The organism is Geobacter hydrogenophilus, from assembly GCF_018501225.1.
Lineage (GTDB): Bacteria > Desulfobacterota > Desulfuromonadia > Geobacterales > Geobacteraceae > Geobacter > Geobacter hydrogenophilus.
Window position 1 is genome coordinate 114,112 of record NZ_JAHCZI010000006.1, and the last position, 55,901, is coordinate 170,012.

Genomic DNA, 55,901 nt, shown 5'->3' on the forward strand with positions numbered 1-55,901 from the left:
ACACCATGTCCCCCAATGCCTCCCCCACCATCTGGGTTCCCCGGCGGTACGTGGAGAGCGGCATTCCCCGGGGGAGCCAACTGCTGAAAAAGGGGTACGAGGAGGTGGTTGGGAAGGGGACGAGCGCTCCGGTTCCGGCGGCGGTTTCGCCCCGGTTGCGTATTGCGGTTCTGCAGGCAGGGGGAAATGATCTGGCGGCGGGACTCGGCGAGAAGCTGAGGGGCGCCGGCTTTGCCCTTGTAGGCGAGCCCCGGCCGGAAGGGGCCCTTTCGGTTCCCGCATCCATGGAGGAGCGTGGCGCCTACGTCCTGGGGCTCAACCGGACCAGGGAGTTCAATGCAGTCGTTATCATCGGCTCCGGGGAAGCGGCGGGGGAGGGGAAGAAGCTGGCGGCGGAACTGTACGACGGCATGGGGGGCATTCTCCTCCGTCGGATCGAGGTTCCCGTGCATCGGGAGAGCAGCGCGGCGCCCGGCTCTGATCTTTCCGCGGCCCTCGATTCCATGGTGGAAAAGATCCGGGGAGTTGCGCGGCATGTACCGTGGCTGTGCGGCATTGTGGCGGTGGAAGGGGAGAAAGTCTACATCAACGCCGGCAGGGAAAGCGGCATCGGAATCGGCCAGCCGTTGCGGATCTACCGTGGCGGCAAGGTGGTCAAAGGGTTGGGATACGACCCCGGAAGCATGGTCGGGACCCTTGTGGTGACCGGTTTCGTGGGGCCCGACGGTGCCTACGGGACCATCCGCGAAGGGGAAGGGGCGAAGTCATCCGATCTGGTGGGAATCCAGTAGCGAAAGGGGGAGCAGGGATAAAGCGCGCCAGTGAAAGGTGTCATGTACGCAACGGAACAGAGACGGTTTGAAGATTATCTCTAAGTGTGGAGGAAACATGAAGAATAAAGGACTCACGGTGGGAATATCCGCGTTACTGTTGGCCGCGCCGGCCATGGCCCAGGAAATTCCCCAGACCGCCGCCCCGGCCTATAACTGCGATTTCCAGCCCAACTGTGAAGTGGCCCCCGGCATCTACGGCAAGATGGCCTCGCCGGTCACCAGCAAATTCAATCTCTCCATCGGCGGCTACGTCAAGCTCGATTATGCCTACAACTCGGTCAACCTGGGAGCCAACGGCGCCATGGGCACGCTCCAGAGGGGGATTCCCAAGAGCAGCTCCCCTGCCGCCCAGCAGGACCAGTCCATCTTCACCGCCCGGCAGTCCCGGATTTGGCTGAAGGTTGCCGGACCAACCTTCCTCGGGGCCAAGACCAGCGCCATCGTCGAGACGGACTTCTATGGCAATGGCGGCTCTTCCAACGAAACCGCCACCATGCGGCTTCGCCTCGCCAATGCTTCGCTGGACTGGGCCAATAGCCAGCTGGTGCTGGGACAGGCCTATGACATCTTCGGCCCGGCCACCGCCTCCACCGTCGATTTCGGTCAGGCGGCCATGACCGGCGCCCCCAACAATCCGCGGGTCCCGCAGATCAGGGTGACCCACCGGCTGAACCTCAATGACAAGAATGCCCTGCGGCTGGTCCTGGGGGTGCAGAATCCGGTTCAGGATTCCAACCTTCAGGGGGCAAGCGGCGACTCCTGGGGGGCAAACGTAAACGTGGCCGGCCAAGCTATGCTCATCAGTAAAGTTCTCGGGGTTGCGCCGGGGTACTATGGCATGTCCATGAACTCGCTGACAGCAGGTTTCTTTGGTCTCTACGGCAAGCAGGATGTGGCGGGGAACAGTAAATCGGTGGATAGCTGGGGATACGGCTTCTATACCTTCGTGCCGCTTCTGCGGTCCAAGGATGGCATGAGCCGCGCCATGACCGCCTCCTTCGAGGGGCAGGTCTACATGGCGGCCAACATGTACACCATCGGCGCCACGGCGACAAGCGTTGTGGGTTCGACCGGCAACAAGACCGCCGCCAAGGGGTACGGTGTTTACAGCCAGCTCATTTTCTATCCGACCCAGGATCTGGGGATCACGGCCGGCTATGGGCGGAGGAACGCCTATAACTACGCCAGCTACAGAGGTATCGATAATTTCGAGAAATCCAACTCCGCCATTTATGCCAACGTGACCTACGATCTAAATGCCGCAGTCCGCTTTGCGGCCGAATACCAGAACATCAATACCCAGTACGGTAACGTCACCAACGGCACCGGCAACCTGGCGGGGCTGGGGACCTCCGGCACCGCGAATATCGGGCGGTTTGCCGCCTACTACTTCTTCTGATCCGCACGCTTCTCAACTCCGCCCCCACCCCGCCGGCCGGGGTAAACGGATGACTGCACCACTCACCGTACGGTTCGGGGTGGGGACGGAATATTTGCTTGATGTTAAAATGATGAAAAAGCACTGTAATAAATAAATAGCGGTTGAGCAGGGTGGTGTCCGCGGCACCAGGAGGCACGAAATGACCCAGAAAATTCAGGGTGGCAGTTCCCGTACCGTGCGGATCGATTTTCACGTGCACCTCGGGGTGTACGCCGACCACAAGCCCTGGGTAACGGAATGGATCAAGCAGTCACAGCCCGACCCCGGGGAATATGATGCGTACATCCAGCGCTACAGCGACCCCGGCGCCTTCGAGGAGCTGCTGGCTGCCGAAGGGATCGATTACGCCTGCGTCCTGGCGGAGTTGTGCCCGATCACCACCGGCATCTGCTCCAACGAGCAGGTGGAAGCCTTCTGCAAGGGGAGAACGAGGCTGATTCCCTTCTGCAGCATCAATCCCCATCTCACCACCGACCTGGGGAGCGAGCTCCGCCGCCTGGTGGAAACGGCAGGGTTTCGAGGCCTCAAGCTCTATCCCTCCTACCAGCATTACTACCTCAATGACCCGAGGGTATACCCCCTCTACCAGGCTGCCCAGGAGCTGGGAATTCCGGTGCTCATCCACACCGGCTCCTCGGTCTTCAAGGGGACCCGGATCAAATACTGCGATCCGATCCATCTTGACGACGTGGCCAACGATTTCCCTTCCCTGAACCTGGTCATGGCCCATTCGGGGCGGGGATTCTGGTACGACCGGGCCTTTTTCCTGTCGAAGCTCCACGCCAACCTCTACATGGAGGTCTCCGGGCTCCCCCCCTCGAAGCTCATGACCTATTTCCCGGAGCTGGCCCGCAACACGGACAAGGTCATCTTTGGCAGCGACTGGCCGGGGGCGTCCCAGATAAGGCGCAACATGGAGGTTATCGCCGGACTCCCCCTGCCTGCGGAGGGGGTGGAAATGATTCTCGGGGGAAATGCCGCCAGGCTGCTGAATCTGTAATGCCATGACGCGGCGACGCGGCGAAGTGCAACTTCGCAAACTCAAACTCCTGGTCGTGCTGCTCCTGGTGGTCGCCACCGCCCTCGGCGCCTTCCTCTGGATCAGGCACACCACCAACGCCGTTCGCGCCGAGGCGCGGGAGCGCTTCTTCGAGCAGTACAACCGGCAGCAGTCCCTCATGGCGGAACTGGCCTCCCACACCCTGGAGGAGATGTTTGCCACGTTTCAGCGCAACCTCGACCTTGTGGTGATGCTCTTTGAGGGGAAGGCGGTCACCCGTCAACGGGCCGAGGAGGTCGGGGAACGCCTGAAAAAGATCTACGGCTCCCTCGCCTCGACTCCTGTGGTCGATCTTGTGATCTTTGACTGCAGCGGAACCGCCATTGCCATCGAGCCGGCCGATAGCTACACGGTCGGGCGCAATTATGCCTGGCGAGACTATATCCGCTGGGCCAGGGAAAAGGGGAAGCCGGGGCAGATGTACGTCTCGACGTTCACCCGCATGGAGGGGGGGAAGCGCCGGGGGGACAAGGCTCTCATCGTGGCCGAGGGGATCTACGGCCCGCGGGGAGAGTTCCTCGGCGTGGCCGGCTGTGTCCTCGACTTTGAGAAGCTTGCGCGCAAGCACATCCTTCCGATCCGCATCGGCAGGCATGGTCATGCCTGGCTTGCCGACATCAGCAACCGGGCGATACTCGTCGGCCCGAGCGGCAGGCTGGTTGGGCTCGGCTTTGACGAGGCGTTTCTTCCCCGGTGGCCACGGCTCCACGATCTTCTCGTTTCCATGAAAAGCGGGAAACCGGGGAGCGGCTGGTACGATTATCTGGATGCGGAGATCCCCGATCAGCCGGTGCGGAAGCTGGCAAGCTTCTATCCGTTCCGGGTCGGGAACCGACTCTGGTCCCTGGGAATTTCCACCCCCGAGCGGGAGGTTGATGAGCTCCTGTCCACCTTCATGCACCGGCAGGAGGCCTTTGCCACCACCCTGCTGGCGGCGGTCCTGGGTGGGGCGACCCTGCTCATGGGAATTCTCGTGAACTGGAACCGGATCCTCACCGCCGAGGTCAATCATCACACGCGGGCCCTCAGCGAGGCCCATTCCCGACTCGAATCCACCTTCGACGAGCTGCTGGTGGCCAAGAAGGTGGCTGCCGTGGGGCATCTGGCCCTGGGGCTGGCCCACGAGATACGGAACCCCCTCTCGGCCATTCAGATGAACATGCAGATGATCCGGAAGAAGATTGCCCCGACCGGCATCCTTCGGGAGAACTTTTCCATCGTGGAGGAGGAGATCCGGCGTCTCAACCGGCTGCTGAAAGACGTGCTGGACTTTGCCCGCACACGACCCCTGCGCCTGCAGACGGCGGAACTGGGAGAAATCGTCGCCCGGCTGCTGCAGCTTCTGGCGCAGCGCCTGGAGGAAGAGCAGATCCGGTCCGAGGTCCGCATCGACACGTCGCTTACCCTTGTCTGCGACCCGGAGCAGATTCATCAGGTGCTCCTGAACCTGGTGCTCAATGCCTGTGAAGCCATGCAAGCAACGCCCCCTGGCGAGAGGCTCCTCGCCATAACCGCCCACGGCCGGGACGGGATGGCGCTGCTCAGGGTCCGCGACACCGGCGGCGGGATCCCCCCCGACAGGCAGGACCAGCTCTTCGAGCCGTTCTTTACCACCAAGGCGTCCGGCGGCGGGCTGGGGCTGTCGATCCTCCAGACGATCGTCCTTCGCCATGGGGGATCGGTGTCCGTGGAGAGCGAACCCGGCCGGGGTGCCGTTTTTACCGTGACCCTCCCTCTTGGGGGGCCGGGCGATAAAGGAGAAGGCCAGCCATGAGAACCATACTGATCGCCGATGACGATAGGGCCATCCGCCGGACCCTGGAGCTCCATCTCGTCGAATCGGGCCATGATGTTCTCTCGGCCGCCAGCGGCCCCGAGGCGGTGGAGCTGGCCCTCTCCCGACAGATGGACCTGATGCTCCTGGATCTGCGGCTGACCGGCATGGACGGTTTCGAGGTTCTGACCCGGATCAAGGAGCGGAAACCTTCTCTGCCGATCATCATGATCACGGCCTTCGATGACATGCAGACCGCCATCGAGGCGATCCGCCTCGGCGCCATCGACCACCTGGGGAAGCCCCTCGATCTCGACCATCTCGACGAGGTCATCGAGAAGATATTCGAGATGAGCGATATCTCCCAGACGGGGGTCACCTTCAGCGACTCCCCCGAGCCCTCCTTCGAGCCGAACATCATGGTGGGGCGCAGTCGGGCCATGAAGGAGATTTACAAGACCATAGGCGCCGTGGCCGACTCCCGGGCCACCGTCCTGATCAACGGCGAGAGCGGCACCGGTAAGGAGATGGTGGCCCGGGCCCTCCATTTCAACAGCCGGTTCCGCAACCGTCCCTTCATTGCCGTGGCCTGCTCTGCCCTGGCGCCGACCCTCCTGGAAAGCGAACTCTTCGGCCACGAAAAGGGGGCCTTCACCGGTGCCATCCGGGTCAAGCCCGGCAAGTTCGAGCTGGCCGAGGGGGGGACCCTCTTCCTCGATGAGATCTCCGAGACAAGCCCCGAGATCCAGGTGAAGCTTCTGCGCTTCCTCCAGGAGCGGGAATTCGAGCGGGTCGGCGGCGTCGAGACCATCAAGGCCGATGTGCGGGTCATCGCCGCCTCCAACAAGAGCCTCCCCGCGCTGGTGGCCAGCGGCGACTTCCGCCACGACCTCTACTACCGCCTCAAGGTGGTCAGCATTGACCTGCCGCCGCTGCGGGAGCGCAAGGACGACATCCGCCTGCTGGTCAGGTTCCTGCTCGAAAAGATGCGCCACGAAATGGGGAAGGGGGTGGAGATCGTCCCCCAAGAGACCATGGATCTCCTGCTCGACCATTCCTGGCCGGGGAACGTGCGGGAGTTGGAGAACACCCTCCGCCGGGCGGTTCTCCTTTCGCCCGGCACTGTTCTCCTCCCCGAAACGCTGCAGCTCGAAGGAGGAGGCGGTGGTTCCCGCATGCCCCTCATTATCAAGTCCCTGGAGGAGGTGGAGCGGGAACACATCGAAAACATTCTTTCCTTCACCGGCTATGAAAAGAAGCGGGCCTCGGCCATCCTCGGCGTCTCGCGCCCCACCCTCGACAGGCGCATCCGTGAATATGGCCTGGATGTCCCGCCCAGGTCCTGACCGCTTTCCCTCTGCCTCTGCTTCATCCCCCGAACGTCCTTCCTGAAGATACCTCCGCTCAATCATATTTTTACACGCCGGCTCAGAACGTTACACGATGGAGCTTTGGCCGGCTAAAAAACAAAACTGTGTATCTCAACAAAAAATCACCTGCATATAAAATATATACAATAATTCAAGGTGTTGGAAATCTAGGCATAACAAAAGTTGATGTCATGTGTCTTTTGGATGCGCTATTGCAAAACACTATTTTACAAATATATTCCGGCTCCATTTGCCTGTGGGGCGGAAATCCTGAACTCCCATCAATACTGAACAAGGAGGAGAAGCATGAGAAAAGTCGATGTGCACAAGTTGATCGACGGGGCCCAATTCAACCGGTTTCACCTGCAGGTGTTGTTCTGGAGTGCGCTGGTCATTATCTTCGACGGCTATGACCTCGTCATCTACGGCGTTGTGTTACCGGTGCTGATGAAGACATGGAACCTGACCCCGCTCCAGGCTGGCTCCCTGGGGAGTTACGCCCTGTTCGGCATGATGGTGGGGGCAATGACCTTTGGCCCGGCGGCCGACCGCTTCGGGCGCAAATGGATGATCGCCATCTGTCTGGTGCTGTTCAGCGGCATGACCTTCATCAACGGTTTTGCCACCACCCCCCTGGAATTCGGTATCTGTCGGTTCCTGGCGGGTCTTGGGATCGGCGGCGTCATGCCGAACGTGGTGGCGCTCATGACCGAGTATTCGCCGAAGAAGATGCGGAGCACCCTGGTCGGCATCATGTTCAGTGGCTATTCCGTTGGCGGCATGCTGTCGGCCGGCCTCGGCATGTATCTGATCCCCAAATTCGGCTGGTCATCGGTCTTCTTCGTGGCGGGCGTACCGCTCCTGCTGCTGCCGGCGATTCTCTACTTCCTCCCCGAATCCATCGGTTTCCTCCTCCGTTCCGGGCGTGACGAAAAGGCCGCTGCCGCCCTCGCCAGGGTGGAACCGGCCTTCAGGCCCCAGGCGGGCGATCAGTACCACATGCCGAGCGGCAAGGGTAAGCACGTTCCGCTGGTGGCGCTTTTCACCGAAGGGCGGGCGCTGAGCACGGTGATGTTCTGGGTCTGTTTCTTCATGTGCCTCCTCATGGTCTACGCCCTCGGTTCCTGGCTCCCGAAACTCATGACCAAAGCCGGTTACGGGCTCGGTTCCAGCCTCGCGTTCCTCCTGGTTCTTAACTTCGGCGCCATCTTCGGCGCAGTGGGGGGCGCCTGGATGGGGGACCGCTTCCAACTGAAGCGCGTAGTGACCGTCTTCTTCGTCATAGCCGCCATTTCGATCAGCCTGCTCGGCGTCAAGAACCCTACCTCCGTACTCTATCTGCTGGTGGCCGTTGCGGGCGCCACGACCATCGGGACGCAGATTCTCCTCTACGCCTACGTGGCCCAGTTCTATCCCCTGGCGATTCGCTCCACCGGCATTGGCTGGGCGTCCGGGGTAGGGCGCGGCGGTGCCATTGCCGGCCCGATCCTGGGGGGAGCCCTCCAGGCCATGAATCTGCCGCTCTCATCCAACTTCCTCGCCTTCGCGATTCCCGGCGCCGTAGCCGCGCTGGCCATGCTGCTGGTCGCGCGCCGGGATGAGTCGCCCGCCGAGGTGGATGGCCTGGCTTTTGCCGCCGAGACGGGGGCGATGGAGGTCGACTGACCATATTCCGATTATCCGGACAGTGATTTCGTGTGCAACGCCGGGAGCAAATCTGCTTCCGGCGTTTTTTTTGCATCCGGTCCATGAAGATCAGCAGAGCTTCTGGAGTGCACTGGCAGCGGAGTTCCCGATGGAAGGCCTAGAGAGAATACCTGCCCACATCCTTCGCAGCATCGGCCAATTTGTGCTTCGCCACGAGGAGCCCCTCTGCCGGACATGCGGTGAGGGTGGCGACCCTCTTCAGCAATTCAATCAGTTCTTCCCCTTTCAAAGCGTAGGCACAGCAGCGGGTCGCGGCGGACTGGAAGCGGTTCGACAATTCGAAGACGAGCACCGTGACCACGGCCCGGAGCAGATCCTGCTTTGACATGCTGGCCGCCGCAATTGTTTTGTCCGCCCTGAGCACGGCACTTTCAAGGGCAAATATCGCGATGATCATGTCCGCAACGGCCAGCATGACCTCCTGATGCTCCTTGGCAGGTGCCGCCGCGCCAAGCACCGTCAAAAAGAGCTGCTTGAGCCTGGCTATTGATGCGGCTGCCATGGCAAATTCACCGGTGCAGGCCGTTTCAGTGGCAACTCCTGCCTGGGCCTTTCTGACCAGCTCCCAGAGCGTGCTGCCGTTGTTGTCGGCCTTGCGCAAGAGCATGGTCGGGATAAGAATCCGGTTGATCTCGTTGGTTCCCTCGAAAATCCGCTGGATACGCGAATCCCGGTAGTAACGCTCCACGGCATACTCGCTGATGTAGCCGTAACCGCCATGGATCTGCACGGCTTCGTCCACTACCATGTCGAGCTGTTCGCTGCAGAATACCTTGGCAATGGCGCATTCTGCGGCATATTCCTCGATCGCCCTCTGGTAGCGTTCGTAATAGTCGTCGCCATCGCGCTCCAGTGTTGCGAGCCGACTGTCCAGGAGTCCCGCTACCCGGTAGACCACCGTCTCGGAGGCGTAGATGGCGGCTACCATGTCCGCAAGCTTCTCCTGAATGGCGCCGAACGTGCCGATCGGTTTTCCGAACTGTTTCCGCTCCGTCGCATAGGAAGCCGCCTCGGCAAAGGCCCCCTTGGCCATGCCCAGGGTCGACGTGGCCACTTTGAGGCGCCCCACGTTCAGCACGTTGAAGGCGATTTTGTGCCCCTTGCCCGCTTCTCCCAACAGGTTCTCCACCGGCACCCTGACATTGTCCAGAACAAGCTGGGTGGTGGAGGAGCCCTTGAGCCCCATCTTCTTTTCCTCTGCGCCTACGGAAAATCCTTCATACCCCTTTTCGACGAGGAACGCGGAAAAGTGTTTGCCGTCGATTTTGGCGAACACGGTGAACAGGTCCGCGAATGCCGAGTTGGTGATGAACTGCTTGGTGCCGTTGAGAATGTAGTGCCTGCCGTCGTCACTCAGGACCGCCGTAGTGCGCGAACTCAAGGGGTCACTGCCGCAGTCCGGCTCGGTCAGGGCATAGGCCCCGATCCACTCTCCCGACGAGAGTTTCCCCAGGTAGCGCTCCTTCTGGTCCGGGGTCCCGTAGTAGACCATGGGCAGGATTCCTATGCCGGTGTGGCCGCTGAACGCCATGTTGAACGATGCCGCCGGAGCGACCTTTTCGATCATCAGCATGTTGGTGGTCTTTTCCAGCTCCAGGCCGCCGTACTCCTCGGGGACCTCGGCGAGAAAAAGGCCGAGGTCGGCACACTGCCGCATCTTTTCGACAACAAACCCGAAATCCTTGTCTTCGATCCGGTCAATGTTCGGGAAGACCTCTTTCTTCATGAACTCTTCGGTGGTTTCCGCAATCTGCTTCTGCTCAGCAGTAAATTCCTCAGGCGAAAATATTTCCATGCCGGCGGTGTCGGCCAGTAAAAATTCACCACCATTCAGAAGGTTGCCATTCATTGTAAATCTCCTTGGTTCCGGTTGAATAATCCGGGTTAAGCCTCGATACGGCAGTTGCAGGGGGAATTCGCTGCAACCGCCGTATCCGGCCTGTTACTTCTCTTCGGGATAGTCGTAGAATCCCCTGCCGGCCTTACGTCCCACATAACCGGCCTTGATCATGTTTCGCAGCAGTCCCGGTGCGGCGAAGCGCTCCTGCTTCATGTAGTCGTGGAAGATGTTGATCACATGGTAGCCGATGTCCACGCCGGCGAAGTCCTGGAACTCCAGGGGACCCATGGGCATGTTGCAGCCGAGCTTCATGGCGGTGTCGATATCCTCGGCCGAGGCCACACCCTCCTCAAGCAGCCGGACGGCGTCGATGATGTAGGGGACGAACAGCCGGTTGACGACGAAACCGGGGGTATCCTTGCAGGTGATGGCGGTCTTGCCGATCTTTTTTGCCATCTCCAGGGCCAGGTCTTTGGTTTCGACCGCGGTCTGCAGGGCCGGAATGACCTCCACCAGCTTCATCATCGGCACCGGGTTGAAGAAGTGCATGCCGACGAAGTTGGCCGGGCGCTTCACCAGGGCCGCCATTTCGGTAATGGCAATGGAGGAAGTGTTGGTGGCGTAGATGGCGTCATCGCCGCAGACCGCATCCAGCTTCGCGAACAGCTCTTTCTTCACGGTGATGTCCTCGAAGACCGCCTCGAAGATGAAGGGCACGTCCTTGAGGCTGGCGACGTCGGTGGAGAAGCTGATCCTCGATAGGATCTCCTCCATCTCCTGTTCGGTGATGGTTCCCTTCTTGACAATCCGCTCCAGGCTCTTGGTGATGGTTTTCCTGGCCCGGCCCCAGACCTCTTCGCTCACGTCCACCACCTTGACCTGAAATCCGGCCATGGCGGCCACCTGTGCGATCCCGGCCCCCATGCTGCCGGCCCCGGCCATTCCTACCGTCTTGATATCGTCGAGCTTCATGGTGATTTCTCCTTTTGGGTATGTATCGTTATCTGCTCTGAAAATTCGGCTTTCTCTTTTCAACGAAGGCGAGAAGCCCTTCCTTGGCGTCATGGGTCCGGTGGTTTTCGGCCGAGTACTTCCGCTCCACCGCCAGGGCCTGCTCCATGGGGAGGTCGATCCCCTCGTGGACGGCAGCCTTGATGTAGCCAAGCGCCTTGCCCGCCCCGGCGGCCAGTTCATGGGCGAATTTCATGACGTCGGCCATAAAATTGTCCGGGTCGATCAGCCGGTCCACCAGCCCGATCGCCAGGGCCTCCTGGGGGCTCATGGTCCTGCCGCGCAGCAGGATGTCGAGGGCCTTGGAAAGGCCGACCAGGCGCGGCAGCCGCTGGGTCCCACCGGCGCCGGGGATAATGCCAAGACCCGCCTCGGGGAGGCCGATGAGGGCCTTGCCGGAGGTCATGAGGCGATAGTCGCAGGCAAGGGCCAGCTCGCAGCCGCCGCCCAGGGCATGGCCATTGATGGCGGCGATAACCACCTTCTTCATCCTGTTCAGGATAGTGTTGGCCCCCTGTAGCAGCTTTGAGAAGTTCTCGGCATCGGCCGGCCCCTGGGCCGCCATCTCTTTGATGTCGGCACCGGCGATGAAGGCCTTTTCCAGGGCACTGGTGATGACCACGACGGTGACGTCGTCCATCTGCTCGGCGTCGCTGAACGCCTTGAACAGCTCCATACCGAACTCGCCGTTCAAGGGATTGGTGGGGGGACGGTTGAGGGTTATGGTCAGGACCCGTTCTTCTTTTTTCAGGGTGACGTATTGATATGGCATTGGTTCGCTCCGTTTGTTGTGGATTGCAGTTCTCAGCTCACCTTCAGCACGACCGAGGCGGCGGTGTCGCCGGCAGCGCAGCCGGAGAAGAGGAGGTAGCCACCACCCTTCTGGACCACTTCCTCGATCCCCTCGATGATCAACCGAGCACCGGTGGGGGCCTGGGGATGGCCGTAGATGAGGGATGATCCGTAATTGTTCATGCTGTTCACATCCAGCCCCAGTTCCTTTGCCATGGCCAGGTCGTTGGCGGCAAAGGGGTTGTGAGTCTTGATTGCCTTGAGATCCGCCACCTTGATTCCCGCCTTGTCGAGAGCCATCCGGGCCGAGGGGGCCACTGCGGCAGCCATGTAGGCCTTTTTGGTGCGGGCGTAGCCGAAGGAGACCAACTGCACTTCGATGCTCGGGTTGGCGCTCAACTCCCTGGCCTTATCCCGGGTAGTGACGCTGATGCCGCAGTTGCCGTCGGCCGGGAAGGTCTGGGCGCCGAAGGTGAGGACGCCGTCGGGGAGCACCGGCCTGAGGCCCGCCAGCCCCTCTCTGGTGGTGACCATGACCCCTTCGTCAGCTTCCAGGGTGATGGTCTTCTTTTTGGAAACCTGCACCTCGGCAGGGAACATGTAGCGTTTCTGGAATTCCCGGTCGTTGGCCAGGGCGTCCTGGTACTGCTCATAGCGCCTCAGGGTAAGGACGTCGCACTCCTCGCGGGTGATGCCGAATTCCCGGGCCACGTTTTCGGCGGTCCGGATCATCGCCTCACCGGCCCAGGGGTCCTTGTTGACGTTGTCCATGAACCAGTCCTCGGCTATGGGCTTGCCGCCCGGCCCGGCGGGATTGGGCCACGTGGCATGGGGGCCGTTGGAGCAGCGGTCGGCCAGAAGGCACCAGCCGTTGTTGAACATGCCGGTCTCGATTCCCATCCCCGCCTGGTAGAGGGAAAAGGCCGAGGTGGAGCAGGCCTGGGTGATGAGCACGCCGGGAGAACCCTCGGCCCCCAACATGGCCGCGGCCCAGGGGCCGCTGTAGAACCACTGCTGCTGATAGACGGTGCTTCCGACGAGGACGTATTCGATGGTCTTCGGGTCCCAGCCCCTGCTCTCGAAAAAACGCTTCGATGTGGCAGCGCCCAGGACGATGGAATGCTCGTTGGCCAGGCTTCCCTGCCACTTGGCGAAGGGGGTGCTGTAGTAGCCGCGGTAGGGGATGTATGCCTTCGTTAACATGTGAACTCTCCTTCTTGTTTGGATTGGCTTCCGATAGCCGGCGGAAGCCGTCATGATCGTTGATCAATGGTCACTGGCATCGGCCATGCCGTAACCGGTGTTCTGCCGGATATACAGTTCGTCGAACTTCTCCTCCTCGCGGCGGCTGCCGAAGAGAAAGGTGCCGGCGATGGCGGCCAGGAAGCCCACCGGGATCGAGAGGATGGCAGGGTTCTTCAGTGGGAAAAGCGGTGCATCGAGACCAACCAGGGATTTGCCATCCCTGTTCTTTGCATAATCGGCTCGTGCCTTCACCAGGGCCTTCAGTTCCTTGTCGGCAAGCGCCACCCCTGATGCCTGTTTCGTCTCCAACTGGTCCACAACTTTTTTCGCGTCGGCGGCGATTTTCTTCGGATAGGTCATGGTAGGGGAAACCAGGACGACGCCGATGGCGAAAATGGCTCCTACGGTGAGGCCGGTGACGATTCCCCCGGCGTTGAAACGTTTCCAGAAGAGGGCGAAGAGGATCACCGGAAAGTTGCTGGAGGCGACCACGGCAAAGGCGAGCACCACCAGGTGGGCGATGTTCTGTTTTTCGCAGGCGATGCCGAAGACAATGGCGACGGCGCCGATCACGAAGGCGGAGAGCTTGGCGATCTTCATCTGCTCGCGCTGGTCGGGCTTGCCATCTTTGAGGACGTTGACGTAGAAGTCATGGGCAACGGCGGCGGAGACTGCCAGGATCAGGCCGGATACCACGGCGATGATGGTGGAGAAGGCAACGGCACAGACGAAGGCCAGGAACAGGTCGCCACCGACGGAGCCCGCGCCGCCGCCGACGTATTGGGCGATCATGGGGGCGGCCATGTTGCCCCCCTTGTCCACGGCGGTGATCTGCTGGGGTGTAATGAAGAGCGCGGCACCGAAACCGATGATCGTCACCATGATCATGAAGGCGCCGATGAGCACCATGGAGATGACGACGCTCTTGCGGGCCGCCTTGGCATTGGGCACGGTAAAGAAGCGCATCATGATGTGGGGCAGCCCCGCAGCGCCGAGGGCGAACGCCATGCCCAGGGACACCTGATCGAGGGGGTTCTTGAGGATCAATCCCGGTTCAAGGAAGCGCTGACCGTAGTCGAAACCGGGCTGGGGGGCGGCATGTTTCAGGAGTCCGCGGACGTGTTCCTGGATGGCGGGGCTGGAGGCGACCGCGTCGTAGAAGGCGAAGAGATTGAAGCCGAATTTCCACAGCAGGAGCATGGTGATGGTTACGCCGCTCAGGACCAGGAGGAACGCCTTGATGATCTGCACCCAGGTGGTTGCCTTCATGCCGCCGAAGGTGACATAGAGGATCATCAGGGCGCCGACGCCGATGATGGAGACGTTGTAGGGAATGCCCAGGAGCAGCTGCATCAGCTTGCCGGCCCCCACCATCTGCGCCAGCAGGTAGAAGGTGGAAACCACCACCGCCGACAGGGCCGCCGTGCCGCGGACTATCTTTGAGGTTGAACGCAGCGAAAGGATATCCCCCAGGGTATATTTGCCGGCATTGCGGCACGGTTCGGCGATAACCAGCAGGATGGTGACAAAGGAGAAAAACGGTCCCACCGCATACATGAAGCCGTCGGCGCCGAAAACGGAGGTGATCCCGGCGATGCCCAGAAACGTGGCCGCCGACAGATAGTCACCGGCAATGGCCCAGCCATTCTGCATCCCGGAGATCCCGCCGCCGGCGGCATAGTAGTCAGCGGCGGTCCTGGTGCTCTTTGCCGCCCGTACGACGATCGCACCGGTAAGGAGGATGATTGCCGCGAACATGCTCAGGGTAATGGCTTTATTGGTTTTTACCTCGTTTGCCGGGGAAGGAGGTGTTTTGGCGCTGGTGCCCGTCACTGCGGGAGCAGCGGTTGCCGGCCCCTGAGCCGGCGGCGCGGCGTAGCAGAGGGGGCAAATGGTCATGCACAGGATCATTGCAATCAGGAAATGTTTCATGCCTGTACCCCCTTGGCAATATCTGCCAGCACCTCTTTCGTCAGCGGGTCGAAATAGGTGTTGGATCTGTGGGTATAGATGAGGGCGACGGCCCAGATCATGGCGAATTCAAAGAGACAGAAAAAGTAGCAGACATTCAGCCGGCCCAGGATCCTGGCCTTCATGAATTCAGGCGCATAACCGGCGCAGATGGGAAGGAGGTAAAACATGATGGAGCTCAGACACCACAAGGTGATGAGAAACGACTTCTTTCTCCGGTGCAGTGTGATGAATTTCGGCATACTGGCCAGCGCTGCCCAATTGTCCCGTTTTTCTGTCATGGCAATACTCCTTCTCTTTATTCAGCCGTGGATGTATGGATTGCCGGTGCTGACTATCGCCCGGCAGCGATCAGTCCCAGCTTTCCAGTCTCATGGTCCCCATTTCTTCCAGATTCCGGTACATCTTGAAAACCTTATGGAGCATGTGCGGCTCATGGGCACTGTTGCTTGCCAGGCACTCTTTCAGTGAACGGTCGAAGTATTCCTGCAACAGAGGCTTGTATTGCGGGTGGGCACAGCGATCGATGATCCTTTGCGCCCGTTGCCGCGGCGAGAGGCCGCGCAGGTCGGCCAGCCCCTGTTCGGTAACCAGCACGTCCATGTCATGCTCGGTATGGTCCACGTGGGTAACCATGGGTACGACGCAGCTGATGCCATGGAGATCCGTCTGCGACGGCCGGGTCGACGGCGTGTGCATGATGGAGAGGTAGGCATTGCGCATGAAGTCGCCGGAACCGCCGACTCCGTTGAGTAGACGCGACCCGTTGACGATGGAGGAATTGACATGGGCGTAGATGTCGAACTCAACGGGGGTATTCATGGAGATCAGGCCGAGCCGCCGTACCGGCTCGGCGTGGTTGGTGATCTGGATGGGGCGCAGCAGGGTCCGCGAGGTATACTTTTCCCAGTTGGCCAGCAGACGCTTGATGCCGTTATCGGAGAGGGAGAAGGAGGCGGTGGTCACGTAGTCCAGTTTGCCCGAGTCGAACATGTCGAGCAGGTTGTCTTGAAAGACCTCGGTCCACACATTGAGGTTTTCGAAGGGGCTGGTGAGGAGCCCGCCGATGACGGCGTTGGCGATGGATCCGACTCCGGACTGGAGCGGCAGCAGATTCTTCGGCAGACGGCCGTTTTTAACCTCGAACTGCAGGAAATCGATGATGTGGTCGGCAATCAAAACCGAATTGCGGTCCGGCGCCCCCAGGGGGCGGCCCACCGGGTCCTTGTAGGAGTCGACGATGGCCACTATCTTATCCGGATCGCAGGGAATGCTGGTGGTGCCGATCCGGTCCTTCACGCTCAGGATATTGTAGACCTTCTTGTCCGGGGGAAGCGCCACACCAACGCAGTCATGGAGCCCTTCCAGGGAGGGGATCTTGCTGTTGATTTCAATGATGATCTTGTCCGCCCGCTCGACAATCTCGGCAATAATGCCGACAGCAAGGGTGGGAACGATCCCACCTTCTTCAGTGATGCAGCTCGCCTCAATGATGCCGACATCGAGCCTGCCGCCATTGTCCAGGGTGTAGTAGCCGTAGCCGAAGTCCTGGGCGTACATGGAGAGATAGCGGTCGCCGTAATCGATTTCGCCGGCATTGATGGCCTTGCGGATGGCATTTCCCTGCTGGTGGGGCCAGCGTCTGCCGAGCATGCCGAGTTTGGCCCAGCGATCGTCCACGTCGGTTCCGATGGAAGCACCGGTGTAGACATTGAATTTCATCTTGCCGGCAAGGCCATGCTTCTCAACGTGATCCGCCAGCAGACCCGGCACCGTCTTCGGGTGTCCCTCGGCAAAGCCGGAAAACCCAAGGTACATGCCGTCCTTGAAAAACTGGACGGTATCTTCCGCATCCATGATCTTGGAGAAGAGGCCGGGGTGTCTGATCCGTTTCAAAAATTCGTTTTCCTGTTTGACCGCCAATTGATTCATGGGTCGCTCTCCTGTTTGGCCGGTTTTGATTGTATAAATACAAACATTGTTTTGCATATGACGTTCCAGGATGTTTAATTAAATAAAAACAGTTATAACTGTCCGGAACTGCGTATATGTTGGACAAAATTACATTCTGTTAACGTGAGGGGCGGAAGATGAGCCTACGAAATATCGGATGAATCCGTGTCTGCAGGAATGGGTAAAGACGGGGGAGATGGGCTTTAAGTATGCGAGGTAATGGAGAGAATCGAGGGAAGGAGGTAAGTATACGATATTTCGGAGAGCCTACGATATTTCGGGGGAGGGGGTACTGCGGATGATACCCAGTTTCTTCATTTTCGATTCCAGGGTGGTCGGTTTGAGTCCCAACAGTTCCGCGGCGCCGTTCCTGCCGCGGATGCGCCAACCCGTTTTTTTCATGACGGAGAGGATGTGGAGCCGTTCTACCTCGGTAAGCAATGTCGCCCTGGCCGCGATGGTTGCGGTACCTTCCGGGACATCAACCTCCAGAGAGGTGCCGTTGCTGAGGATCATGGCCCTTTCGACCACGTTGCGCAGTTCCCTGATGTTGCCCGGCCAGCTGTAGCGTAGCAGGGCATCCATGTTCTTCTTCGGAACCCTCTCTATCGATTTGCTGAAGGCGCCGGCAAACTCCTTGACCATTGCCCGGACGAGCAGGGGGATGTCCTCTTTGCGCTCCCGCAGCGGCGGTACGGAGATGGGGAAGACGTTCAGGCGGTAGTACAGGTCCTCCCTGAATCTCCCCTCCTTGACTTCCCTGGCGAGGTCGCGGTTGGTGGCGGCAATGACGCGGGCATCCACCTTGATGGGGGTGGTGCTGCCGAGTCTTTCGAACTGCCCTTCCTGAAGGACTCTGAGAAGCTTCGATTGGAGATCGAGGGGGAGCTCGCCTATCTCATCAAGAAAAATGGTCGATCCGTCGGCGGCTTCAAACCGGCCGGCATATCTTGCTGCAGCACCGGTATAGGCTCCCTTCTCGTGGCCGAAGAGCTCGGCCTCTATGAGGGTTGCCGGCAGGGCAGCGCAGTTTACCTTGATCATGGAGCGTTCCCTGCGCCCGCTCAGGTTATGGATTGCCCGCGCCAGCAGTTCCTTGCCGGTACCGGTTTCCCCGAGAAGGAGGACTGTGGAATCGGTGCCCGCCACCTGCTGCAACTGCCGCAGCACGGTGTGGAGAGCCTCCGATTGGCCGATGATCTCGTCGGGACGGTATTCGATGTCGATCTGATCGCGGAGATAGATGTTTTCCGCTTCCAGCCGGTCCTTGAGGGTTCTGATTTCCGCCAGTGCGTTCTGGATTTTCTGATCGGCCCGTTTTCGCTCCAGGGCATTGGCAAATATCTCCCACAGGATGCGCAGGCGCTGGATCAGGTCATCGGGCCAGGACCGGATGACACTGTAGGAGACAAAGGTAATGAACCCTTCGACCACGCCCCCGACCAGTGAGGGAATGAACATGATCGAGCGGATGCCGCCTCGCTCGCGGCAATATTGCTTTTCCTTCCAAAAGGTTTCCGGCATCTCGTCAATATCGGAAATCTTAAAGATTTCGCCGGACTTTACCATGGAATTCCAGATTGGCACCATTGGGCGGGTGATCACAGCCAGCGGCGGCTCGATGCCGGGAAGTTCGTAGGAATGGGTGCAGATCATCTCCCCCGTATCGGGATCCACACGCCAAACAGTGCTCCGGTCGAATCCGAGAAATTCAACAATCTTCTGCAGCCCCTGGACGATCTTTCCGTCAACCTCATTAACCGGAACGTTGATAAAGGTGGTGGAGAGGGTCGAGAGGAGTGATTCGAATTGCAGCCGCTCAATCTGTGCTGCCTCGCGTTGCTTTGCTTGCAGACGTTTTTCTGGCATGCTTAAAGATCCTTGAGGGGGAAAATAGAAACGTGTTTTAGCTATTTGTGGGACTGTTATATTAGTTTTCAGATTGAGTCATATTTGGTATTATGATACCGAATTTACGCGAAAGCAAACCGTTTTATAAATACTTTGATCCTGTCGTATGAAAAGCGAGGCAGTAAATGCAGAAACTGAAGCTTACAGTGCCGGTTAGGGAAGAATTTGTGGCTGAACAACAGACGGCATCGAGCCCGGAAGCCATTGCCTTCCCATATTCTCCTCCGAGCTCGAAGGCTGAGCCGGTTGACATCAGCCCGGATGTAAAGTGGCTGCGCATGCCGATGCCCTACGCCCTCGACCATGTGAACATCTACCTGGTGCGGGTTGCGGGAGGGTGGCTGATTGTGGATACGGGGCTCGATTCGTCCGAGGCGCGGGGAATCTGGGAGGAGGTTTTTTCCGGGCCCCTTGGCGGCGAGAAAGTGGTGGGGGTGTACTGCACCCATTATCATGTGGATCACGTGGGCCTGGCCGGTTACCTGGCTGAGCGCTGGCGAGTCCCGTTGTTCATGACCTACGAGGAGTATTTCACCCTGCGGGGGTGGCCCGACCTTCCGAAGGAGGTGCCGTGGCAGCATGCCGAATTTTTTCGGAGGGCCGGTCTACCGCAGGAACTGCTGCCGCAGACGCTGGTGATGTTCGACTTTTCCCGCGAGATATCTCCTATGCCTCTCTCCTTCGTCCGTTTGCAGGATCGCGGTCACCTGCCGCTGGACGAGGAGTGGCAGGTCATGGTCGGCCGGGGACATTCCCCCGAGCATGCACTGCTGCTTTCGAAGGCGCGTAAAATCCTCATTTCCGGGGACCAGCTCCTGCCGAGCATCTCCACCAACGTTTCGGTCAGCGTCATGAACCCGGAGGACGACCCCCTCAGCCATTGGCTTGCCTCCCTCGACCGTCTCGCGACAATCCCTGACGACGTTCTTGTGCTCCCGGGGCACGGGCTCCCCTTCCGCGGGGCGAGGAAAAGGGTTAAAGAGTTGCAGAGCCATCATCGGCGCCGGTTTCAGGTGATACTGGATTCCTGCACCGACAACGACCTATCCGCCTACGAACTGGTGAAGGTGCTCTACCCCTTCTCCCTGTCGGACTTTGATCTGCAACTGGCACTGGGGGAATGCCTTGCCCACGTGCGCTACTTGGCTTGCCGCGGCAGGCTGGAGGCAAGGCTCGATGGGGAGGGGATCAACCGCTACCGCAGTGTCAGGGGGCTGCGAACTGCCAATGGCGGCGCTGGTTTTTGTCGTGGTTGACAAGTGTAACAGGGGCGCTTAGGAGGATTTCGGCGGCAATGAGCCGGGGGAGCCGGGCTTACACCGCGGGGAATTCCCGCAACAGGCGGAGGTAATCCTCCTCCGTATCCAGATCGAAGTGGATGGCCGGGGTCTGCACGTCGATGCTGCGGATATCATCGCCATACTCCCGGAAGAGCCCCCTGGCTCCGTGGTCTCCGCTCAATGCCTCGATGCGGGGGAAGGTCTCCCGGCCGAAGAGGACCGGATTCCCCCTGTGGCCTTCAAAGGTGGGGATGACGATGGGGGAGGGGGAGTCGGCAAAGGCGGCGATAACGAGGTTGATGGTGTCCGGGGTGACAAGGGGTTGATCGCCCAGGAGAAAGAGGGCGGCATCGGTCTCCGCGGTCAGGGCCCCCAGCCCCGCCTTCAGTGAGGAACTCTGACCCTCCCTGTACACGGGGTTTACGACGGTTGTGACGCGCCGGTGCCCAAGAAGCGGCATGACGGCCTCCGCCTCGTGGCCGAGCACCACGACAACCCGGTGCAGACCTGAAGTAAGGGCATTGTCGACGACACATTCCAGAACGGTCCGGCCCCGGAAGGGGAGGATCTGCTTTGGCCGCCCCATGCGGGTGCTCCTGCCGGCGGCGAGGACAATCCCGGCAACCCGGGGACGGGCCTCCATTACTGTCCCCTCGGATATACCCGGTGCAGGGTGATCTCCTGCCGCAGCTGTCCCACGATGACCGCCTCGGCAACGGAAGGCGCGATCTCCTTCAACTGGAGGGCGACTTCCCCTCCCTTTTCCTGCAGCTCGGGCGTATCCGCCTTGTTGAGGAAGATAAAGCGGCGCGCCTTGGGAGGCGCTCCCTTGAAGCCCCCTGAAGGGTGGGCCAGAAGGCGCGCCAGGGCCGGCACGGTTATGGTTTCGCCCTGGGGGATCTGCATCAGTTCCCCCGCCAGTTCCGACCGGAAAACCATCTCCTCCCCCAGGGGCCTGCCAAGCACTTCCAGCCCGGCCAGTGCGACGACAATGGTGCTGTTGCCGGGGATGACCGGCTCATGGGCTGCCGGTGCCTTCAGCGGTTTGCGGGCCGCACCGTCGGCTTCCACGACGACCCAGTCGAACTCTCCCGAGTCCTCGAAGGTGCGGATTGCCTCGGGGGGGAACCCCTGCAGCTTGTCGGTCTGGGGCAGACGGGCGGATGCCGCCGAAACATGGACGCCGGCGCCTCTGCGGGCTTTGGCCTGGCGGAGGATGATCTGCGGGTCCCGGGATATGAGAAGCGTCTCCGACTCTTCAGCCGAGGGAACGAGGATCTTGGTGGTGGTCGTTGTCAGAACCCTTTTGCCGGCGTAGGCCAGTTGCCTGGCAAGGTGGAACATGAGGCTCGTCTTGCCGCCTCCGCCGGTGATGCTTATCACTCCCGCAGGTCCGATCCCCACAATTTCGGCGAAATTTTCCATGGTCCATGGCTCACTGGTTGTAGACGGTAAGTATCGCTTCCAGTACCGACCCGCCAAGGGCGCGGGCCTTCTCCGAAATGGTATGGCAATAGGCCGCATCCCCACGGGGATCGATATCGCCGATCTTGAGACCGGTCGTGACGTGGGTGCCGGGCCGTATCAGCCCCCGCAGGATGCCGTCGATGGGAGCCGTAACCGTGTTGGTGCCGACGATGCCGACCACATCCCCCTTGCTGACCTTGTCGCCGATCATCTTTTCGGTCGTGAAGTGGCCGTCGGCCGGCGCGCGGAGGACCCTCTCCCTGGTATAGCCGCCGATGTTGCCGGGAATGCCGGTGTTGGGCTCCGCCTCGCCAGAGGCGATAAGCCGCCCCAGATTGTGCCCCCGGTTGGTTTCAACCACCAGATGGCAGTCCCTGCCGGCAAAGAAGCCGGGACCCAGGGCAATCACGAGCGGCGCGTCAGTGATGGCAATGCCGAGATTCCGTTTGGCTATCGTCGCGTCGATGAGGATATCCGGTTCCATGCTGCGGACGGCATCTCCCTGCGGGTCGGCCAGGAGGGGGATCTTCCCCTTTTCCCAGGCATCGGCCAGGGCGGATCCGTTTTCGATCCTGACCGCTTCGATCCCCTCCACCGATTTCCTGCCGTTATGGATGGCTTCGCAGAAGGAAACCTCCCGTCTGACCGCGAGGGGGGAAGGGGTCTCCAGCATGAGGATGCGCCGGAAACCCGACCGATGGAGCCGGCAGGCCACGCCGGTAGCCATTTCTCCCGCTCCCTTCATGATGATGACGCGTTCCGTCAGCCGTTTCATGGTCGTTCACTCCCGCCCGTAGTACGTTGCAAGAAGCTGACTGGCGATGCTGATGGCGATTTCCCGCGGCGAATTGCCGCCGTTGTCGTGGCCGATGGGGCAGCGGACCGAGGAGAGATCCAGCCCCTTTTCCTCCAGGTTGCTCCGCACCTTTGCCCACTTGGATTTGCTGCCGATCATCCCCACGTACCGGGCCGGGTGCGGCAGCACCTCTTCCAGCACCTGCTGGTCCAGGGTGCCACTGAAGGTCTGGATGGCGACGAAGGTCCGCTTGTCGCACCAGGTGGCTTTTTCTATGAAATCGCTGTGGTGGCACTGGTGGCGGATGACGCTCCCCGGCAGGGAAGGGGCGTTGATCCACTCCTCCCGCTCGTCGATGAGATGAATGCGGAAGGGGGTACCGTCGAGGATCTGGCAGAGGGACTGGCCGATATGCCCGGCGCCGAAGAGGTAGAGGACCGGGTTGTCGTTGATCACTTCCATATAGAACTCCATGGTGCCGCCGCAGGCGGGAAACTCACCCCGCTGCTTGAGGGGGACGCTGCTCGTGGTGCTCTGCATGGTTTCGAAGCAGGCGCGGGCGTCTTCAAGTGCGTAGTACTCGGGAGTCCCGCCCCCCACGGTGCCGTAGAAGGTCCCGTCGGGAAGGACGATCATCTTTGCCCCGCGCTTGCGCGGCGTGGAGCCGCTGCTCTTCGTCACCGTCACCAGCACCGCCAGTTGGTTGCTGCGCCGCAGTTCATCGAGTTTGCCGATCCAGTCCCACATGCCTGACTCCTGCTGCCATTAAGAACACGTTCTATGCCGCTATGGTCTCTTCCTTCTCCCGCTTTTCCTTCAACGCCCGCCAGACTTTTTCGTAGGTGAGCGGCAGGCTGTTCACCCGCACCCCCATGGCGTCGAAGATGGCGTTGGAAAACATCCCCAGGGTGGGGTTGGTGGCCCCTTCGCCCACTTCCTTCACCCCCCAGGGGCCGGTCGGTTCGTAGCTGTTCACCACCTCCGACTGGATGGGAGGCATGTCCACGGCGGTGAGGAGCCGGTAGTTGGCAAGTTCCGCGTTCCTGATCCGTCCCTTGTCGTCGAAGAGGACCTCCTCCCAGACCGATTCCCCCATCCCCATGTAGAGGGCGCCGTGAACCTGGCCGTGGAGGAGGCGCGGGTTGATTACCTTGCCGCAGTCGTGCACGTCCCAGATGCCCACCACGGTGATTTCTCCCGTTTCCTCGTCGATGGAGACTTCTCCCACCTGGGCACCGAAGCTGTAGGCGGGGGAGGTGCCGACCGCCGCACCCTTGAAGCTTCCTCCCAGTTTCGGCGGGGTGTAGGCGCCGCGCCCCAGGAGCGGGCCCTTGAGGACAAAGTGTTTGCGCGCCACCTCCTCGAAGGTGAGTGATTTTCCTTCCCGCGATTTGGAGAAGATGACCCCTTCCTCGCACTCCAGGTCGTCGGCGGGAAGCGAGAGCATGGTGGACGCCATGTCGAGGAGCTGCTTTTTGATTTCTTCCCCCGCTTGCTTGACGGCGGCGCCGGACATGTAGGTCTGGCGGCTGGCGTAGGCGCCGAAATCCAGCGGAGTGATCTCCGTGTCGGCGGCAACGATCTTCATCTGCTCGTAGCGGTACCCCATGGCCTCGGCCGCCATCTGACAGAGAATGGTATCAGATCCCTGGCCGATATCCACCGACCCGGTGTAGAGGGTGGCTGCCGTGCCGTCTTCATGCACCTTGATGAACGCGGCGGCGTGGGGGAGGTCGGTGCGGTAGATGGGATAGCCGGCGCCGGTGACGAAGCTGCCGGTGGCTACCCCGATGCCGCGCCCGTGGGGGAGGTTCTTTTTCTTTTCGTCCCATCCCGACATCTCCCTGACCTGCTCCAGGCACTCGCGCATCATGCAGGAGTTGACCCGGAAATCATTGGGGGTGACGGTATCGGGGCGCCGGGCGTTGCGGATGCGGATGTCCATGGGGTCGATCCCCAGGTCGGCGGCCACGTTGTCCAGGTGGCTCTCGAAGGCGTACTTGGGCTGGGGGGCGCCGTGGCCCCGCTGGGCGCCGCAGGCGGGGAGGTTGGTGTAGACCCGGAACATGTCGAACTGGTAGTTGTCGAACTCGTAGGTCATGGGGAGGAGGGCGCCGGCGTAGTAGGCGCTGGCGATTCCGAGGCTCGTGTAGGCGCCGCCGTCCATCATGAAGTTGGCCTTGGCGGCCAAAATCTTTCCGTCCTTGTCCACGCCGGTGGTGATCTCCATATACTGGGCGTGGCGGCCCCGGTTGTGGGCGAACATCTCGGCCCGGTCGTAGAAGGTTCGCACCGGCCGTCCGGTCCGTTTTGCCAGCACCGCCCCGGCGAATTCCAGGCCCGTGGGCTCCAGCTTGCCGCCGAAGCCGCCCCCCAGATAGGGCTTGATGATCCGCACGTCTCCCATGGGCATGCCGAATTCCCGGGCGATGTAATACTGGAAGTAGTGGGGGGACTGGGTGCTGGAATAGATGGTGAGTTTCTCACCCTCCCACATGGAGATGGCGGAGTGGGGCTCGATGGGTGCCTGGTAGGTGCGCTGCCCCACGAAGACGTCGGTGCGGACGTGGTGAGCCTCTGCCAGGGCCTTGTCCACGTCGCCGAACTCCTGGTGGATCTCGGTGTTGATGTTCCGCTCGTACTCCTCATGGACCAGGGGCTGCCCCTCGTCCATGGCGTGACGGAAATCGAGCACCGCGGGGAGCACTTCGTATTCCACTTTGATGAGCTTCAGGGCGCGGTAGCAGGTCTCCTCGTCCACGCAGGCCACCGCCGCCACCTTGTCCCCCACGAAGCGCACCTTGTCGATGCAGAAGATGTTCTCGTCCCACCGGGCCGGGCTCAGGCCGTACTTCAGCTCCGGCACATCCTTGTGGGTGATGACCGCCTTCACCCCCGGAAGCTTTTCCGCCTCGGAGGTGTCGATGGAGATGATCCGGGCGTGGGCGTGGGGGCTGGTGAGGATCTTGCCGTAGAGCATGTTGGGGAACTTGAGATCCCCGGTATACTTTGCCGCGCCGGTTACCTTTTCGGGCCCGTCGATGCGGGGAACGCTGCGGCCGATGACCTTATGATTGTCGCTCATCTGTTGTTCTCCTTAATGATCGGCCGGCGCCGTCCGCCCCTGGGATGCGGCCAGAACGGCCTCGACGATATGAACGTAGCCAGTGCAGCGGCAGAGATTGCCGGCAATGGCCTCCCGCACCTCCGGTTCCGTGGGGTGGGGGTTGCGGGTCAGTAGCGCCTTGGCGGAGAGGACCATGCCGGGGGTGCAGTACCCGCACTGCACGGCGGCATGGTTGATCATGGATTCCTGAATGGCGTCCAGCCTGCCGTTGGCGGCAACACCCTCGATGGTGGTGATCTCCCGGCCGTCCGCCTCAACGGCCAGCATCAGGCACGAATCCACCGGCTTGCCGTCCAGGAGAATGGTGCATGAACCGCAGTCCCCCAGCTCGCACCCCTTCTTGGTTCCGGTCAGGTCCAGTTCGTCCCGGAGCACGTTGGTCAGGATGGCGTTGCCCTTTACCAGCACGGTCTTCGCATCCCCGTTCACATTCAGGGTGATTAGATAGCGCTTCACCCCGTCTTTATCGGTTATTGCCTGCGGCATATACTTACCTCCTTATGCGTGTCCTTCGTCAATGGCCTTGCGCAGCGCCCGTTTCGTCAGCACCCCGACCAGATTCCTCCGATATTCGGCGGAACCGCGGATGCTGTCCCGGGGGCGGCTTTCCGCGGAAGCCCTGTCACCGGCTTCCGCCAGCAATTCGTCGCTGATTTTCTTCCCCCGGAGGAAATCTTCCGCCCCCCTGGCCCGCATCACTGTCGGGGCCGCCGATGCCAGGACAACGCGGGCATCCTGCAGGGTGTCCCCATCCATTGTCACAGACACGGCAACCCCCACTACCGCCAGCGCTCCGGAGCGGCGCAGGCCGAACTTGATGTAGGTGCTGCCGGTGGCGGGTTGGTCCGGGATGGTGATGTCGGCGAGGATTTCACCCTGATTGATCACCGTCTCCGCCGAGCCGTGGAAGAAGTCTTCCAGGGGCATGGTCCGCTCCCCATTGCTGGAAACCAGGCGGATCGAGGCGTTGAGGGCAATGAGGATCGGGGGGAGGTCGGCGGAGGGAACGCCGTTGACGATGTTTCCACCCACGGTCCCCATGTTGCAGATCTGGTTGGAGGCCATGGTGTGGGCCGCCATGGGGAGGGAGAGGTAGCGTTCCTGGAGAAGCCGCGAGGTGTAGATGGCATTGTGGCTGGTCAAGGCCCCCATGACGATGCCGCGCCCCGGCTCGTGGCTGATGGTGCGGAGGTCGTCCAGGTTCTTGAGCGATACCAGGTGCCCTGGAGCCAGTTTACCCACCTTCATCTTGTGGAGGACATCGGTTCCCCCGGCCAGGACCGTGGCCTTTTCTCCCAGCTCGTCCAAGAGCGCGCAGGCCTCGGTCAGAGTCTCCGGAGTATGGTACTCAAAATCGGGCATGTACATAGGTGTATCTCCTCACGTTGATGGTGGTCCTTGCCCCATGCAGATATCTTGTATGCAAGGTGTTAGGTTAAACGAAAATCGTTCTTATTCCCGGAAATCCCGAAGGAACCGTTTCAGCAGAAGTTTCTCCTCAAGGGAAAAGTTCCGCATGAGCTCATCGTTTGTCCGTTCAATGCTTGCTGACAGCTCTGGAATGGCCGCCGCAGCCTTCTCCGTCAGATAGACCCGCGCCACCCGGGCGTCCTGGGAGTCGGTCTCGCGCCTGACCCAGCCGGCCGTGACCATGCGGTCGAGAATTCCCGCAAGGGTGGCGGTATCCAGGGCTATGCGCCGGCCGATCTCTCCCACCGAAAGCCCATCCTCCTCCATGAGGGCCTCCAGAAAAAGGCACTGCATGGGGGTGAGGCCAAAGGGGAGAAGATTTCCCTTCAGGACCCCCTGGGCCCGTTGATGGGCCTTGGCGATCAAGAATACTATGTGGTCCCGATATGAAATCATCTCCATAAATCCTCTTGTGTACAAGATAACTCCAAGGGGAGGTCATGTCAACGGGAAACAGTGAGAAATAAAGCATTGTGTTAGATTTTTTCGTGCCTGTCGGCGGTTTCATGGTTTTCTTTGTTCTGGTGATTTACAACCGTCGGCTCTTCCGTCCCTTTCCGGAAGTTCCGGATGGCTCCCCCCAATGCCGAGCCCAGTTGGGGGAGCTTTGCCGGCCCAAAGACCACAAGCGCGATGACGAGGAGAATGATGATTTCCGGCATGCCGAATCCGAACATAGTTTCGCTCCTTTAGGTAGGTTTACGTGCCGACTGCCCTGTCCAGGCCGGCAAGCACGATCTCTTCGAATTCCATCTCCAAGAGGTTTATGCTGAGTTTCCGGTTGCGAAGGGGCGTGCCGCTTCCAAGGAGAATCTTGCAGACTTCCGCCACCTCTATGCTGGCAACCACGGCCGGGGTGAACGACGGATTGCCGAGATGCTGCTCCGCTCCCTTGCCTTCCACCCACCGGCTGTAAAGCTGCCGGATCGTTCCGTCTCCGGGAAACTGCGTGGTAACTTGCCCGAACCAGCCGCTGATGGCCCCGTGCACCAGGGTAAGTCCCAGGCTGTCACAGCTGTCGGCCAGAGCCAGTCGTGTCGGAACCGAATCCAGGGCATCCACAACCACCTGGACATCATGCAGCAGTGCCCGCGCGTTTTCCGTCGAGTAGGCCGCCTGCACCGGAACCAACTTTACCGCCGGGTTGATTTCGGCTACCCGTGCGGCAGCCGCCTCCACTTTTGGCTGTCCCAGCCTGTCCGGGCTGGAAAGAAGCTGGCGGTTAAGATTGTGCTCTTCGAACAGGTCCGGATCGATGGCCACAATGGTTCCGACCCCCAGCCTGGCTAGTTCTTCGATGACATATCCACCGAGTCCGCCGCACCCCACCACCGCCACGCGGCTTCTGAAGAGCGTCTGCTGCTGCGCAACGTCGATGGCCTGACGGTTGCGCTGGTAGCGGGCAGGGAGGATGCCCAGGGAGAGTGCTGCCTCCTCCGCCCGGGCAATGGAGACGGCGAACCGCTCTGCCGCGGCAACCTGAGCGCCCCAGGGGAGCAGGCCGTCCTGGGCCGAATCCTGAAGGGATTGGCGCAGCTCTTCCATGCTATCCTCCCGCAACCAAGGGGAAAAGGGCCAGGCTGTCGCCATCGTTCAGCCGCTGATCCGGGTTTGCATGTCTGCCGTTCAGCATGATCATGCTCACCTGGGACTCCGGAATCTGCAGTTCACTGATGACCTCGCCGATCTGGGTGCTGGGCGGATATTGCCTTGTTGCCGCGGCAAAGCGTCCGAAACGGAACGTGGCGAACAATTTGACGGTTATGTTCATGGTGCCCCCCTCCATCCCCATGCTAGAAATTCCAGAACTCGTCGATTTCCTCATCGGTGAAGTCCCACACGGCGTTGTGTGGCGGGAGCGGCTCCCTGAAAAATTCGGGGAGTCGATCGTCCTTGTTGGTGAAACCGGCTGCCTGGTTGAAAGCGCGTTCGGTTTTCAGGGTGGTGACCCCCAACCCGCCGAGCCAGTCGGGAGTAAGCTCAAGTCCGAATCGGGCGTTGATCATGTCCATCAGTGCCGGTACGCAGGTGGGGATATCCGCTGCCGGAAAGCCGATGAAGAGACAAAGGCCCATGGAGTCGAGCATGACGGTGGCGATCTGCAGGTGACGGGAAAGTTCCACCTGGCCGTCCTTCTTCAGCGGATCGACGATGCCGCCGCCAACGCCCATGAGATTGGTGGCAACGGCATAGCCCATGGTATGGTCCGCCCCCATGGTGCTGGTGGCGTAGGTAATGCCAATCCCCTTGATGGACCTTGGATCGTAGGCGGGAATGGCCTGGTTCTTCACCACTGGCACGCGGGTTATGCCATAAGCCTTTCCGACATTCCCCGCGCCATTTCCCAGGATGCGCCCGAGCGGCGTCCCCTTGCCGATCTCTTCCCTCAGCATGCGGAGCACACCCTCACCGTCCCCGAACGGCAGCACGCCCCCCTCCATGGCAACGCCGAAGGCCACCGATGTCTCGATGGAATCGACGCCGATGTCGTCCATGATGTAGTCGGCTTCGGCGATCTGGTCCAGGTTGCCGAGGCAGGCATTGGCCCCCAGGGTCTCGATGGTTTCGTATTCGAAGCCGGATGTGACGTATTTGCCGTTTTTATCGTTGTAAACCTGGGAGCACTGGATGATACAGCCCGGCTGGCAGCCATGCCTCGGCTTGCCGCCCCGCGCGATGATGGTTTCACGCATAGTCTCGCCGGAGATCGTTTCGTGCCCCTCATAGCGGCCGTAGGTGAAGTTGCGGGTCGGCAATCCCCCTGCCTCGTTGACGATATTCACCATTTCCGCCGTGCCGAAGGTGGGGAGTCCCTGTCCGGTGCCGGGGTGATCGAGAAGCGCCCTGGCAAAGACCCTGGCGGCAGCGGTGAATTTTTCCCGATCGGCCAGTTGGATGCCGGGAGCACCGCTGTCGTCGATGGAGATGAACTTGATCCTCTTGGAGCCCATGACGGCGCCGAGTCCGCCGCGGCCATGGCTGCGCAGCTTGCTGTCCGAGTCCTTTACCGAGATGTTGGCGGCAAGCATTTTCATCTCTCCCGCCGGACCGATGGTGAGAACGCCGGTCTTCTTGCCCAGCCTCTTTTCCAGGGCCTCGACCACGGCAAAATTCCCCTTGCCGATCAGTTCCGTCTCCTGGGCGATGGAAACACCATCCTTGCTGACGTGGAGGCTGTACCAGTTGTCACCCTTTGGCAGCCCCTCGATGATCAGGGCCTTGATTCCCAACCGGCCGAACATCTGGGCAGCCAAGCCGCCGGCGTTGCTTTCCTTGATGGTTCCGGTAAGGGGGCTTTTGGCGCCCGCGGAAAAGCGCCCGCTGTTGGCGGCAGTGGTTCCGCTCAAAAGCCCGGGGGCAAAGACCAGCTTGTTGTCTTTTCCCAACGGGTGGCATGTGGGTATGACCTCCCCGGCAACGATGGTGGAGGTCAGGGCGCGGCCGCCGAGCGCGGTCCATTCCGGTGGAACAGGCTCAATGTGGGTGCTCAGATTGTTCATATCGACACGCAGGATCTTGTCCATGGCTCTTCTCCCTTTCAGTTGAAATTTCCCCAGTCTCCTTTCCGAAAGGGGAGGTCAAGCCGTTTCCAGCTTGACCTGCAGGCCTCAGTCCATGGGGGTACGACCCGGTAGGCAACGGAGGCTCGGAGACTTTCGCCTGCTATAACTCAGAACTCGAATGTCTTGGGCGGTCCTGCCAAGCTGTTAACGGATGCCGCGCCGTGCTCCAGGTAAAAGACCTTGAAAAGCGGGTTGTCCGGCGACTGGTAGATATCCTTCAACATGGGATAGTTGGCGAAGCATTTCTCCTTGCTCCTGATATCCTCGTCGAACGTGATCTCGCCGCCGATCCTCAGCCAGCGCATATCGTCAGTGGTCCTCGTGAATTCGATGAACGGCGTTTCGGTCAGCTGCCGGTAAACCTCTTTGTTGCTGGCCGTGCAGAAATAGAATCTGCCGTTCTCTTCATACATGAAGGCAAAGGGCCTGACCCGCGGCTTGCCGCCATCCACCGTCGCCAGATTTCCGAAACAGGGGACAGCAAGCATTTCGAGCACTTCTTTCATGGTACCCTCCGTCCTCAGTGGAACGACAATCCGCCGTCGTGAACAATCATCTGGCCCGTGATGAAGGCGCTGTCATCGGAGGAGAGGAACAGGGCCAGGCCGATGAGGTCCTCGGGCACCGCTTCCCGTTTCAGGCAGCGGGCATTGAGTTGCAGTTCCTCCAACGGCGGCAGGTCCAGCTTCTTGTTCTTGTCGAAGTTGTTCCCCCCGTCAGAGTGGGTGAAGCCGGGTGCAATGGTGTTGACGTTGATCTTGTAGTCCCCCAGTTCCCGGGCCATGGAGCGGGTAAGGGCCATGATCGCACCCTTGGATGCCACGTAGTGGGGCATGCCGGGGACCCCTTCGTTGATGGAGGAGGAGCCGATGTTGATGATCTTGCCACCCTTGGCCTTCATGTGGGGGAATACCGCCTTCATGCAGTTGAACTGGCCGAGGACATTGATTTCCATCACCTTCATGAACTCCTGGGGAGTGCATTCGGTGAACGGCTTCAGGACGATGCTGCCGAAGATGGCGGCATTGTTGAGGAGGATGTCCACCGACCCGAATTTCTCCTGGGCTGCCCTGGCCATGGCGTCGCACTGCTCCTGGCTGCTCACGTCGGTCTTGACGTAGATGGCGTCACTTCCTGCTGCTTTCACAGCCTCCACCGCCTTGGCTCCGTCAAGGACATCGGCGATGACGATCCTTGCCCCTTCCTTGGCCAGGCCCACGGCGTATGCCGCGCCGATTCCCTGTGCTCCGCCGGTGATGATCGCAACTTTTCCAGTTAGTTTTCCCATGGTTTTTCTCCTTTATTGGTTTAATTGACGTCTGAGTAAGTTCCACCTGTTCACCCCCCTGCTTCGCTTCCGCTTGCTTCCCCCCTACAGAGTAGGGGGGACTGAGGGGGGTCCTGCCGGCAAGCAGACGCTTTGTCCTAACTAAGCAGTTCTCTGGTCATGCTGCCTTGTCCTGGTGATAGATGGACAACGCCTCTTCGTTCCTGAAATATCTCATGGCCGCGTCGGCCAGGGCCTCCATCTCGTTCTCGCCCGGAATGAGGTGTACCGGGGCGATGAAGGAGATCTTCTTTTTCAGGCTGCTGACGAGCATTTTCGAGTAGGCCAGGCTGCCGGTGAGGGCGATGGCGTCAACGTCCCCCTCAAGGACCGCCGCGCTGGCGCCGATCTCCTTGGCCACCTGGTAGATCATCGCCTCGTAGACCTCCGCTGCCTTCTGGCCTCCATGAGCAATCCTCCTCTCGATTTCGACGGCGTCGGTCGTCCCGAGGTAGGCAAAGAGGCCTCCCTTCCCGGTCAGGAGCTTCAGTACTTCATGTTTCTCGTATTCGCCGCTGAAGCAGAGCTTGACCAAGTCGCCGGCCGGCAGGGACCCGGCCCGCTCCGGGGAGAAGGGACCGTCGCCGTCAAGGGCGTTGTTCACGTCGATGATCTTCCCCTTGCGGTGGGCGCCAACCGAAATGCCCCCACCGAGGTGGGCGACGATCATGTTCATCTCGTCGTATTTCTTCCCCAGTTCCGCGGCAACCTTTCTGGCGGTGGCCTTCTGGTTGAGGGCGTGGAAGCTGCTCTGCCTGCTGAGCTGGGGGATGCCGCTGTACCGGGCCGAGGTGCAGAGCTCGTCGGTCATGGGGGGATCCGCAGTGAGGACCGGGATATTGAACTGGTTCCCCAGGTCGAAGGCCACCAGCCCCCCCACGTTGATGGGATGGCCGCCGTAGATGCCGCTTTTCATGTCCTCGATCATCTTCGGGCAGACCCGGTAGATGCCGCCGGGAAGGGGCCTGACGTTGCCGCCTCGGCAGGCGATGGCGTCCATCTCGCCCATGGAGAGGTTGTTATCCGCGAGAACCTTGAAGATGGCATCCCGGCGGAAATCATACTGGTCCCAGATGGTGGGGAACTTCCTCAGTTCCTCGTCGTCATGCTTCACCGACTGATTGACGATCATCTTCCCTTCGGTAAAGACACCGATCTTCGTCGAGGTGGAGCCTGGATTGATTATCAGTATTTTCTTGTCGCCCATCGTTTTACCCTCCGGAAGAGTGTCAATCTTTGTGAAATTCCTAGAATGAATAGACCAGGTCGATCCAGAGCTGGTTGGCTTCGATACGGTTCTCGGCGGCCACCGGCAGCACATACTTTCCGATGACGGCAAACTTGCCGTTCTGGTAGCGGGCCGCCGGACCCATGGAGAATTCGAAATCCTTGGTGTCGGCACGTTTCTGCCCGCCGATTCTGTCATTCTCCAGTCCCTGCCAGAGCCAGCCGGTGACGCCGAGCTTCAGGTCCTTGGTTACGGCATAGTTCACGTTGTAATCCATGTGGAACGCCTGCCCCGTCTGATACCCCTTGATACCCGTCCCGGCTTCCACGTAGTCGCTGTTCTTGGTGTGGTAGGAGTACATGAACTTGGCGTTCACCTCCATGCCGTTCTGGAACATGCCGGTAACGGCCACGACCGGTTCGATGATGAAGGCGTTGTTGCCGGCGTTGCAGGGCTTGTTCGGGTCGAAGCTGCCGGTGGGGGTGATGACGTCCAGTACCGTCAGCCAGTGCCAGACCGGGGTGTGCCACGCCATCCCCACCCCGAAGTAGACATCGCCGAGACCGCCGTCATGTCCTTGTACGGTGATCTGTCCGCCGGGCGTATTGGCCTTCACGTCGGCCTCCAGCGTCAGCAGGGGGATGATGGAGTGCATCAGGAAGTTGCCGCCGAAGAGCCCCTTTTCCGATACATAGATGGGGCGGAAAGCTATGGCAGTGAGGGTTCCTTTCCCGTCCACCAGTCCCTGTCCCTTGTTTTCGATCTTCTTGATATCCATGAAGACGTTGTAGTCGATCAGGTGGAGCCCCGGCGGGGGAGCCGCCCCCGCGTAGAAATCCGCCGTGCCGTTGAAGGAACTGGAGTTGAAGGCCCAGGCCGCCGAGTGAATGAAAACGATGGCCGTCAGGCAGATGCTCAATATCAGGGATTTTGATAGATTCATGGATTGTTTCCTCCAGATGGTCATTGAACGTTAAACTGCCGTGATCCCTGATTTGCCCGGCGACAGTATGTTGTTGGGGTCCAGGGCCTTCTTGATGGTGCGGTTGAGCCTTTTCATCGCCGGGCCGTAGGAGTCGGCCACCTTGTCCATGAAGGCGGTGTTGGTGCGGCCCACCGCCCAGCCATGTTTGGTGAAGGTGCTGATCAGCTCGTCAAAGCACGTGTGGGCCCGTTTCAGCTCCTCGGGTTTCGTGCGGTCGAAGCGCAGATCCACAATGTGCCGCGCGTCATACCAGAAAAAGCTGAACTCGCTGAGATAGTCGAAGCCGTGCCGGTTGAGGATCTCGGCGGCCACCTTGGCCTGTTGGGCGCACTCGGCCGGCCGGGCCGCCGCCGTGGGGGCGAACTTCATGGAGCCGCCGCCGGGGCGCCACCGGTCCAGGGGGCTCTGCTGGGTAATCCCCCCCATCATGAGCTGCTTCCGGTATGCGAAGGCCGGGTCCCCCTTGGCCTCGTTCTCGGTGATGATGCTGATCTTGTTGCCGAAGGCCTGCTTGAAGGTGCCGGAGACGTACATCCAGTTCAGGGCCACCTGCTCGGGAGAGCCGTAGACGGCCCCGTAGAGATTCCATGCGCCAACGTTGCGGTTGACCAGTTTCCCGGCTGGAATGACCCGGGCCGCCGTGTTGACAAAACGGCCGTTGTTCCTTCCATCAGTGGCGAAACGGGTGGCCGTTTCCCAGCCGGCGTTGACCAGGGCGCAGGCGTTGGGGACGATCTGTGCCTGGCGCAGGAACATGAGCGGCTTGATGATGCCGGGCAACATCTCGTTCTTGGGGAACCTGATGCAGAATGGCTTGTATCCCCCCGGAGGCGGAGCGCCCATGAGCCATGCGCCGATCTTGGTGACGATCCCATTGTTCCCCTGGGAGAAAAGCCCGTCCACATAGGGGCCGAACCCCCACTTGAACACCTGCCAGCTCGTGGAATTGGGAATGCCGCCCATGCCGGTCTTGAGGAGGGTTCCGTCCGACATCACCACCTCCATGCCGCAGGAAAAGAGGAAATCCTCGCTGTAGGGGGTGTAGCCGCTGCCCCGTTCCAGGATGTTGCCCATGATGCTGACATTGGCTGAGGGGGCCGGGGCGTCGAGCCAGAGGTTGATTTTGTTTGCCGTGAGGTACTGCTGCAGCTCGGAATAGGTCACGCCGGGCTCCACCATGCAGTAGCCGAGCTCCCGATCAACCTCGATGATCTTCTTCATGTTCCGCAGATCGAGCACTATCTGCCCGGCCGTGGCCGGCGCGGAGGAGCCGTACCCTTCGTTCTCGCCGTTGCAGACCGACCAGAGCGGCGTCCTGTATTTGTTGGCGATGCCGACGATGGCCTGGATCTCTCTGGCGGTTGTCGGGTAGAGCGCCGCCGAAGGGGTGTGCTGGGCATCGCTTTGGGCAATCGTGGTCGCAAGGTAGGGCTTCAGGGATGCCTGATCGGTGCGGACACGCCCGTCTCCCAGGAGGGAGCGATACTCATTGATCGCCTTGGTGAAGGCTTGTTCGGTAACTCCCTTGGGGAGCGCAAGAAAACGACTCATCTCATACCTCCTCTACGTTGTCTTCACAGCGGAATATCCAGGTTAATGCCCGACTTGCCGGGAGACAGGATATTGTTCGGGTCCAGGGCTATTTTCAGCGTGCGATGGATTTTCCGCATTTCGGGCCCGTAGGTCTTGGCCGCCTTTTCCATGAATGCGGTGTTGGTGCGGTAGGTCCCGTAACCGTTCTTGGAAAATACGTTCAGCAGTTCCTCGAAGCACTGATAGGCCCGGTGCATCTCGTCCGGCTGGGTGCGGTCGTAGAGCAGGTCGATGATGTGGTGCATTTCGCGCCATCCCACGATGAACTCGGAGACATAGTCAAAGCCGTGCTTGTTGAGGATGTCGGTGGCGATCCTCATCTGCTTGTCGCACTCGGACGGCCTGGCCGCCGCAACCGGGGCGAACCACATGGAGCCGCCCCCCCCACGCCAGTTGTAGAGGCCGAACTCCTGAAGGGTGCTTCCCCCCATCATCAACTGGCGGCGGTACTCGAAGATGGGGTCGTCCTTCGCTTCCTTCTCGGTGATGATCTGGACCTGGTTGCCGAACTTGGCCTTGAAGGCGCCCGAGACGTATTTCCAGTTGAGGGCCACCTGCTCGGGGGAGCCGTAGAGGGCGGCGTAGAAGTTCCAGGCGCCGATCTTGAACTTGTCCATGATCTCCTGGAACACCTTGGGGGGGAGGCTTCCCTTCCCCTTGTAGAAGGTGCTCCGGTTGGTCCCCTTGCCGTTCTTGTCGTAGGTGAAGTAGCCGGCCGCTTCCCAGCCGGCGTTGACCACGACGCAGGCGTTGGGAATGATCTGGGCCAGGCGCAGGGGCATGAAGGTCTTGACGATATCGGCCAGCATCTCCACCTTGGGGAATTTCATCAGGAACGGCATGTAGCCGCCCGGAGGCGGACCCTTCAGGAGCCAGACCCCGAGCTTGGTGATGATGCCGAGGTTGGACTGGGTGAAAAGGCCGTCGAGATACGGCCCGTATCCCCATTTGCTGGACTGCCAGCTGGTGGAGTTCTGTACCCCGCCGGTGCCGGTGCGGATCACGTCGCCGTTGGCCAGGACCACTTCCATGCCGCAGGAGACGAGGAAGTGTTCGCCGTAGGGGGTGTAGCCGACGCCCCGGTCAGCCGTGTTGCCAACGGGGCTGGCCATGGCCGATGGGGCCGGCACGTCGACCCAGAGGTTCATCTTGTGCTTCCTGAAGTACTGCTGCAGGTCGTAGTAGGTAACCCCCGGCTCCACGAGGCAGTACCCCAGCTCTTCATCCACGTGGATGATTTTTTTCATGGTCTTCAGATCGAGCACGATCTGCCCCCGGGTGGCCGGGGCGGCGGAACCGTATCCCATGTTCTTGCCGGTGCTGACGGTCCAGAGAGGGGTCTTGTACTTGTTGGCTATGGCCACGATAGCCTGGATATCCTTCACGGTCCTCGGGTAGATGGCGGCCGAGGGCTTGTGGAGCTCCTCCGTCTCCGGGATCATGATCTTCATATAGGACTGCAGGGAAGCCGGGTCGGTAAGTACCCGGTCCTCGCCCAGAATCGCGCGGTACTCCTGGATCGCTTTGGCAAAGGTTTGTTCAGACACTCCCTTGGGGAGCGCAATAAAACGGCTCATTGTTCATACCTCCTCGGCTGTTGTTACATCCGTGCGGAAAAGGTCACCCGGTCCCGCTCTTCGTACGTGACGTAGTGGAAGCTGCCGCCGCTGTCCACGATCGCCTCGTGGACGATGGCGAAGGTGGCCGGGTCAACCACGCCGACAAAGGTGTTGGCATTGCCCTGCGCCTCTGCGTAAAGCTGTCTGGTGGTGAAATAGTGCTCGGTCAGGGACCCGGTCAGGGGATGGGCCGTCCAGGAGCCGGGGGCGTTGTTGTTCATCATCTCGACGAAATCGCTCGCCTTGCCGAGGGTCGGCACGTACAGGCAGATTCCCCTGATCCGCTCCTGGACCGAAGCCTCGGCCTTCCGGGGGTGAACCGCGCTCATTCCGCTTGCGGCCAGCGCCACGCCGGCCGTGAAAATCTGCTTGAAAAATCCTCTTCTTCCGGTCTCCATCATTTCTTGCCCCCTCCTTGCTCCGCTGGCGCCGGTTTGTAAGCGGGATTGGTTTTGCGGTAAGCGGCAACGTCCTTCAGATAGGCGACGATGCTGTTCAGCTCCTTGGGATTGATTTCCGAGAGCCGGAAGGCAGGCATCGCCTTTATGCCGAAGCGGACGTTGTTGCGGATAAGCTGTTCGTGCATCGGGTTGCCGCTCTTCGTCATCATGTCGAAGATCCCCACGGGGCCTATCTGCACCCCCTGCTTGTGGCACATCAGGCAGTACATGGCGAAGACGTAAGGCATTCTCGGCGGTGCCGACGCCTGGGCTCCCGAGCCGAAGAGCATCCCGAAGACCAGTGCTGCCGCCACGATTGACAAGGTTTTCCGGTTCATTCTCTCTCTCCTCATTGGTTGCTCCCGGCTTCATCCTCAGCATCGACGGATAGTCCGGCTTCCGGGACGAGGGCATCCACCCTGTGGGGTACAAAGTCAGCCTTCACCTTGGTGCTGTAGGGGCGCGAGAAGCCCCGCTGGGTCAGGCTCAGGACATAGCTCGTCAGGCATTCGACCTGATCATCGTTCATGGCGTAGGCGCGCATCGGGGTGCCAGGGCTGACCCGCTTGGGGTCCTTGAAGTGCTCCATGACCCATGTCTGCTTGGAGTGGGGGCCCTCAATGTTCTCATAGGCGAAGTTGCTCGGGTCCTTGTCGGCGAAGTTGCTCAGGTCCGGCCCCACGTTTCCCCCCTGACCGTCGATCAGGTGGCAGCCGGCGCAATGCATTTCCTTGTAGAGTTCCCGTCCCTTGATCAGGCGGTCGGCCTTGATGGCCTCGAAATCCTTGTGGCAGTAGCCGCACCGGGATTGCATGAGCCCCTTGGCCACCAGGGTGATGGGCCAGTTGTCGATGGGCTGATGGGAAGAGCCATAATAGGTTGTCGCCAGCCCCTGGCCCCCATGGCACATGGTGCATCCGAACTTTTCCACCGGATGCTGCTTCAGCAGCTCCGGATTGGGATGGGTTGTGAAAGGCTGCTTGGCGTTGGCAAAGAGGGGGTCTTCGATCCCCAGGTGACAGGTTGTGCAGCGATCGACCGTCTTCCATTCATCCACGACGATCTGCCTGATCTCGGGCTTCATCTCCTCGACCCGCTGGTAGAATGTCGGATTGTTCTCCTTCTTGATCATCTTCAGAAGCATCTCCCGGTATTGGGTCTGATAATGCTTCCATTCCCGCTCCCCGTCGCGGATCACCGTCGCTCCCATAAGGACCAGTACGGCCACCCCGCAGATGACGCAGAATAATGTAAGCTTGCGCGAAACCGCCTTTTCCATCTGCTTATCCTCCATGGGTTTGCTCCTGTCTCAGACTGCGAGTTTGGTCCGTTTGTGGTTCACCTTGGACGTGTCCACCACGAGAGCCCCGGTATTGTCCATGTACATCTCGTACCAGGGGAGATCCTTCGGGGCCGGCCCCCCTTGAACCTCTCCCTTGTGGGCAAAGGTGGAGCCGTGGCAGGGGCACATGTAGCCGATGTCCGGGTCGTTCTCCACGGGCTTTATCAGGCATCCAAGATGGGTGCAGACAAGGGAGATTGCGTGCATGCCGTCCCGTTCCCTGACGATCTCGATCCCCCGGCCCTCGATGACGATGCGGCTTCCGATGGGGAACGTGCTCAGATCGCCCACCTTGAAAGCCTTCGAGGGCTCGTACAGGACATTGGGCTTGAAAAAACGGGCGCTCTGGATGGCGGCTCCCCCGACCCCCAGGGTCAGGGCCGTTACCGCCATTTTTTTCACGAAGCCTCTGCGCTCTTCGTCGACCGCCTCGTCGGTGGTTCTGAAGGGGAGAATCGTTGCGCCGGTGCTGTTTTCGGAACTCATATCACTTCTCCTTTCAAGGGGTTTGGTATCAACCGGTCAGTTGGACCACGGCAGGTACAGATGCCAGTTCGGTCCCCGCAGGAACTGCCCGATCAGGATGAGAATGACCATGGCAACGACAAAGATGGTGAACAGGATGGTGGCGACTCTCCGGTCCCGGGAAAACCAGACGCCGGTCCCCTTCGGGTTCCTGTCCAGATAGGGGAGGAGCAGGAGGGAGACCACAATCAGGGCAGGGGTCACGATCCCCCCCAGAAGTGCCGAATAGCTCACCAGTTCCTGGATTCCGACGAAATACCAGGGGGCCTTGGCCGGGTTGGTCGAGTGCTGGGGATTGGCCGCCTCCTCCAGGGGGGCGTTGAAGAGCAGGGAAACGCCCAGGATCACGGCCAGGACCAGGAGAAAGAGCCCCAATTCGCGCACCATGAGGTGCGGCCAGCTCTGCACCGTGTCTTCGGGACCTTTTTCCACCTGGAAGGAATCGCCGTCGACGATTGCCATCAGGGAATAGGTCTTGTTGGGGTCCTTCGGGAAAATCTCTTCTTTTTTCGCTGCTTGCATATCTGATCCTCCTCAGTCTTTCTCTCGTATCAACCGGACTCAGTCGTTCGATGGCCGTGACAGGCCGCCGTCCTTGCGAATCCTCCAGAAATGAACCCCCAGCAGGGTGGCCGCAAGGAGAGGGAGCGCCACGACATGGAGCACATAGAACCGCAGGAGCGCCATTTGGCCGACCTCGTTCCCCCCCAGCATCAGGAAGCGGACGTAATCCCCGAGTACGGGCATATAGGAGGCGATGTTGGAGCCGACGGTGACGGCCCAGAAGGCCAGCTGGTCCCAGGGGAGGAGGTAGCCGGTGAAGCTCAGGAAGAGCGTCACGAGCAGCAGGAAGACCCCGATGACCCAGTTGAATTCCCGGGGGGCCTTGTAGGAGCCGGTATAGAAGACCCGGCACATGTGGAGGAAGACAAAAGCGACCATGGCGTGGGCCGACCAGCGGTGGACGTTGCGCAGGATCACGCCGAAGGTGACCACATATTCGAGGTCTTTCATGTTCCGGTAGGCCAGCTCGGTGGAGGGGGTGTAATAGAACATCAGCAGGAGCCCCGAGGCGACCAGGATGAGAAACAGGTAGAAGGAGATCAGTCCCAGCCCGAAGGTGTATCCCGCGCGCAGGGAGTTCACATGGACCCTCACCGGATGGACATGGAGGAACATGTTGCCGAATACCGCGGCGGCCCGTTCCTGTTCCGCCGTTCCTTCTCCGCGGCGGGAAATGGAAGCCTTGATGTTCCTTGGAAGCTGCATGATGGACTCTTTGATGCTGTAGGCTGATTCACTCATGATTGGTCTCCACGTACACACTCAGGTTGTTGGCTATTCCCATTCCTCTTGACAGTAAAACTCGGCCATGGTTATCGCTCCGCCGGGGCAGCGGCGGGCGCACATGCCGCAGCTGGCGCAGCGGCTCTCGTCCTTGATGATCGCGGTCATTGCCTTGCTGCGGGTCGGCGCACTCTTCTTCAGGGCATCGGTAAGCTTTTCCACATTTTCGTCACCCTGGATATCCGCCATCCTGACTATCCTCAGGGCGCCGTTCACGCAGGTGTCGACGCAGGTGCCGCACCGCAGGCACCGCGACCGCTCGAACACCGTCTGGATGTTGCACCGCCGGCACCGGGCGGCCTGCTCCCGCGCCTCTGCCTCTCCGAATCCGATGGTGATCTCCTCTTTGGTCCGGACCCGCTCGCCGGCATCACGCTTGGGGATCGGTACCGGGGCGATGGTATCGCAGCGGGTATTCTCGAAGTCCGGCGACACCGGCCGCATGAACCCCTTCCGCGTCACCTGCGGCGAATGGCCGCTGAGGTAGCCATGGATGGATCGGGCCGCCTTCTGTCCGTCGGCAATGGCGTCCGTGGCATTGCGGGTGAAGCGCCAGCGCACGTCGCCGCCGGCAAAAACGCCGGGGAGATTGGTGGACATGTCCTCTGCCGCCCGGATCAGGCCGTTGGGGGTGAGGTCCAGCCCTGCCAGGCCGGCCAGGGAAGGGGCGGTCGAGGCTTGGCCCACGGCGAGGATGACCGAATCGATTTCCATGGTGGTGGTGCTGTCCGGGACAAAGGTAGGGCTGAATCGTCCTTCGCTGTCGAAGATGGAGCTCACCTGCAGGAACTCAACCCCGACCACATGCCCGTTGTGGCCTATGAAACGGCGCGGGCCGAGGGCGGGGTGAAACGCGATCCCCTCTTCCTGGGCATCTTCCCGTTCCGTCAGGCTCGCGGGCATTGTTTCCCAGGACTCAAGGCAGGCGATCATTACCTGTTCCGCCCCCTGCCGCACGGCGTGCTGGGCACAGTCAATGGCCACCCCCCCGCCTCCGATGACCAGGCAGCGTTTCCCGAGCCGGATCTTTTCGTGATCCCGCACATACTCGACGCCGCTGTAGATCCCCGCCAGGTCGGTTCCTTCAATGTTCAGAATCCGCAGGGGGTCTTGCAGGCCGATGGTGATAAACACCGACTCGTACCCCTGTGTCTTGAGGTCGGCCAGGGTCAGGTCTTCGCCGATGGGGCTGTTCAGCTTCAGCTCCACGCCGAGATTCAGGATTGCATCGATCTCCTGCTGGAGCACCTCTTTGGGGAGGCGGAAGGCCGGTATCCCGGTGCGCAGCATCCCCCCCGCGTAGGGGGCTGCCTCGAAGATTGTCACCCGGTAGCCGAGCAGGGCGAGATCGTGGGCTGCCGACAGGCCGGTCGGGCCTGATCCGATGATGGCCACCCGGGGGGCAGACTTTCGTGACGTGGCGGCTGTGCCGGCCTTTTGCGCGGCGGACATGGTCAGGATATGGTTGCCGGTCCGGTCTCCCACCCATCCGTTCTGGCGCGAGATTTCTTCAAGCCTGGTGGCGACGGCGCGGGGCGATGCCACGCCATGCCGGTCGCAGGCAAACCGCTTGAGGGCACGGATATCAACCGGGTGACCCTGTTCCCCTTTCCGGCAGGACTTTTCGCAGGGGGCGGTGCAGACCCTGCTGCAGACGGAAACCAGGGGGTTGGTCTGCCTTGCGATGAGAAAAGCCTTTTCGTAATCCCCTTCGGTGATGGCCCGTACGTACTGCTTGGTATCGGTTCCCAGGGGGCAGGCGCTCTGACATGCCGTCATGGCCTGATAGTCCTCGATGCCCAGGATCTTCACCTGATATTTGCCGCTTGGGTTTGCCATCGTCTTCTCCTCTGTTCGTTGTGCTCTATTCAGGGCTGGAACGACATTGACTCACTTATTCGGGAGCAGGGGGCGGCCCGGATGGGGGGAGGGGTGCCCGCAGGAAATAGAAGTTGTGGATGAGCGTGAGCAGCGCGATGAAGTGCAGGGTGTAGAGCACGGATACCACGTTGATGTCGAACGGAAGCCCCGCTGCCTGCACCTTGGCGACAATGGGCTGCATCAGCACCCGGAGCAGGGCGATCCAGACGAAGGCCAGGGCGATTTCCGTCACGAAGTTGCAGATGCCCCGTTTGGGCTGACTGTACTTCTGGAACGGGTAGTAGCCGAAGATGGCGCCGTGGAAGTTCTGCATGCCGATGATGGAACCGGCGACCGCGGCAAAGGAGAAGGTCGGGCCCATGAACGTAAGGCTTGTGGTCCAGCAGAGCCAGCCGAGCACAATGGCCGCAGCCGTATTGGCAATCTGGCCCCAGGGCTCGCCGAGCTTGTAATAGGGCCACTGCTGGAAGGTCAGCACGTTGGAGAAGGCCTGTATCCAGACGATGATCCAGACCAGGAGGCCGAAGAACCATTCAGCCTGAAAGGGGCCGCGGGGATCGTAGGGTGCGCCGGCAAAGGGAGTGCCGCTCAGGTTGACCAGTTGCCAGAGGAGCGCGGTGATCACAAGGATGATCAATCCCCCCCCGATGCCCCGCACGGCCGGAGAACATTTCTGGTTGAGGGGCCAGCCGTTCCAGACCATGGAATACCAGAGGGTGACCGTGAAGAGGATGATCCCCCACCAGAATCCGACCGGGAAAAGGGGGATTCGGGGATAGATCGTGCTCGTGAAGAGGGGGCCGGCGATGGCAACGGCCACCAGGAGAGCGGTCGTCCCCACCCCCGGCTTCAACCAGCTCTGGCCCGGGCGCCAGCTGCCGAGGGGAGGAGCGAAGGGCCACCCGCCGGAAACCAGGGGCGAGAAAACCACCAGGCTGTAAAGGACGTAAAAGGAAGCGGGGAGGAGTACGGTAAAAAGGAACGGCGTGGGGATGAAGAACATCATCCCCCAGCTTATGGCCATGAAAACCAGCAGATAGAGACCAAGTTCGGCGATGCCCGGGGCTTCCGTTCCTGCGGTTGCCTTGACGCCGCTCATTCCGTTGTCCGCCGTCACTGCAACTGTCGCCCCTTGTTGCCCATCATTCATTGCTGTCATGATCAGCTCCCATACCTTTCGAACTCTGTCGGTCCCTACGTGTTGTTGATTGGAAAATGCTAAAACATGGTTATTTCATTTGGTGAATACGATAGCTGTACAAAATGCGTTTCTTGCCTGTTTGCGATTCTATTAGCACTGCATATGCCAAACACTGTTGTAAAAATTTGATTGATGATGCCGGCCGACGGAAAGGGCGCTGGTGGAGGGGCTTCACAGGCTTTGACCGGATCCGGATTCGAGGGGGGACCGCCGAATCGGCGGATATTTTCGATTTATCATTTGATGAAATCCGGATAGTGGGGAGGGGATGTTGTTGATGAAATGGTGAAACGTGATGATTGAAGGGTGGCGGTATAAAATGTATTATCCCTTGACTGTAGCGGCTTCAGAATGTTTTTGCCCGCCTTGCGACCCTCTGTGCGGGATTTTACGGGCATGTTCTCTGCTGGATTAGAAAAAACTGATGTTATTGTAGGAAATAAAACAAAACATGAAATAGTTGTAATGTATTAATGGGCTTTATGTGCGGGCTTTTGAGAGATGCTGAGCGTCTCTTCGGCAGGTCTCGCGAGGATAAAGTATGGACAAAATATGCAGTTTGATATAACGTGGTTATATATTTGCAGGAACGATAACGAGACATCTGGTGTCCTATGTATAAATTCAACGGCAAAATCAAACCTGTTCGCGAGACCTGCGACGACGACCTGCGGTCGCGCCTCAAGTTCTGCGCCGAAACCGGGCAGATCTGGCTCCATGAGCATCGCATGCTCCTGGTTCACGCCGAGGTTCAGGCTTCCCTGCGCAGGGAACTGATCGACACCCTCGGCATGGAGCGGGCCCGGGGGCTTCTCAGTCGGATGGGGTATGCGGCCGGGATGCGGGACTTTGAGCTGGCCCGCACCAGGGCGGGGGGGGACGGAGATGTGGAGGCGTTCATCGCCGGGCCGCAGCTACACATGCTGGAAGGGGTCGCCAAGGTGTCGACGGTATCCCTCGAGTATGACCGCAGTACCGGGAGCTTCTACGGCGAGTTTCTCTGGGAGAACTCCTGGGAGAGCGAGTGGCACAAAAAATACTACGGCACCTACTCGGAGCCGGTCTGCTGGAGTCAGATAGGGTATGCCTGCGCCTATGCGTCATCCTTCATGGGGCGTCCCATTCTGTACAAGGAGATAGAGTGCGCAGGCATGGGGGAGGGCCATTGCCGCATCGTTGGGAAACCCCTTGAGGATTGGGACGACGCATCGGAATATACCCGCTTTTTCGTGAAGGAATCCATCGCCGAGCAGCTGATCGATCTGCAGACCCAGGTGGTGCAGTTGCGGTCGGTCATTGGGGAGAAAGAGAAGCTTCCCTCCGACATCGTGGGCAATTCCAGGGCGTTCCGAGCCTCCTACGATATGCTGCAGCAGGCGGCCAAGAGCCAGATAACGGTCCTGCTTCTCGGTGAGACCGGGGCGGGCAAGGAAGTCTTCGCGCGAGCGCTGCACTCCCGCAGTTCCCGCCGCAACGAGTCCTTCATCGCCATAAACTGCGCCGCCATTCCCCACGATCTGGTGGAATCGGAGCTGTTCGGGGTGGAGAAGGGAGCCTATACTGGCGCGCTCAGCGCCCGGCCCGGGCGCTTTGAGCGGGCCAACGGCGGGACGCTGTTTCTCGATGAGATAGGCGATCTCCCCCTTTCGGCGCAGGCCAAGCTGCTGCGGGTTCTGCAGGAAGGGGAAATCGAGCGCCTGGGCGATCACAAGGTGCGCAAGGTCGATGTGAGGCTGGTTGCGGCGACGAACATCGACCTGAAGCAGCTGGTCAAGGAGGGCAAATTCCGCTCGGATCTCTATTACCGGCTCAATGCCTTCCAGATCAACATCCCTCCTCTTCGGGAACGCAAGGAGGACATACCCCTTCTTGCCAGGAGATTCATCGAGAAGTTTTCCGCTATCCACGGCAAGAAGCTGAACGGTTTCACCGACAAGGCGATGCGGGCGATCCTGGCATATCCGTGGCCGGGAAACATCCGTGAATTGCTGAACATGGTTGAGCGGGGTGTCATTCTGGCTCCCAACGGTACGCGTATCGAGCTGGAGCAGATGTTCTCGGCCGGCGTCCACGACCCGATCCCCGAGTTCGGACTCGACAGCAGCGGCGGTCTGGGCATGGGGACTCAGGAGCCGGTGATGGATCTCTACGCGCTGGTCGCCAATGGCAGCATGACGCTGGACGGGGTTGAGGCATCCCTGATCGAATCGGCGGTAAAGGCGGCCAACGGCAACCTGTCGGCTGCTGCCAGGGCCCTCGGGCTGACCCGGCCGCAACTCGCCTATCGCCTCAAGCGTCTGCAGGACACCAGCCCGGCCGGCTCCTACGCTGATCCGGCGCACCCCCCGGAGTGAGGCGGCACGGAACCCGCCTCGGATCGCGGCAGTTCAGAGGTAAAGATCATGCCGGCCAACTATCACGAACATTTTCCGAAAATCCTTCGACGCAACAAGCCTCTTCTCGACGATGAGGCGTTTCGCAGGAGATATGAACTGCTGAGCGTCGTCTTCGACGAGGCGTTCCAGTTGATGGGGCTCCTAAAGCCGGACGGAACCCTCATCAAGATCAATAAGACCGCCTACCGTTCCATAAAGGGGAAGGAATCGGAAGTAATCGGCAAGCCTTTCTGGGACACCCCGTGGTGGGCGCACTCCCCTGAAGCGCGCAGCCGGCTTCGCCGGGCAGTCGAGGCCGCCTCCCGCGGAGAGTTCGTCCGCTACGAGACGACCCATCGGACCCATGATGGAACACTTACGCACATAGATTTTTCGCTCAAGCCCGTGAAGGATGAAAGGGGTAAGGCGATCCTCATCGTTGCGGAGGGGCGGGACATCACGGAACGAAGGCGTGCGGAAGAGGCGCTGAGGGAGGCGGCGGTCAAGTACCGGATCGTCGCCGACAATACGTTCAACTGGGAATTCTGGTTGAGCCCGGAAGGAAAGTTCATTTATTCGTCCCCGTCCTGCCTGAGGATCAGCGGCTATGACGCCGAAACGTTCAATGCCGACCCCGGCCTGATCTGGGAAATCGTTCATCCCGATGACCGCAAGCTCGTGGCCCTCCACCGGCACGAGGTGAGAGAGGCGAAGGTTCTGGGGGCGGTTGATTTCCGCATCGTTCATCGAGACGGCGACATCCGTTGGATTCACCATGTCTGCCAGCCCGTGTTCGGCGATGGCGGAGAATATCTCGGCATCCGGGGCAGTTTCTCCGACATCACCGAACAGAAAAAGGCCGCGGCGATACTCCTGAGGAACGCCCGGATCAACCGTGAGCTGGAGATAGCCAAGGAGATCCAGCAGTCGTTCCTGCCGGTATGCCCGTCATCGCTGCCGGGGCTCCTCATGGCCTGCTGCTGCGTCCCCGCGGCCCATGTGGGGGGCGACTACTACGACTTCTTCACGTTGGAAAACGGCGTCATCGACATGGTCATCGCCGATGTCACCGGCCACAGCATCGGTTCGTCGCTCTTGATGACTATGACCCGCAGCGTGCTCAACGCCAAGGTCTGCACCGCACGCCCCCCCGCAAAGCTGCTCGACACGGTGAACGACCTGCTCCACGAAGACCTCTCCCGGGCCGAACTTCAGATCAGCATGTTCTATATCCGGATGGACATCGTCGACCACACCCTTTACTATGCCAACGCCGGGCACAACCATCCCCTTCTGTACCGTTCGGCGGAAGGTGCGTTCATGGAACTCGACGCTGACGGACTGATCATGGGGGTGAAAAAAGAGGTCGGTTTTGAAGAAAAGAGTATCCGGGTAGAGGAGGGGGACATCCTGATCCTCTATACTGATGGTGTGACGGAAGCGGAAGGGGCCGGGGGAGAGCTGTTCGGTTTCGGGCGGCTCTGTGAGGCCGTTGCCGAACACCGGGAGAGTCATCCCAGAGAGATCATGGACGGGATTTTCCGGAAAATATCTGCCTTTTCAGGCGCAGGGCCTCTCTCCGACGATGTCGCGATGATTATCGTCAAAATCGTCCGGTGACGGAGCCCGTGATGTCGTCCTGTCAAGAGAAGCGGCCATGACCAAACCCCGCAGTAACCGAAAAATTGCCTGTGACGCAACCAACAGCGACCTGCGCTCACTGGTGCATTTCTGCGCCGAAACAGGCCAGATATGGCTGCACGAGCACCGTATGCTCCTGGTTCATGCCAATGCCCAGGGAGGGATGCGCAAGGAGTTGATAGACACCCTCGGCATGGACCGCGCGCGCGGGCTTCTCATCCGCATGGGCTTTGCATCGGGCATGCACGATGCGGAAGTCTTCAGCAGGCGGGATCAGGGGGCGACCGACTACGAAGCTTTCATGATCGGCACGCAGCTTCATACCCTTGAGGGGATCGTCAAGGTTACCACCCTCAAGCTGGAGGCCGACCGCACTACCGGCAGGTTCTACGGCGAGTTCCTCTGGGAAAACTCCTGGGAGGGGCAGTGGCACCGTAATCAGTACGGAACCCATTCGGAGCCGGTCTGCTGGAGCCAGATAGGGTATGCCTGCGGCTATACCACGGCCTTGATGGGGCGGCCGATCCTGTACAAGGAAATCGAGTGCGTCGGCAAGGGGGACAACAACTGCCGCATCGTCGGCAAACCCATCGAGGAGTGGGAGGACGCGGCCGACTACCTGCGCATTTTCAACCAGGAATCCATTGCCGATCAGCTCATCGACCTGCAGACCCAGGTGGTGCAGTTGCGTTCGGCCATAAACGAGAAGGAAAAGCTACCCACGGACATCGTCGGCAATTCCAAGGCATTCCGGACGGCCTATGACATGCTGCAACAGGCGGCCAAAAGCCAGATAACGGTCCTGCTTTTGGGCGAGACCGGCGTTGGCAAGGAGGTCTTCGCCCGGGCCCTGCATGACCGCAGCACCCGTCGCAACGAATCGTTCATCGCCATCAACTGTGCCGCCATCCCCCACGATCTGGTGGAATCAGAGCTGTTCGGGGTAGAGAAGGGAGCCTTCACCGGTGCCCTCAACACCCGGCCGGGACGCTTCGAGCGGGCCAACGGGGGGACGCTGTTCCTCGACGAGATCGGCGACCTGCCGCTCTCGGCCCAGGTGAAACTGCTGCGGGTTCTGCAGGAGGGGGAAATCGAGCGCTTGGGTGATCACAAGGTCCGCAAGGTGGATGTGAGGCTGGTCGCGGCGACCAACGTCGACCTGAAGCAGCTGGTCAGGGAGGGTAAGTTTCGCTCGGATCTCTACTATCGGCTCAATGCCTTCCAGATCACTATCCCTCCTCTCAGGGAGCGCAAGGAGGACATCCCTCTCCTTGCCACCAGGTTCATCGAAAAGTATTCCGCAATCTACGGCAAGAAGCTCAATGGCTTTACCGATAAAGCCATGCGGGTCATATTGACCTACCCCTGGCCGGGCAACATCCGCGAGTTCATGAACATGGTGGAACGGGGGGTCATTCTGGCACCCAACGGCACCCGTATCGAGTTGGAGCAGATGTTTTCCTCCAGCAACAATGATCCGGCCATGGAATTCGGCCTCGACAGCAACGGCAGTCTGGGTGTTGACCGTGGTGAAGCTGAGCCTGGCAAGGATCTCTACGACGAGGTCCTGAACGGCAGCATGACACTGGACCAGGCCGAGGCCATGCTGATAGGGGCCGCCGTGGAGAAGGCCAACGGCAACCTCTCCGCTGCTGCCAGGGTGCTCGGCCTCACCCGGCCGCAGCTCGCCTATCGTCTGGGCCATCTGAACGATGGCGAGCCGGAGACAGGCGGTCGGAGATGAACGACACTCTGAGCATGCGGGTGCAAAGGTACCTGAGAGACCACAACGTAGCCACCGTGGCCACCAACGGCAGCGGCGGTCCCTGGGCGGCGGCGGTGTTCTATGCCAGCGACGGCTATACCCTCTATTTTCTGTCATCGCCGACGAGCCGGCATTGTCTCGATTTGGCCCAAACGGCGCGCGTTGCCGTGACAATCCAGGAGGATTATTCCGACTGGCTCGAAATCAAAGGGGTGCAGATCGAAGGTATTGCCACCGAAATCTCTGGTGCCGAGGAAGAAAAAGCCCGCAAGCTTTATGGGAGGAAATTCCCCCTGGTCGGCCTGCTGGCGCAGGCTCCGGCGGCCATTGTCGAGGCCATGGCCAAGGTTCGGTGGTACAAGGTTGTCCCGCACCGGTGCTTCTTCATCGATAATTCGCTCGGCCTGGGCCACCGCGACGAGGTTGATGTCGGCATTGATGCCGAATGACCTGTTCGTAATCTACGAATTGGTTAACAGGCAAAACGAAGTTATATTTGATTTTATCATATGATCAAATGGTCGTGCTTTTGCCTGCTGATCTATCTTCCCGCCTGATAGCATCCCGCAAACACTTGTCTATAGCAGCTTTTACCCCTCCTTGCTGATCCTCCACCATTGCCAATCACTGAGCATAACGAATAGCTGTGCATATAAAAATCCCATAATTCCAGCGGATTGGAGATGACTGTGCTATTGCTCCGAGAATGGAGCAAAAATTGCAAAACGTTGGTTTGAAAGATAAACCAACAAGGCAAGGAAGAGCCTTCACTTCATTCAAAAAGGAGAGTGGACATGCTTAAATCATTCGATGAACTGATCGCTGCCGTACAGGAAAAGCCGAAGAAGAAAATCGCCATCGTATCCCCGGAGGGAACGACGGTGATGAAGCTGGTCAAGCAGGCGCTGGAGGCGAAACTGGCCGAGTTCATCCTTGTCGGCGACGAAGGGAAGATAAAGACCATGTCGGCCGAGGCCGGCTTTGATTCGAACCTCATTAACATAATCAATATCCCGAATCAGAAGGATGCGGCGGAAGAGGCGGTCAGGCTGGTGATCGTGGGAAGCGCCAACGCCATCATGAAAGGCAACCTTCCCACCGCCACCTTCATGCGGGCGATCCTGGACAAGCAGAAGGGGCTGAACGACAACAGGGTGATCAGCGAGATCACCATCTACGAAAAGATCGTCGACGCACCGGGAGGCGGTTTCCGTTTCCTCACCGATTGCGCCATCAACGTCCAGCCGACCCTGGACGAGAAAAAGCAGATCATCGAAAACGCCGTCGGCCTGGCCCACAAGCTCGGCAACACGCTGCCGAAGGTGGCTGTCATCTCGGCCGTCGAGGTGGTCAACCCCGCCATGCCCGACACCATCGAGGCTGCGGCCCTGAGCAAGATGGCAGAGCGGGGCCAGATCGAAGGGTGTCTTGTCGAGGGGCCGCTGGCCTTTGACAACGCCATATCCCAGGAAGCGGCCAAGTACAAGAAAATCAAAGGCGAGGTGGCCGGCCAGGCGGATATCATCATGGCGCCCAACCTCCTCTCGGCGAATCCCCTGCGGAAGTGCCTGGTCTATTACACACAGCAGCGGATCGCCACCGCGGTGATGGGGGCGAAAGCGCCGATCGTGCTCACGTCACGCTCCGATTCGGCGGAAACCATGCTCCTTACCATTGCCCTGGCAGCGTACATATCCTGAGGAAGGGAGTGTCCCGGCGGCCACTGGAAGTGTGAAACAGGCAGCCGGGCCTCGTGCAAGAGCCGTCTCGACTCCCCGCAAGGGGAGGACGTTGCGCGAGGCTCGGCCGCCGGCATGAATGTGCCGGGGAATGAAGGGGAAAGGCTTCTGTACCGAAGAAGGGGCGGGGCAGGGCGGTGGTAAACGATTGACGTGACGGTGCCGGACCGTTCGTAGAGGCAAAGGGTTCAGCTGTTCTGGGTTCAGATCTCCGCCCGCTGGCGCGCGCCCTTCAGGGCGGTTTCCAGGGTGATTGTGTCCAGAACTGCTTTGGTGAGGTCGTCGATTTCGTTTGCGATGCTCTTCAGCTCCGCAAGTATCGGGACGTCTAAAGGGCTTCCGTGGGGCACATCGAGCTCGGATTCCAGATTTTCGAACATCTGAATTATATCCAGCAACGTCGTTCGCTGAATGTTGCCCGAAAACCGATAGCCGCCGCCGACGCCGCGTACTGCCTGTACCAGTCCTTCGTGGACCAGGTCGCGCATGATTTTTGCGAGATGATGGGGAGAGACGCCGTATTTGGAAGCGATCTCGCCGGTCGACAATTGCCGCTCAGGGTCGCTGGCCAGTTCCAGTACGGCAAACAGGGCGAAAAGGCTGGCTTTATTGAGTCTCATGGTATTCCCTCTCCAGGGTAAAACGTATGTAGAGTTTTGCCATGCACATTGTATTACAGCGGGCTGCCGGCAACCTTTCGGTTAGTCGAGCGGTTTTTCCAGCTCGATATACCTGCCCGTCCGTAGGCCCATGCTGCGAAAGAAGGACAAGGTCAACTTGTTATCGCGATCGACCATGGTGCGCACCGTGGTGACCCCGGTCTGTTTCAAACGGGCGGATATTTCGTCGAACATGCGCCGGCCAATGCCTCCCTCACGCGCTTTCGGTGAAACGGCAATGGCAAATACCCACCCGCAGGGTGGCGACCCGAACTCCCAGGCGCGAACCTCGCCGGCAATGAATCCGGCAATTCTGCCGTTCGATTCTGCCACGAGGAAGATCCGATCGCTTTTGCCGCCGGTAACAAAACGGTCAAATATCCCGCGCCAGTAATCAGCCTTTTCCGTCTTGGAAGTGACTGTATCCAAGGAGATTACATCGTTGAGATCGCTTGGCTTTGCGTTGCGGATGGATAATTGATCGCTCATTCGTGACCTTGCCGGCACTCGCATCTGGAACCGGGCCGGGGCTCTTTCTGTGGCCCGGTGTGCGAAATAGCCCAAAAATATTTTTCCGTGCTTGAATGATCCTCTTGGTAAAAGTGGTACCATAATACCGTAATAGGTCGGGGGATTCAAGGATATTTCCGCAGATTGTTATTTATCTCGTCGTTATGGGGGTAACTCTATGAAAATGCGACTCTATGGTACGCGAGAGCAACTTCGTGACTTGTGCCACTGAATTGTCTTGACAGTTAAAATATTAAAATGGTACCAAAATACTATAATATCTCGCCTCGGAGTTCAGGTAGACGGCACGCTTTTGAACAGGTCGTTTGATATGTGAGGTGTCTATGTCCCCGTCAGATATCTATGGGAGAAAGATAAATTACCTGCGGTTGTCGGTAACGGATCGCTGCAATTTCCGGTGCTCGTACTGCATGCCGGCCTCTGGCATCAAAAAGCGCGCGCACGCTGACATCCTGAGCTATGAGCAACTGCATCGGATTGCGGAAGCGGCAGTTGACATCGGTGTCGAGAAGATCCGGATAACCGGTGGGGAACCCCTGGTGAGAAAGGGAATGCCCGGATTTCTTGCCGGCCTGAAGCGGATACCCGGCTTGAAGAAACTCGTCCTGACCACAAACGGCGTGTTCCTGGGGGAGATGGCCGGTGAGCTAAGAGACGCCGGAGTTGAAAGTGTCAACATAAGCCTGGATTCGCTGCGTCCCGACGTGTTTTCCCGGATTACCCGGCGCGGCGATTTGTCCAGGGTGTTGGCAGGGATCGCCGCTGCCGAGCGTGCCGGGTTCGAGCATATCAAGCTAAACATGGTGGTGATGCGCGGGGTTAACGACGCCGAGGTGCTGGATTTCGCGGCGATGACCCTCGACAAGCCGTTGAAGGTGAGATTCATCGAGTATATGCCGACGCTGAAGGAAAGGAACTGGCAATCCTTCATGGTTCCCGGGGACGAATTGCTGTCCCGGCTTTCAAAGCGGTACCGACTGCAAAAAGTGACCAATGACGCACTTGACGGGCCAGCCGTCTACTACCGGATTGACGGGGCCGCGGGAACGCTCGGTTTCATCACTCCAATATCCAGCCATTTCTGCCAGAACTGCAACCGGATCAGGGTCACCTCTTCCGGCACGGTAAAGAGCTGTCTGTTTGACGATGGGACAACGAGCCTCAAACCTTTTCTTGAAAATGGCGACGACGCCGGACTGCGGGAAACGCTGCGCCAGGTTGCCGGCATGAAACCCCACCGGCACATGTTCATGTCGCGTGAAGCCGACAACCATTCGTTCACCATGTCGCAGATTGGCGGGTAACGGACGCGAAGTCCGAAGGAGAATCCGGAATGATGGGTAAAGTCATGGCAGTCTGCCTCAGCAAAAACAAAGGCGAGCGAAAGACCCCGGTGGCGAGTGTCCGCCTGCTCACGAACCATGGCATCGACGGCGATGCCCATGCGGGGGATTGGCACCGCCAGGTAAGCCTCCTGGCCCAGGAAAGCATCGAGAAGATGCAGCGCCTGGGTCTCTCGGTGCAGGCGGGGGATTTTGCCGAGAACATTACCACTGTCGGAATCGATCTCCCCGGCCTGCCGATCGGAACACGGCTCAGGGTAGGGGAGACGACGCTGGAGGTTACCCAGATCGGGAAAGAATGCCATACGCGCTGCGCCATTTATTACCAGGCCGGCGACTGTGTGATGCCAAAGGAAGGAATCTTCGCAAGAGTCGTGCACGGTGGCGGGATACGGCCGGGGGATGCTGTCGAAGTCGAAAAACCGTGAGCGGAAACTTTCTCCACGGTGGAGAGTCGCGGATGTGAATTCCGCTCCCTGGGATAATCCGACCGGCTACGGCGCGTCACTCTTTGGGAATCGCCGTATGCGGACCCGCATGGACGGTGATGTGGAGGCCGGGGAGAATAACCCCCCGGCTATCCGATTCACCCTCTATCTTAGAGGGGTAATGTTCGGGAATTTCTCAGCAAATGTCTTTTCACTGGTTTCCATCATACGCTTCCCCTCTGAAATCATCACATCTGCCTCTTCAATTTTATCCTTTCCTTCCTCAATCATTTTCTGCCCTTTTTTCTTTAACTCCTCACCTTCGATAAGCAGGCTATTCCCCTCAGTCCACTTTTTAGACAGTTCCCGGGCAGTTTCACCCTGGAGAAGCATCGTATCGCCTATGGTAGGCTTAGAGCTCGCACACCCGCCAGCAAGCATGGCTACAATGATAAGGCACACCTTGCTCCAACACGCTTTTTTCATGATATCTCCTTTTGGGTTGTTATGAATGTGTCTGACGGACCGGGAGAAATAGTGACTACTCACGCATCCCCGGCGTTACAGTGACCGCTACCAATAAGCCCTCAGGACTGAGAAGCCGGGTAACAATCTGTCCCCACGGCTCCTTTTGCGCTCTGGTCAGTAACATGTATCCTCGTTCTTCCAGTTCGTCAACCGCGCCGCGCCGCCTCGATCGCAGCGATGTCGATCTTTTTCATCGTCATCATCGCATCGAAAGCGCGCTTGGCGGCAGCGGTGTCGGGATCGGTTATCGCTTTGGTCAGAGCTATCGGCGTAATCTGCCAGGACAGACCCCATTTGTCCTGGCACCAGCCGCAGGCATTCTCTTCGCCGCCGTTACAGACGATGGCGTTCCAGTAACGATCCGTTTCGGCCTGGTCAGCGGTTGCGACCTGAAACGAGAATGCCCAATTGTGCTTGACCTCGGGTCCGCCATTGAGCCCGAGGCAGGGAATTCCCATCACCGTAAACTCGACCGTCAACACATCTCCTTTTTTCCCGGACGGAAAGTCTCCCGGCGCGAGGTGCACCGCGCCAACAGATGAATCGGGAAAGGTCTCCGCATAGAATCGTGCCGCCTCCTCGGCGTCTCCATCGTACCAAAGGCATATCGTATTCTTTGCTGGCTTGCTCATGTCACCCCTCCTGGTCTTTGGACGTGTTGCTGCTTTATAGTAACTTGCATAACGTGGGAGAGTGCAGCGGCGGAGCGAAGCAGAGAATCTTCCCCCGATAAAGTAGACACGGGTTACGCCATGCTCCACTCATACTCCTCCGGCGAAAGATAGCCAAGAGA

The 55,901-nt window shown here is 59.8% G+C and carries 52 protein-coding genes and 1 riboswitch (1 of these 53 running past the window's edge); of the genes, 14 read left to right on the forward strand and 38 right to left on the reverse strand.

What is annotated here, in order from left to right:
* From KI811_RS11685 to KI811_RS11710, 6 genes are all read left to right on the forward strand, one after another.
* Positions 1-791: the 3' portion of a hypothetical protein gene (locus tag KI811_RS11685; RefSeq protein ID WP_214186651.1), read on the forward strand. 115 nt of this gene lie to the left of the window's left edge; only the last 791 of its 906 coding nucleotides appear in the window; the start codon falls outside the window, past its left edge; it ends in the stop codon at positions 789-791.
* Positions 792-888: 97 nt separating this feature from the next.
* Positions 889-2,232, forward strand: coding sequence for a hypothetical protein (locus tag KI811_RS11690; RefSeq protein WP_214186652.1), 1,344 nt, complete (start codon positions 889-891; stop codon positions 2,230-2,232).
* 181 nt (positions 2,233-2,413) lie between these two features.
* Positions 2,414-3,274 (forward strand): amidohydrolase family protein, encoded by an 861-nt coding sequence (locus tag KI811_RS11695; RefSeq protein WP_214186653.1) that lies wholly within the window; start codon positions 2,414-2,416, stop codon positions 3,272-3,274.
* A gap of 25 nt (positions 3,275-3,299) precedes the next feature.
* On the forward strand, positions 3,300-5,108 hold the full coding sequence (locus KI811_RS11700; RefSeq protein ID WP_343213602.1) for a sensor histidine kinase: 1,809 nt from the start codon (positions 3,300-3,302) through the stop codon (positions 5,106-5,108).
* Positions 5,105-6,454, forward strand: coding sequence for a sigma-54-dependent transcriptional regulator (locus tag KI811_RS11705; RefSeq protein WP_214186655.1), 1,350 nt, complete (start codon positions 5,105-5,107; stop codon positions 6,452-6,454). Before KI811_RS11700 ends, KI811_RS11705 begins: the two co-directional genes overlap by 4 nt.
* A gap of 330 nt (positions 6,455-6,784) precedes the next feature.
* Entirely contained in the window at positions 6,785-8,143 is a 1,359-nt protein-coding gene (locus KI811_RS11710) for an MFS transporter (RefSeq protein WP_214186656.1), read from the forward strand.
* Between the two features lie 139 nt (positions 8,144-8,282).
* Here the strand turns inward: KI811_RS11710 and KI811_RS11715 are convergent, their stop codons facing one another.
* The 8 genes from KI811_RS11715 to KI811_RS11750 form a co-directional block, all read right to left on the reverse strand.
* Positions 8,283-10,034 carry an acyl-CoA dehydrogenase family protein gene (locus KI811_RS11715; protein WP_214186657.1) on the reverse strand — a complete coding sequence of 584 codons (1,752 nt, stop codon included), beginning with the start codon at positions 10,032-10,034 and terminating at the stop codon, positions 8,283-8,285.
* 93 nt (positions 10,035-10,127) lie between these two features.
* Positions 10,128-10,997 (reverse strand): 3-hydroxyacyl-CoA dehydrogenase family protein, encoded by an 870-nt coding sequence (locus KI811_RS11720; protein ID WP_214186658.1) that lies wholly within the window; start codon positions 10,995-10,997, stop codon positions 10,128-10,130.
* A 28-nt stretch (positions 10,998-11,025) separates the two neighbouring features.
* Positions 11,026-11,808 (reverse strand): enoyl-CoA hydratase/isomerase family protein, encoded by a 783-nt coding sequence (locus KI811_RS11725; RefSeq protein WP_214186659.1) that lies wholly within the window; start codon positions 11,806-11,808, stop codon positions 11,026-11,028.
* A gap of 32 nt (positions 11,809-11,840) precedes the next feature.
* Positions 11,841-13,031 carry a thiolase family protein gene (locus tag KI811_RS11730; RefSeq protein ID WP_214186660.1) on the reverse strand — a complete coding sequence of 397 codons (1,191 nt, stop codon included), beginning with the start codon at positions 13,029-13,031 and terminating at the stop codon, positions 11,841-11,843.
* Between the two features lie 63 nt (positions 13,032-13,094).
* Positions 13,095-15,005 (reverse strand): solute symporter family protein, encoded by a 1,911-nt coding sequence (locus KI811_RS11735; protein WP_214186661.1) that lies wholly within the window; start codon positions 15,003-15,005, stop codon positions 13,095-13,097.
* Positions 15,002-15,325, reverse strand: coding sequence for a DUF485 domain-containing protein (locus tag KI811_RS11740; RefSeq protein WP_214186662.1), 324 nt, complete (start codon positions 15,323-15,325; stop codon positions 15,002-15,004). The genes KI811_RS11735 and KI811_RS11740 overlap by 4 nt, the downstream gene beginning before the upstream one ends.
* Before the next feature lie 70 nt (positions 15,326-15,395).
* Positions 15,396-16,976: a succinyl-CoA:acetate CoA-transferase ScpC gene (scpC, locus tag KI811_RS11745; RefSeq protein WP_214186663.1), complete on the reverse strand. Its 1,581-nt coding sequence runs from the start codon at positions 16,974-16,976 to the stop codon at positions 15,396-15,398.
* 288 nt (positions 16,977-17,264) lie between these two features.
* Positions 17,265-18,866 (reverse strand): sigma 54-interacting transcriptional regulator, encoded by a 1,602-nt coding sequence (locus KI811_RS11750; RefSeq protein WP_246551709.1) that lies wholly within the window; start codon positions 18,864-18,866, stop codon positions 17,265-17,267.
* Between the two features lie 167 nt (positions 18,867-19,033).
* On the opposite strand from KI811_RS11750, the gene KI811_RS11755 reads away from it, so the two are divergent.
* Positions 19,034-20,164: an MBL fold metallo-hydrolase gene (locus tag KI811_RS11755; RefSeq protein ID WP_214186664.1), complete on the forward strand. Its 1,131-nt coding sequence runs from the start codon at positions 19,034-19,036 to the stop codon at positions 20,162-20,164.
* A 58-nt stretch (positions 20,165-20,222) separates the two neighbouring features.
* Here the strand turns inward: KI811_RS11755 and mocA are convergent, their stop codons facing one another.
* The 26 genes from mocA to KI811_RS11885 all read right to left on the reverse strand — a co-directional run bounded on the left by mocA (position 20,223) and on the right by KI811_RS11885 (position 44,057).
* Entirely contained in the window at positions 20,223-20,831 is a 609-nt protein-coding gene (gene mocA / locus KI811_RS11760; protein WP_214186665.1) for a molybdenum cofactor cytidylyltransferase, read from the reverse strand.
* Positions 20,831-21,613 (reverse strand): selenium cofactor biosynthesis protein YqeC, encoded by a 783-nt coding sequence (yqeC, locus tag KI811_RS11765; RefSeq protein WP_214186666.1) that lies wholly within the window; start codon positions 21,611-21,613, stop codon positions 20,831-20,833. The genes mocA and yqeC overlap by 1 nt, the downstream gene beginning before the upstream one ends.
* 10 nt (positions 21,614-21,623) lie before the next feature.
* The gene (gene yqeB, locus KI811_RS11770) at positions 21,624-22,430 is read right to left on the reverse strand and encodes a selenium-dependent molybdenum cofactor biosynthesis protein YqeB (protein WP_214186667.1); all 807 of its coding nucleotides are present in this window, start codon (positions 22,428-22,430) and stop codon (positions 21,624-21,626) included.
* Positions 22,431-22,436: 6 nt separating this feature from the next.
* Entirely contained in the window at positions 22,437-23,198 is a 762-nt protein-coding gene (locus KI811_RS11775; RefSeq protein ID WP_214186668.1) for an XdhC family protein, read from the reverse strand.
* A gap of 31 nt (positions 23,199-23,229) precedes the next feature.
* Entirely contained in the window at positions 23,230-25,536 is a 2,307-nt protein-coding gene (gene hcrA, locus KI811_RS11780) for a 4-hydroxybenzoyl-CoA reductase subunit alpha (protein ID WP_214186669.1), read from the reverse strand.
* 12 nt (positions 25,537-25,548) lie between these two features.
* On the reverse strand, positions 25,549-26,064 hold the full coding sequence (locus KI811_RS11785; protein WP_246551710.1) for a (2Fe-2S)-binding protein: 516 nt from the start codon (positions 26,062-26,064) through the stop codon (positions 25,549-25,551).
* Between the two features lie 12 nt (positions 26,065-26,076).
* The gene (locus KI811_RS11790; RefSeq protein ID WP_246551711.1) at positions 26,077-26,940 is read right to left on the reverse strand and encodes an FAD binding domain-containing protein; all 864 of its coding nucleotides are present in this window, start codon (positions 26,938-26,940) and stop codon (positions 26,077-26,079) included.
* A gap of 90 nt (positions 26,941-27,030) precedes the next feature.
* On the reverse strand, positions 27,031-27,450 hold the full coding sequence (locus KI811_RS11795) for a MarR family winged helix-turn-helix transcriptional regulator (protein ID WP_246551712.1): 420 nt from the start codon (positions 27,448-27,450) through the stop codon (positions 27,031-27,033).
* A 74-nt stretch (positions 27,451-27,524) separates the two neighbouring features.
* Positions 27,525-27,725, reverse strand: coding sequence for a twin-arginine translocase TatA/TatE family subunit (locus tag KI811_RS11800; RefSeq protein WP_214186671.1), 201 nt, complete (start codon positions 27,723-27,725; stop codon positions 27,525-27,527).
* Positions 27,726-27,747: 22 nt separating this feature from the next.
* Positions 27,748-28,593, reverse strand: a complete 846-nt coding sequence (locus tag KI811_RS11805) for a HesA/MoeB/ThiF family protein (RefSeq protein ID WP_214186672.1) — start codon at positions 28,591-28,593, stop codon at positions 27,748-27,750.
* Position 28,594: 1 nt separating this feature from the next.
* Positions 28,595-28,819, reverse strand: a complete 225-nt coding sequence (locus KI811_RS11810; protein WP_214186673.1) for a MoaD/ThiS family protein — start codon at positions 28,817-28,819, stop codon at positions 28,595-28,597.
* A 22-nt stretch (positions 28,820-28,841) separates the two neighbouring features.
* On the reverse strand, positions 28,842-30,572 hold the full coding sequence (locus KI811_RS11815; protein WP_214186674.1) for an aldehyde ferredoxin oxidoreductase C-terminal domain-containing protein: 1,731 nt from the start codon (positions 30,570-30,572) through the stop codon (positions 28,842-28,844).
* Positions 30,573-30,590: 18 nt separating this feature from the next.
* A riboswitch (molybdenum cofactor riboswitch) is annotated at positions 30,591-30,712 on the reverse strand.
* 6 nt (positions 30,713-30,718) lie between these two features.
* Positions 30,719-31,117, reverse strand: coding sequence for a pyridoxamine 5'-phosphate oxidase family protein (locus tag KI811_RS11820; RefSeq protein WP_214186675.1), 399 nt, complete (start codon positions 31,115-31,117; stop codon positions 30,719-30,721).
* Between the two features lie 14 nt (positions 31,118-31,131).
* Positions 31,132-31,899 carry an SDR family NAD(P)-dependent oxidoreductase gene (locus KI811_RS11825; RefSeq protein ID WP_214186676.1) on the reverse strand — a complete coding sequence of 256 codons (768 nt, stop codon included), beginning with the start codon at positions 31,897-31,899 and terminating at the stop codon, positions 31,132-31,134.
* Positions 31,900-32,056: 157 nt separating this feature from the next.
* Positions 32,057-33,145, reverse strand: coding sequence for a butyrate kinase (buk, locus tag KI811_RS11830; RefSeq protein ID WP_214186677.1), 1,089 nt, complete (start codon positions 33,143-33,145; stop codon positions 32,057-32,059).
* Between the two features lie 40 nt (positions 33,146-33,185).
* Positions 33,186-34,109 carry a SphA family protein gene (locus tag KI811_RS11835; RefSeq protein WP_214186678.1) on the reverse strand — a complete coding sequence of 308 codons (924 nt, stop codon included), beginning with the start codon at positions 34,107-34,109 and terminating at the stop codon, positions 33,186-33,188.
* 30 nt (positions 34,110-34,139) lie between these two features.
* Positions 34,140-35,702: an FAD-binding oxidoreductase gene (locus KI811_RS11840; RefSeq protein ID WP_214186679.1), complete on the reverse strand. Its 1,563-nt coding sequence runs from the start codon at positions 35,700-35,702 to the stop codon at positions 34,140-34,142.
* 23 nt (positions 35,703-35,725) lie between these two features.
* On the reverse strand, positions 35,726-37,321 hold the full coding sequence (locus tag KI811_RS11845) for an FAD-binding oxidoreductase (protein WP_214186680.1): 1,596 nt from the start codon (positions 37,319-37,321) through the stop codon (positions 35,726-35,728).
* Positions 37,322-37,344: 23 nt separating this feature from the next.
* Positions 37,345-37,764: a twin-arginine translocation pathway signal protein gene (locus KI811_RS11850; RefSeq protein WP_214186681.1), complete on the reverse strand. Its 420-nt coding sequence runs from the start codon at positions 37,762-37,764 to the stop codon at positions 37,345-37,347.
* Positions 37,761-38,141 (reverse strand): c-type cytochrome, encoded by a 381-nt coding sequence (locus KI811_RS11855; protein WP_246551713.1) that lies wholly within the window; start codon positions 38,139-38,141, stop codon positions 37,761-37,763. The genes KI811_RS11850 and KI811_RS11855 overlap by 4 nt, the downstream gene beginning before the upstream one ends.
* An 11-nt stretch (positions 38,142-38,152) precedes the next feature.
* Complete coding sequence (locus KI811_RS11860; RefSeq protein ID WP_246551714.1) at positions 38,153-39,097, reverse strand: c-type cytochrome; 945 nt, start codon at positions 39,095-39,097, stop codon at positions 38,153-38,155.
* 15 nt (positions 39,098-39,112) lie between these two features.
* The gene (locus KI811_RS11865) at positions 39,113-39,631 is read right to left on the reverse strand and encodes a QcrA and Rieske domain-containing protein (RefSeq protein ID WP_214186683.1); all 519 of its coding nucleotides are present in this window, start codon (positions 39,629-39,631) and stop codon (positions 39,113-39,115) included.
* Positions 39,632-39,667: 36 nt separating this feature from the next.
* Positions 39,668-40,192 carry a cytochrome b family protein gene (locus tag KI811_RS11870; RefSeq protein WP_214186684.1) on the reverse strand — a complete coding sequence of 175 codons (525 nt, stop codon included), beginning with the start codon at positions 40,190-40,192 and terminating at the stop codon, positions 39,668-39,670.
* Between the two features lie 39 nt (positions 40,193-40,231).
* Complete coding sequence (locus tag KI811_RS11875; protein ID WP_214186685.1) at positions 40,232-40,975, reverse strand: cytochrome b N-terminal domain-containing protein; 744 nt, start codon at positions 40,973-40,975, stop codon at positions 40,232-40,234.
* Positions 40,976-41,008: 33 nt separating this feature from the next.
* A complete protein-coding gene (locus tag KI811_RS11880) occupies positions 41,009-42,856 on the reverse strand; it encodes an FAD-dependent oxidoreductase (protein ID WP_214186686.1) in 1,848 nt (615 codons plus the stop codon).
* A gap of 55 nt (positions 42,857-42,911) precedes the next feature.
* Complete coding sequence (locus KI811_RS11885; protein ID WP_214186687.1) at positions 42,912-44,057, reverse strand: hypothetical protein; 1,146 nt, start codon at positions 44,055-44,057, stop codon at positions 42,912-42,914.
* Positions 44,058-44,713: 656 nt separating this feature from the next.
* Here KI811_RS11885 and KI811_RS11890 point away from each other — a divergent pair.
* The 5 genes from KI811_RS11890 to KI811_RS11910 all read left to right on the forward strand — a co-directional run bounded on the left by KI811_RS11890 (position 44,714) and on the right by KI811_RS11910 (position 51,580).
* The gene (locus tag KI811_RS11890) at positions 44,714-46,453 is read left to right on the forward strand and encodes a sigma-54-dependent Fis family transcriptional regulator (RefSeq protein ID WP_214186688.1); all 1,740 of its coding nucleotides are present in this window, start codon (positions 44,714-44,716) and stop codon (positions 46,451-46,453) included.
* Between the two features lie 48 nt (positions 46,454-46,501).
* Positions 46,502-48,094 (forward strand): SpoIIE family protein phosphatase, encoded by a 1,593-nt coding sequence (locus tag KI811_RS11895; protein WP_214186689.1) that lies wholly within the window; start codon positions 46,502-46,504, stop codon positions 48,092-48,094.
* A gap of 37 nt (positions 48,095-48,131) precedes the next feature.
* Positions 48,132-49,859, forward strand: a complete 1,728-nt coding sequence (locus tag KI811_RS11900) for a sigma-54-dependent Fis family transcriptional regulator (RefSeq protein ID WP_214186690.1) — start codon at positions 48,132-48,134, stop codon at positions 49,857-49,859.
* Positions 49,856-50,329, forward strand: coding sequence for a pyridoxamine 5'-phosphate oxidase family protein (locus KI811_RS11905; RefSeq protein ID WP_214186691.1), 474 nt, complete (start codon positions 49,856-49,858; stop codon positions 50,327-50,329). Before KI811_RS11900 ends, KI811_RS11905 begins: the two co-directional genes overlap by 4 nt.
* Before the next feature lie 339 nt (positions 50,330-50,668).
* Positions 50,669-51,580 (forward strand): bifunctional enoyl-CoA hydratase/phosphate acetyltransferase, encoded by a 912-nt coding sequence (locus KI811_RS11910; protein ID WP_309298927.1) that lies wholly within the window; start codon positions 50,669-50,671, stop codon positions 51,578-51,580.
* 242 nt (positions 51,581-51,822) lie between these two features.
* On the opposite strand, the gene KI811_RS11915 is transcribed toward KI811_RS11910, so the two are convergent.
* Both KI811_RS11915 and KI811_RS11920 read right to left on the reverse strand, forming a co-directional pair.
* The gene (locus tag KI811_RS11915; RefSeq protein ID WP_214186693.1) at positions 51,823-52,239 is read right to left on the reverse strand and encodes an RrF2 family transcriptional regulator; all 417 of its coding nucleotides are present in this window, start codon (positions 52,237-52,239) and stop codon (positions 51,823-51,825) included.
* 81 nt (positions 52,240-52,320) lie between these two features.
* Positions 52,321-52,767, reverse strand: a complete 447-nt coding sequence (locus KI811_RS11920) for a GNAT family N-acetyltransferase (protein ID WP_214186694.1) — start codon at positions 52,765-52,767, stop codon at positions 52,321-52,323.
* Positions 52,768-53,132: 365 nt separating this feature from the next.
* On the opposite strand from KI811_RS11920, the gene moaA reads away from it, so the two are divergent.
* Positions 53,133-54,113, forward strand: a complete 981-nt coding sequence (gene moaA / locus KI811_RS11925) for a GTP 3',8-cyclase MoaA (RefSeq protein ID WP_214186695.1) — start codon at positions 53,133-53,135, stop codon at positions 54,111-54,113.
* Between the two features lie 29 nt (positions 54,114-54,142).
* On the forward strand, positions 54,143-54,580 hold the full coding sequence (locus KI811_RS11930) for an MOSC domain-containing protein (protein ID WP_214186696.1): 438 nt from the start codon (positions 54,143-54,145) through the stop codon (positions 54,578-54,580).
* Between the two features lie 165 nt (positions 54,581-54,745).
* Here KI811_RS11930 and KI811_RS11935 read toward each other — a convergent pair whose 3' ends face one another.
* Together KI811_RS11935 and KI811_RS11940 are read right to left on the reverse strand one after the other, a co-directional pair.
* A complete protein-coding gene (locus tag KI811_RS11935; protein ID WP_214186697.1) occupies positions 54,746-55,066 on the reverse strand; it encodes a hypothetical protein in 321 nt (106 codons plus the stop codon).
* Positions 55,067-55,254: 188 nt separating this feature from the next.
* Positions 55,255-55,740 (reverse strand): VOC family protein, encoded by a 486-nt coding sequence (locus tag KI811_RS11940; protein WP_214186698.1) that lies wholly within the window; start codon positions 55,738-55,740, stop codon positions 55,255-55,257.
* Between the last annotated feature and the right edge of the window lie 161 nt (positions 55,741-55,901).

What these genes read in the sequence shown, in the direction of transcription:
- KI811_RS11690 (WP_214186652.1), top strand. Translation starts at nt 889, where the DNA reads ATGAAGAATAAAGGACTCACGGTGGGAATATCCGCGTTACTGTTGGCC.
- KI811_RS11695 (WP_214186653.1), top strand. Translation starts at nt 2,414, where the DNA reads ATGACCCAGAAAATTCAGGGTGGCAGTTCCCGTACCGTGCGGATCGAT.
- KI811_RS11705 (WP_214186655.1), top strand. Translation starts at nt 5,105, where the DNA reads ATGAGAACCATACTGATCGCCGATGACGATAGGGCCATCCGCCGGACC.
- KI811_RS11710 (WP_214186656.1), top strand. Translation starts at nt 6,785, where the DNA reads ATGAGAAAAGTCGATGTGCACAAGTTGATCGACGGGGCCCAATTCAAC.
- KI811_RS11715 (WP_214186657.1), bottom strand. Translation starts at nt 10,034, where the DNA reads ATGAATGGCAACCTTCTGAATGGTGGTGAATTTTTACTGGCCGACACC.
- KI811_RS11720 (WP_214186658.1), bottom strand. Translation starts at nt 10,997, where the DNA reads ATGAAGCTCGACGATATCAAGACGGTAGGAATGGCCGGGGCCGGCAGC.
- KI811_RS11725 (WP_214186659.1), bottom strand. Translation starts at nt 11,808, where the DNA reads ATGCCATATCAATACGTCACCCTGAAAAAAGAAGAACGGGTCCTGACC.
- KI811_RS11730 (WP_214186660.1), bottom strand. Translation starts at nt 13,031, where the DNA reads ATGTTAACGAAGGCATACATCCCCTACCGCGGCTACTACAGCACCCCC.
- KI811_RS11735 (WP_214186661.1), bottom strand. Translation starts at nt 15,005, where the DNA reads ATGAAACATTTCCTGATTGCAATGATCCTGTGCATGACCATTTGCCCC.
- KI811_RS11740 (WP_214186662.1), bottom strand. Translation starts at nt 15,325, where the DNA reads ATGACAGAAAAACGGGACAATTGGGCAGCGCTGGCCAGTATGCCGAAA.
- scpC (WP_214186663.1), bottom strand. Translation starts at nt 16,976, where the DNA reads ATGAATCAATTGGCGGTCAAACAGGAAAACGAATTTTTGAAACGGATC.
- KI811_RS11750 (WP_246551709.1), bottom strand. Translation starts at nt 18,866, where the DNA reads ATGCCAGAAAAACGTCTGCAAGCAAAGCAACGCGAGGCAGCACAGATT.
- KI811_RS11755 (WP_214186664.1), top strand. Translation starts at nt 19,034, where the DNA reads ATGCAGAAACTGAAGCTTACAGTGCCGGTTAGGGAAGAATTTGTGGCT.
- mocA (WP_214186665.1), bottom strand. Translation starts at nt 20,831, where the DNA reads ATGGAGGCCCGTCCCCGGGTTGCCGGGATTGTCCTCGCCGCCGGCAGG.
- yqeC (WP_214186666.1), bottom strand. Translation starts at nt 21,613, where the DNA reads ATGGAAAATTTCGCCGAAATTGTGGGGATCGGACCTGCGGGAGTGATA.
- yqeB (WP_214186667.1), bottom strand. Translation starts at nt 22,430, where the DNA reads ATGAAACGGCTGACGGAACGCGTCATCATCATGAAGGGAGCGGGAGAA.
- KI811_RS11775 (WP_214186668.1), bottom strand. Translation starts at nt 23,198, where the DNA reads ATGTGGGACTGGATCGGCAAACTCGATGAACTGCGGCGCAGCAACCAA.
- hcrA (WP_214186669.1), bottom strand. Translation starts at nt 25,536, where the DNA reads ATGAGCGACAATCATAAGGTCATCGGCCGCAGCGTTCCCCGCATCGAC.
- KI811_RS11785 (WP_246551710.1), bottom strand. Translation starts at nt 26,064, where the DNA reads ATGCCGCAGGCAATAACCGATAAAGACGGGGTGAAGCGCTATCTAATC.
- KI811_RS11790 (WP_246551711.1), bottom strand. Translation starts at nt 26,940, where the DNA reads ATGCCCGATTTTGAGTACCATACTCCGGAGACTCTGACCGAGGCCTGC.
- KI811_RS11795 (WP_246551712.1), bottom strand. Translation starts at nt 27,450, where the DNA reads ATGGAGATGATTTCATATCGGGACCACATAGTATTCTTGATCGCCAAG.
- KI811_RS11800 (WP_214186671.1), bottom strand. Translation starts at nt 27,725, where the DNA reads ATGTTCGGATTCGGCATGCCGGAAATCATCATTCTCCTCGTCATCGCG.
- KI811_RS11805 (WP_214186672.1), bottom strand. Translation starts at nt 28,593, where the DNA reads ATGGAAGAGCTGCGCCAATCCCTTCAGGATTCGGCCCAGGACGGCCTG.
- KI811_RS11810 (WP_214186673.1), bottom strand. Translation starts at nt 28,819, where the DNA reads ATGAACATAACCGTCAAATTGTTCGCCACGTTCCGTTTCGGACGCTTT.
- KI811_RS11815 (WP_214186674.1), bottom strand. Translation starts at nt 30,572, where the DNA reads ATGGACAAGATCCTGCGTGTCGATATGAACAATCTGAGCACCCACATT.
- KI811_RS11820 (WP_214186675.1), bottom strand. Translation starts at nt 31,117, where the DNA reads ATGAAAGAAGTGCTCGAAATGCTTGCTGTCCCCTGTTTCGGAAATCTG.
- KI811_RS11825 (WP_214186676.1), bottom strand. Translation starts at nt 31,899, where the DNA reads ATGGGAAAACTAACTGGAAAAGTTGCGATCATCACCGGCGGAGCACAG.
- buk (WP_214186677.1), bottom strand. Translation starts at nt 33,145, where the DNA reads ATGGGCGACAAGAAAATACTGATAATCAATCCAGGCTCCACCTCGACG.
- KI811_RS11835 (WP_214186678.1), bottom strand. Translation starts at nt 34,109, where the DNA reads ATGAATCTATCAAAATCCCTGATATTGAGCATCTGCCTGACGGCCATC.
- KI811_RS11840 (WP_214186679.1), bottom strand. Translation starts at nt 35,702, where the DNA reads ATGAGTCGTTTTCTTGCGCTCCCCAAGGGAGTTACCGAACAAGCCTTC.
- KI811_RS11845 (WP_214186680.1), bottom strand. Translation starts at nt 37,321, where the DNA reads ATGAGCCGTTTTATTGCGCTCCCCAAGGGAGTGTCTGAACAAACCTTT.
- KI811_RS11850 (WP_214186681.1), bottom strand. Translation starts at nt 37,764, where the DNA reads ATGATGGAGACCGGAAGAAGAGGATTTTTCAAGCAGATTTTCACGGCC.
- KI811_RS11855 (WP_246551713.1), bottom strand. Translation starts at nt 38,141, where the DNA reads ATGAACCGGAAAACCTTGTCAATCGTGGCGGCAGCACTGGTCTTCGGG.
- KI811_RS11860 (WP_246551714.1), bottom strand. Translation starts at nt 39,097, where the DNA reads ATGGAGGATAAGCAGATGGAAAAGGCGGTTTCGCGCAAGCTTACATTA.
- KI811_RS11865 (WP_214186683.1), bottom strand. Translation starts at nt 39,631, where the DNA reads ATGAGTTCCGAAAACAGCACCGGCGCAACGATTCTCCCCTTCAGAACC.
- KI811_RS11870 (WP_214186684.1), bottom strand. Translation starts at nt 40,192, where the DNA reads ATGCAAGCAGCGAAAAAAGAAGAGATTTTCCCGAAGGACCCCAACAAG.
- KI811_RS11875 (WP_214186685.1), bottom strand. Translation starts at nt 40,975, where the DNA reads ATGAGTGAATCAGCCTACAGCATCAAAGAGTCCATCATGCAGCTTCCA.
- KI811_RS11880 (WP_214186686.1), bottom strand. Translation starts at nt 42,856, where the DNA reads ATGGCAAACCCAAGCGGCAAATATCAGGTGAAGATCCTGGGCATCGAG.
- KI811_RS11885 (WP_214186687.1), bottom strand. Translation starts at nt 44,057, where the DNA reads ATGACAGCAATGAATGATGGGCAACAAGGGGCGACAGTTGCAGTGACG.
- KI811_RS11890 (WP_214186688.1), top strand. Translation starts at nt 44,714, where the DNA reads ATGTATAAATTCAACGGCAAAATCAAACCTGTTCGCGAGACCTGCGAC.
- KI811_RS11895 (WP_214186689.1), top strand. Translation starts at nt 46,502, where the DNA reads ATGCCGGCCAACTATCACGAACATTTTCCGAAAATCCTTCGACGCAAC.
- KI811_RS11900 (WP_214186690.1), top strand. Translation starts at nt 48,132, where the DNA reads ATGACCAAACCCCGCAGTAACCGAAAAATTGCCTGTGACGCAACCAAC.
- KI811_RS11905 (WP_214186691.1), top strand. Translation starts at nt 49,856, where the DNA reads ATGAACGACACTCTGAGCATGCGGGTGCAAAGGTACCTGAGAGACCAC.
- KI811_RS11915 (WP_214186693.1), bottom strand. Translation starts at nt 52,239, where the DNA reads ATGAGACTCAATAAAGCCAGCCTTTTCGCCCTGTTTGCCGTACTGGAA.
- KI811_RS11920 (WP_214186694.1), bottom strand. Translation starts at nt 52,767, where the DNA reads ATGAGCGATCAATTATCCATCCGCAACGCAAAGCCAAGCGATCTCAAC.
- moaA (WP_214186695.1), top strand. Translation starts at nt 53,133, where the DNA reads ATGTCCCCGTCAGATATCTATGGGAGAAAGATAAATTACCTGCGGTTG.
- KI811_RS11930 (WP_214186696.1), top strand. Translation starts at nt 54,143, where the DNA reads ATGATGGGTAAAGTCATGGCAGTCTGCCTCAGCAAAAACAAAGGCGAG.
- KI811_RS11935 (WP_214186697.1), bottom strand. Translation starts at nt 55,066, where the DNA reads ATGAAAAAAGCGTGTTGGAGCAAGGTGTGCCTTATCATTGTAGCCATG.
- KI811_RS11940 (WP_214186698.1), bottom strand. Translation starts at nt 55,740, where the DNA reads ATGAGCAAGCCAGCAAAGAATACGATATGCCTTTGGTACGATGGAGAC.